This is a genomic window from Vibrio hibernica, from assembly GCF_015223435.1.
In the GTDB taxonomy this organism is placed as follows: Bacteria; Pseudomonadota; Gammaproteobacteria; order Enterobacterales; family Vibrionaceae; genus Vibrio; species Vibrio hibernica.
The window spans coordinates 1-57,671 of sequence record NZ_VHKO01000015.1; the positions used below are offsets into that span (position 1 = coordinate 1).

Here is a 57,671-nt window from a genome sequence, read left to right on the forward strand (position 1 = left end):
TCAGCCTCACTGACGTCTCGAATTAATGATAATTTTCACGTTCTAAAATCTGCAACTTCAAGTTAATTGGGTATAAATTGAGTAATAAAAGAGTGTGATGTTAATGGCTGGAAGAACGATAAATTGTCATCTCGAAGCGACAAAGGGGCTATCCGTGATCTGCTTTTGAATGTTTGAGTGCCACAAAAAAGCCGCAACGAGTGCGGCTTATATTTTGGTTTCTTGAATTAATAAAAATTCAGTTCTAAAAATTAGGAGTTAACCCGTGTTACGCATACCAGCCGCAATACCTGCGATGGTCAACATCAACGCTTCTTCTAGTTCAGGAGATGGGTTGTCTGTTTTACGGGTACGGTATAACAACTCTGCTTGTAGCATGTTGAGTGGCTCTACGTAGGTGTTACGCAAACGAATAGACTCAAGTCCCCATGGGTCGTTTTGCATCAAGTTCTCGTTGTTTTCCACGTTTAGTACCGTGACGATATCTTTTTGCAATTGCGTACGTAAACGTTCACCTAACGGCCATAAAGATTCATCGGTTAGACGGTGATCGTAATAGCGTGAAATGTCGATATTACATTTCGAGTACACCATTTCGAGCATGCCTAAACGAGTTGAGAAGAATGGCCATTCACGACACATTTCTTCTAGCATCGCTTGGTGGCCTTTATCAATAGAGTATTGAATCGCTTCACCTGCACCAAGCCAAGCAGGTAGCACTAGGCGGTTTTGACTCCATGAGAAAATCCACGGGATCGCACGTAAGCTTTCTACACCACCATTTGGATTACGTTTTGCTGGGCGAGAACCTAACGGTAATTTACCTAATTCTTGCTCTGGTGTAGCAGCGCGGAAATAAGGAACGAAATCTGGTTCACCTTGCACAATGCCACGATACGCTTCACACGATACTTCCGATAATACATCCATCAGATCGCGCCATTCTTGTTTTGGTTCTGGAGGCGGAAGTAAATTCGCCTCTAAAATGGCGCTGGCGTATAAATTAAAGCTGTTGACTGCAACATCAGGTAAACCCAATTTGAAGCGGATCATTTCACCTTGCTCGGTTACTCGTAAGCCGCCTTTTAAGCTGCGTGGTGGTTGAGAAAGTAATGCAGCATGCGCTGGTGCTCCGCCGCGTCCTACTGTACCACCACGGCCGTGGAATAAAGTTAAGTCGATGCCTTCAACATCCGACACTTTCACTAATTTATCCATGGCAGCGTATTGCGCCCAACCTGCCGACATTACGCCCGCATCTTTGGCTGAGTCAGAGTAACCAATCATTACCATCTGGTGGTTGTTAATGAAGTTTCGGTACCATTCCAGCGAGTACAGTTGCTTCATTACGGTTTCTGAATTATTTAAATCATCTAAGGTTTCGAATAATGGGCACACATCCATGCGGAATTTGCAGCCACATTCTTGCAAGAGTAAGTGAACCGCTAAAACATCAGAAGCAGTACGCGCCATCGAAATCACATAAGCGCCAAATGCCTCACGCGGATGGTCTGCCATTACTCGGCAGGTATCTAATACTTCTTGTACTTCAGGCGATGGTTGCCAATTACGAGGCAACAGTGGACGTTTTGAGCTCAGTTCTTTAATTAAGAATGCAACTTTTTCATCTTCAGACCATTGGGCGTAATCACCGATTTCAAGGAAGCGTGTCATTTCAGAGATAACATCGGAGTGACGCGTACTTTCTTGACGAATATCCAAGCGAACCAAATGTATACCAAACGCTTTAACACGGCGCAGAGTATCAACAATCGTACCTTCAGCAATAATGCTCATGCCACATTCGCGTAACGATTGGTAACATGCGATTAGAGGTTCCCATAATTGATCAACACTGGTTAACGTCGGCAGATTAGGGACATCTTCACCATTAATTTTTGCTTCTAAAACGGTACAAGTATTAACCAATAAAGTTCGTAAGCCTTTTAATATCGCACGATATGGTTCGTGTTGATCGCCGGCTAAATCACGAACTTGTTGGTTACATTGAACCATTGATAGTTCAGTGATTAACTCTTGAATGTCACCTAAGAATAAATCTGCGGCTTTCCAGCGAGAAAGGAGCAACACTTCTTGCGTGATTGGGTGGGTAACATTTGGGTTACCGTCGCGATCACCGCCCATCCAGTTGGTAAAGTGTACAGGGCGAGCATCAATGGCTAGGCCTTCACCAATGTAGCTTTTCACACGATCATCAAATTCACGTAAGAAAGCTGGGACGGCTTCCCATAATGAATTTTCGACGACTGCAAAGCCCCATTTAGCTTCATCAAGCGGAGTTGGACGTTGTTGGCGAATTACATCTGAATGCCAAGACTGTGCGATTAAACCTTCTAGGCGACGTTCGGTTTTTAGACGCTCACGAGGAGAAAGATCACTGTGTTCTAATTGGGATAAACACTTGTTGATTTTGACCAGTTTATTGATCATGGTGCGACGAGCAATTTCAGTAGGGTGCGCCGTTAATACTAGCTCTATGTTGAGCTCTTTGATTGCTTTTGCGGTTTGCTCTTTGCTGATTTCGTTGTTGGCTAATTTACCAAATAATGTATTAATTGCATCGGGTTCACATACATGCTCTTCACAATGGCGTGAAATAGTATGATATTGCTCTGCAATGTTGGTCAGGTTTAGGAACTGACTAAAAGCGTGGGCGACTGGGGTTAATTGATCATTCGGCAAGTTTTTGATTTCTTCGATCAAATCTTCACGCTCTTGGCTACCAGCCGTAGCGGATTTTGAAAGCTTACGGATCGTCTCAACTTTCTCTAATATAGCATCACCATGCGCCTCTTGAATGGTGTTACCGAGGATCTCACCAAGCATTCGTACGTTGCTTTTTAGTGCATCATATTTTTCGTTCATTTTTAACACTACCTTGTAAAAAAATTACATCCATTGTTCTCGTCTCGACCCCAATCTAGCGAATTTATTTGCACTGAGTCAAATTTTTACGTGCTTTAAATAAATAAAAACGCTTCTGATTGATGTCGATCAGATACTAAGTACTCAATCCTTGAGTGGTGTATTACTCGGACTTAGGGTCATAAATCGGTTTTCTTTAAAAGCAAAACTGGTGAATTGATTTGGACAATACTTTAATCGTTGGATCAATAAACTCAAAGGCCAAAAATTCATCCGGCTGATGCGCTTGATCGATAGAACCGGGCCCTAATACTAAGGTTGGACACACATCTTGTAAGAATGGCGCTTCGGTGCAGTAATTGACGGTTTCAGAAGGCATCTCACAAATTTTTTCCATGTCGGCAATGAAAGGATGATCGTGTGAGCACTCATAACCGGGAATGGCTTCATGCAATGGAGTGATATCGATTCGACCGGGCCATTTGGCTTGCACTTCTTTTAATGCTGAGCGCAACATATTATCGAGCCCATCTAAACTGATTCCGGGTAATGGGCGAACGTCATAGTGCAGTTCACAACAGCCACAAATTCGGTTAGCACTGTCGCCCCCATGAATATGCCCCAAGTTTAAGGTTGGGCTTGGAATTGAAAATCCTGGGTGATGATATTCTTTGACTAGCTTATCGCGCAGTTGCATTAAGGCAAATAACACTTCATTCATAATCTCAATGGCATTCACGCCAAGGGCTGGATCTGAAGAGTGACCTGATTTTCCTGTGACGCGCACCGCATTGGCAACATGACCTTTATGGCCACGAATAGGTTTTAAGCTGGTGGGCTCACCAATAATGCAGTAATCGGGTTTATAGGGAGCGCCATCGACTTGGCATAATTCTGTGAAGTGACGCGCGCCAAGCATGGTGGTTTCTTCATCACAAGTTGCCAGTACATAAAGAGGCTTGGTTTGCTTACTCCAATCAACGCCCTTAACCGCTTCAATTATAAAGGCAAAGAAACCTTTCATATCCGCAGTACCTAAACCATAAAATCGATTATTGGCTTCGGTGAGTTCGTGGGGGTTAAAGCTCCAGCGACCTTCATCAAAAGGCACGGTATCGGAATGACCTGATAACAATAAGCCTCCAGTTCCTTGGCCTTTTTTGGCGATCATGTTGTGCTTGCCTGGTTCGACTTCGATCACATCTACATCAAAATTAAGGTCTTTAAACCATTGCGCTAATTTTTCGATAACCTTGACATTGCCTTGATCCCAAGCTGGATCGGTGGAGCTAATCGATGATGTTGAAATTAAGCCACTATAAACTTCGATAAAATTTGGAATCGACATATTCTGCTTCCTTACAAATACTTTATAGGTCTTTATACCCGTCTTATTTTTTAAGCTGCAGCTTGTTGGCTACGTCACTTACCGCCTAGCTGAAGATTAAATTATTTTGGGTAGATTATGGTCTGGTTTTGTTTGTTGTTGACAAAAAAGCCACAAAACGATAAAACATATTAAATCATTATTTGTGAATAAAAAATCAAATAATGTCGAAATTTGAGTATATATAGTCATCAAAAGGTTGTATCTTAGAAGACAAGATACAAACAAAGCTTACGACAGCTTTTCATATGACTAGATTTCTACTACGGCTAGTTTTTGAATATGGCTAACTTTTTAATATGGACAGTTAAAATATGTTAAAAACCGCAATTGTTGGTGCCAGTGGTTATACCGGTGCCGAACTCGCTTTAATGGTTAACAAGCACCCTGAACTCACGCTATCAGGTTTATATGTTTCTGCCAACAGTGCCGATGCAGGTAAGCCAATTTGCCAATTGCACGGTAAATTACAAGGTATGATTGATATGCCTGTGCAGCCTTTAACTTCAGTCGAAGAGGTTGCCAAGCAGTGTGATGTGGTTTTTTTAGCGACCGCCCATGAAGTGAGTCATGATTTAGCGCCGACTTTTTTAGAAAATGGCTGTGTGGTTTTTGATTTGTCCGGTGCTTATCGTGTACAAGCGGAGGGGTTCTATCCTCAATATTATGGCTTTGAACACACTAACTCAAAGTGGTTAGATAAAGCCGTGTATGGCCTTGCTGAGTGGAATGAAGATGCAATTGTTGGCGCCGATTTAATTGCCGTTCCGGGTTGTTATCCAACCGCCTCTCAATTGGCGATTAAACCGCTGATCGAATCTCAGTTGATCGACTTAAACCAATGGCCTGTGATTAATGCAACCAGCGGCGCTACTGGCGCTGGCCGTAAAGCAACGATGAACAATAGTTTTTGCGAAGTGAGCTTGCAGCCTTATGGCGTCTTTACTCATCGTCATCAACCAGAGATTGCGAGTCATTTGGGCTGTGATGTTATTTTTACTCCACATCTAGGTAATTTCAAACGCGGCATTTTAGCTACTATTACGATGAAGCTAGCTGATGGCGTTAATGAAGAGCAAGTGTCGGCTGCTTTCGAGCAAGCGTATCAAGGTAAACCGGTCGTTCGTTTACAGAAAGATTTACCCAAGCTGCAAAATGTTGAAAATACGCCGTTTTGCGATATTGGTTGGAAAGTGCAAGGCCAGCATGTGATCGTTGTATCGGCGATTGATAATTTGCTGAAAGGCGCGTCTAGCCAAGCGATGCAGTGTTTAAATATTCGTTATGGTTTTCCAATGCTTACCTCATTGGTTTAGGAGTTCATAATGAATATGACTGAATCAGTGAATAGCTCTCCTGTACTTAAGCCTTTGGTGATTAAATTGGGCGGAGCGGTGCTTTCTGAGCTTGATACATTGGCTTTATTATTCAAGGCGATAGCCGAATATCAACATCAAGCAGACCGTGAAATCGTGATTGTGCATGGTGGCGGTTATTTAGTTGATGAGTTGATGGATAGGCTGCAACTAGAAACGGTTAAGAAAAATGGTTTACGTGTTACACCATTTGAGCACATTAATTACGTTTCAGGTGCCTTGGCTGGAACGGCTAATAAATTATTGCAAGGTCAGGCGATGAAGCTTGGTTTGAATACAGTTGGTTTGAGTTTAGCCGATGGTGGCTTATGTCAAGTGAGTCAAATTTCAGATGAGCTTGGTGCGGTTGGTGAAGCAAAAGCCGGCAATACAACGGTATTAAAGGCAATATTGAAAGCGGGTGCATTACCAATCATCAGCTCAATCGGTCTTACTGCTCAAGGTCAACTTATGAATGTAAACGCGGATCAAGCCGCCGTTGCAGTCGCGACAACCTTGGATGCTGAGCTAGCTCTACTTTCAGATGTTAGTGGCGTGCTAGATGAGAATAAACAATTAATCGCTCAACTTGATCAAAACCAAGCGGATAGATTGATCGAGCAAAAAGTGATCACCGATGGCATGATAGTAAAAGTTCAAGCGGCACTTGATGCCGCCAATGAGTTAGGTCGTGCCATTGAAGTCGCTAGCTGGAAAAGTCCTGAAAAATTAACGCAATTATTTGCAGGTAACAGCATAGGAACACGTTTTTACCCTTAACCTGTCATATTTGACGCTGCAGCTTTGTTAGCTACTTTAATTCACCCCAATCACCTAGACGCTAGACTCATGGGGCTGAACTATCTTGCCGCCTCACTGCAACGCCAACTATTTAGGGTTAAATTAGGATTTAAGTAAATTATTATCCATGGAATGTCATACCAAAATTAAAGGGATTCCAAGGAAGGCAAATACAAACTTTTGGAGAAGTACAATGGGCAAGTTAAGTGTAGATAAAGCAAGTGTAAATAAAGTCGTTGTTGCCTATTCTGGTGGCCTAGATACGTCCGTGATCATTCCGTGGCTGAAAGAAAACTATGGCTGTGAAGTGATCGCGTTTGTGGCCGATGTTGGTCAAGGTGCAGAAGAGCTAGTGGGCATCGAAGAAAAAGCCATCGCATCGGGCGCATCAGAATGCTATATCGCCGATCTTAAAGAAGAAATGGTGGCTGACTATATTTACCCAACACTTAAAACGGGTGCGCTTTATGAAGGTAAATATCTTCTAGGTACTTCAATGGCTCGTCCAATCATTGCCAAAGCACAAGTTGAAGTGGCGCGTAAAGTCGGCGCTGATGCTCTGTGTCATGGTTGTACTGGTAAAGGTAATGACCAAGTTCGTTTTGAAGGCGCATTTGCAGCGCTTGCTCCTGATCTACATGTGATTGCTCCATGGCGTGAGTGGGATCTTGTGAGCCGTGAAGAGTGTTTAGATTACCTTGCTGAGCGTAATATCCCGTGTACTGCTTCTCTTACTAAAATTTATTCTCGTGATGCAAACGCATGGCACATCTCAACTGAAGGTGGCGTGCTAGAAAATACTTGGAACGCACCAAATGATGATTGCTGGGCATGGACGGTAGATCCTGAGCTTGCGCCAAATGAAGCGGAATATGTATCACTAAAAGTAGAAAAGGGCGAAGTCGTAGCCGTTGATGGCGAAACTATGACGCCTTATAACGCTTTGGTTTACTTAAATGAAAAAGGTGTAAAACACGGTGTTGGTCGTATTGATATCGTTGAAAACCGTTTAGTCGGCATGAAGTCTCGTGGTTGTTATGAAACTCCAGGAGGCACGATTATGATGGAAGCATTACGTGCGGTTGAGCAATTGGTTCTAGATAAAGCATCATTTGAATTCCGTGAAGAGCTAGGCGTAAAAGCCTCTCACCTTGTTTATGATGGCCGTTGGTTCACTCCACTATGCAAATCACTGCTTGCTGCGACTGAAGAGTTAGCACAAGATGTGAATGGTGACGTTGTGATTAAGTTGTACAAAGGACAAGCGACTGTGACGCAAAAACGTTCGGATAACAGCTTGTACTCTGAAGAGTTTGCAACCTTTGGTGATGATCAAGTATATGACCAAAGCCATGCGGGTGGTTTCATCCGTTTGTATTCTTTAGCGAGCCGTATTCGTACATTGAACGCTGCGAAAAATAAATAACACACATAATAAATACCGTTATTGCAGGATCTCACTTTTCATTTACCAGTGACGAAGAGTAGCGGTGATAATAACTAAGAATATATACTCGAAGTCATTGGAGTTGCAGTGAGGCGGCAAGATCGTTCAGCCCCATGAGCTTAGTTTACTAAGTGAGTGGGGTGGGCGAGCGTAGCCAACAAAGCTGCAGCTTCAAGTACGATGAGGATGAGCAGGAGAGACACCAATGGCATTATGGGGCGGAAGATTTACCCAAGCAGCAGACACTCGGTTTAAGCAATTTAATGATTCATTACGCTTTGACTACCGATTGGCTGAGCAAGATATTGTTGGGTCGATTGCATGGTCCAAATCTTTGCTTTCAGTCAATGTTATTACCGAGCAAGAACAACAAAAATTAGAATTAGCGCTGAACGAATTAAAGTTAGCGGTAATGGAAAATCCAGAACAAATTCTACAATCGGATGCGGAAGATATTCACAGTTGGGTCGAAACTCAGCTAATTAACCGTGTTGGGGATTTAGGTAAAAAACTTCACACTGGTCGTTCTCGTAACGACCAAGTGGCGACGGATTTAAAACTTTGGTGTCGTCAACAAGGTCATCAATTATTAATGGCACTTGACCGTTTGCAGACTCAAATGGTATCGGTCGCGCGCGCACATCAAGAAACCGTTCTTCCTGGTTATACTCATTTGCAACGCGCTCAACCTGTGACATTTGCGCATTGGTGTTTGGCGTATGTTGAAATGCTAGAGCGTGATTACTCTCGTTTATCCGATGCGATTAAACGTCTTGATACTTGTCCGTTAGGATCTGGCGCATTAGCGGGTACTGCCTATCCGATGGATCGTGAGCAACTTGCCCACAACCTTGGTTTTCGTCGTGCCACTCGCAACAGTTTAGATTCGGTTTCTGATCGTGATCATGTGATGGAGTTGATGTCGATTGCCTCTATCTCCATGTTGCACCTTTCTCGCCTTGCTGAAGATATGATTTTCTACAACTCGGGTGAGTCTGGCTTTATTGAATTAGCGGATACTGTGACCTCTGGATCTTCATTAATGCCACAAAAGAAAAACCCAGATGCACTAGAGTTGATCCGAGGAAAAACCGGTCGTGTTTATGGCTCACTAGCTGCCATGATGATGACAGTGAAAGCACTACCATTAGCGTACAACAAAGACATGCAAGAAGATAAAGAGGGCTTATTTGATGCGCTCGATACTTGGAATGATTGCATGGAAATGGCAGCATTGTGTTTCGATGGCATTAAGGTCAATGGTGAGCGTACATTAGAAGCCGCCAAACAAGGCTACGCCAACTCAACAGAACTGGCCGATTACTTAGTTGCCAAAGGCATTCCTTTCCGTGAAGCGCACCATATTGTTGGGGTTGCAGTGGTTGGGGCGATTGCTAAAGGGTGTGCATTAGAAGAGTTATCACTGGAAGAGCTAAAAGAGTTTTCAGCGGTGATTGAAGATGATGTTTATGCCATTTTAACCATTGAGTCTTGTTTAGAGAAGCGCTCAGCCTTAGGTGGCGTATCACCAAAACAAGTCAACTATGCGGTTAATCAAGCGCAAAAACGTTTAGAAAAACGGGATACTTCAGGGGTGAAAGTGCGCCCTGCTCGTTTAACCGATATTGATGCACTAGAAGGCATGGTGACTTACTGGGCTGGTCTTGGTGAAAATCTACCTCGTAGCCGAAATGAATTGATTCGAGATATTGGATCGTTCGCCGTCGCTGAGCATCAAGGGGAAGTAACGGGTTGTGCCTCACTCTATGTTTATGATTCAGGATTAGCAGAAATTCGCTCACTCGGAATTGAGGCGGGCTGGCAAGGCCAAGGTCAAGGCGCCGCAATTATTCAGCACCTAGTGTCTAAAGCAAAACAAATGGCAATCAAGAAAGTTTTTGTATTGACTCGTGTGCCTGAGTTTTTTATGAAGCAAGATTTCATTCCGACTTCAAAAACCCTATTGCCTGAAAAAGTATTAAAAGATTGCGACCAGTGCCCACGCCAACATGCGTGTGATGAAGTGGCATTAGAAGTGAACTTAAATGAGCAAGTTATTGTTCGTGTGAGTGTCGCTTAATAGTGCATTGTTATGGATATATGGGAGTTTTCCTCTTTATCACTAATTAAATCATGATATTAGAAATCTAAACTTTGACCTAAATGTGACGTATAATGACACCCAAGCTAATTCATTGGCTTGGGTGTTTTCATATTCCCATCAATTATTTATTGATTATTCAGTCTGCCGATAAGTTAGCTCATTTTGCTACTTTATTGGTATCTAAAACGCTTAACGCTATTATCATAAAAGATGTACGCTTACATCGTTCGATAAGTGAAGTGTTGGTGTATTCTATTTATTCTGTGTGACTTTTTCAAAGGTGTGCGATTTGAACCTTGATTTTCTTCATGTTGGTTTGCCGATATCCGATTTAATTGTTGGTGCATCCTTGTATTTTCCTCCGATGTTTAAAGCTTTTTTACTTGGCGGTGTTGTGTGGGCAGGGATACATCGAGTACTCAGAAATTGGATGTATTCCGGTGAGGTATGGCATCCAACATTAATGGATTTATCGTTGTTCGTTTTGTCTGTGTTTAGCGCTTTATTATTAATCATAAGATTCTCTTGATCCTAGGTGTCGGAAATGAAATTTAAAACCTTGAAATATTTTTCAACTTTGGTTGTTTTTGCGGTTGCAGTGAGCGCTGGTTGGTGGATGTGGAATTATTATATGCAGTCGCCATGGACCCGTGATGGCAAAATTCGAGCCGATGTGGTTGATATCGCCGCGAGGGTCAATGGTGTCGTACAAACTCTCGATGTTGAAGAGAATCAGTTTGTTAAAAAAGGCGACTTGCTGATGACTATCGATCCAGAACCTTTTCTGATTGAAATCAATGAATCGAAAGCGGCGATGGAAACGGCTCGAGTGACGGCTGAAAATGCACAGCGCGAGTATGTTCGTCGCCGTAATATGAAAGCGAGCGCTATCTCTAAAGAGGAGCTGGAATTGTCTCAAAGTAATGCACAAGCAACGGCTGCACAATACAAGCAAGCTCAAGGCGCCTTAGCAAAAGCTAACTGGGAACTGAGCCAAACGAAAGTCTATGCTCCCGTTGATGGGTATATTAGTCACCTTAAAGTGCGCGAAGGCCGTTATGCATTGCTTGGTATTGCACTTATTGGTTTGATTGATGCTAATTCATTTTATGTGCAAGGTTATTTTGAAGAAACAAAACTAAAAAACATTAAGGAAGGTAGCCAAGCTGATATAACGTTGTTTTCTTCAAATCAAGTGCTCACGGGTAAAGTAAGCAGTATTGGTCGTGGTATTGTGGATCAAAGTGAGATGGATTCATCAGAACTATTAGCTAATATCAAGCCTAATGTTCCTTGGGTTCAATTGGCTCAACGTGTTCCTGTTCGGATTAAACTGACTAATATACCAAAAGATTTACGCCTTATTGCCGGTACAACATGCAGCATTTCTATTCACTATTAATGAGACAATTATGAGTTTTCATTGGTTAGAATGGTCAAATACTCCTTGGGGAAAAGCGACTTCGTTTCAGTGGCGCTATGCCGTACGAAATGGGTTAGCGTTGACCCTTGCTTTATATGTGGCACTTTTATTACAGTTAGATCAGCCTTATTGGGCGCTAACTTCGGCTGCTGTCGTGAGTTTTCCGACTTTTGGTGGAGTGATCAGTAAAAGTTTAGGCCGCGTATTTGGTAGTTTGATCGGGGCATATGCGGCTTATCACATTGTTGGCTATACATTAAGTGATCCTTGGCTATTAGTTTTTTATATGTCGGCCTGGATGGCGTTATGCACTTATGTTGCCAGTCATTATGAAAATAACGTGTCTTATGCCTTTTCACTCGCAGGGTACACCGCAGCAATTATTGGTTATAGCTTAGTTAACACTACGGATACACATTTGTTATTTGAAGTGACTCAAGCTCGCGTATGTGAAGTTATTGTTGGGATTTTATCTGGCGGGATCATGATGATGATTTTACCAAGTACTTCTGACGGGGTGACGTTAATCAGTACGCTACGACAAATGCAAACTCAGTTGCTTGATCATTTTGAGTTATTATCTCATCCAGATGCTTATCATCCTGATGTGATAAACCCAGAAATGAATACCAAGATTCGCTTGTCACATGAAATTGTGATTGGCAAAATTTTATCCATGAACTTGCTTAGAATTCAGGCGTATTGGAGTCACTACCAACTTCGTTATCAAGACAGTTATTTGAACCATCTTCTTCAACAACAGTTGCAAATGACCAGCCATATATCAGGCTTACGACGCATGTTAGTCAACTGGCCTCACCCTCCTGAGCATTTAGCCGCTGTGATACAAGAAATATTACAAGGTTTTAAACAAGGAGAGTTTGATCAATATAGTTTGTCGAAAAAACTTGCTGAAATAAAACCGACCGAAAATTCCGATTATCGTCATCATGCTTTTTGGTCTCGTTTTACGAAGTTTTGTAAATTATATTTGCGCTCTTCAGAAACCTTGCAAAGTATTGAAAGCACCTCTCAAGGCCAGCAGCGAGCTTTAGGTGTTATTCCTAAAACAAGCCGTGTTCGTCGCCATACTGATACAATAGAAGCGCTTTATAATGGTTTCAGAACCTTTATTTGTCTATTTTGTTGCTGTGCTTTTTGGATAACATCGCAATGGGAAATGGGGGCTGGGGCTGCCACATTAGCCGCGGTGAGTTGCATTTTGAATGCTACTAGCCCTGCACCTTTTGTTGCAATTTCAACTATGTTTCGTTCTGTTTTATTACTTTGCGTTGCCATCTTTTTGGTGAAGTTTGGCCTTATGATACAAATCAGTACCTTCACTCCCTTTGCTATTTTGCTTTTTATTACCATTACGACTATGGAACTTTTCAAGGTTCAATCGAAGAAAAATGCTGGCTTATGGGCACTATTAATCGTATTTATGGGAACATTTCTCTCGATAACGAATCCCCCAACCTATGATTATGGAAGCTTTGTTAATACTAATATCAGTATGATTGTTGGGATTTTATTTTCTGCAGTGGCATTTAATATTTTTAGACCAAGCTCTGATCGCCGTAAAGGATTAAGGATTGCTAAGGCCTTACGCCGAGACTTTCTAATGCAGCTAAAACGTAAGCCTATAATGGATAACTTTGAGTTTGAATCTTTGGTGTATAACCGAATTAACCGCTTAAGCCAAAGCAAAGATGAATGTACTCGACTTGGTCTATTACGTTTAGGCGTGGTGACATTAAACTGCCATCTTATTGTATGGCAGTTTCGCGATTTGCACTCTAAAGAGGCGATGGCGGTTAGTCGAGATATTCAGGCTAATCTGTATAAGGTTATTGACTCGATAAAGATTAAGCAAGCTTGGTTTACCGCAAATGACTGGCAATATCATTATTCACATGATGAAAATATATTCAACGAATCATTAGCGAATTTACTGGCTTTGAGTGAGTCGTTATCGGTGAAAAATCAAATGGCTCTAGCTGGAATGTGTTGGCGTTTGTACTGTTGCTTATTGCAATTAAAGCAAGTGGAGCTACCTCAAGACGATAAACAATTTGAATTGCAAGTTGAGTAATATCTTACTGATAAATGTCTTTGAGTATTACCAGTTAGTGGTGGTACGCGTTGAAAGTTTGGTGTGAACACTAACACCAAGCTTTGAATTAATATAAAACTAATAAATCAGCTTCATTGGTTTCTAGATCGTGCCATAACTCCCCACCCATCAGTAATAGTATGGCTTTATTCGTATAAGCCCCCAATCTGATTTTTTTAAAATTCGTCATTATTTTTTTCATCAGCTTTTCCTTTGTTATTGTAGATATTATGGGATAAAAAATTTGATAGCCCTAGTCGTTTGGTGTTATCGTTTTGATAGTTATTATCTATGAAGGAAAGATCGTGAATATTCGAGACTTTGAGTACTTGGTAGCATTGGCTGAACATAAACACTTTCGTAAGGCTGCGGAAGCTTGCTTTGTCAGTCAACCAACCTTGAGCGGACAAATTCGTAAATTAGAAGATGAGCTTGGAACATCTTTACTTGAACGCAGCAGCCGTCGAGTGCTTTTCACTGATTCTGGTTTGCAACTCGTTGCTCAAGCAAAACGTATTTTGAGTGAAGTGAAAACCTTTACTGATATGGCAAACTTGCAAGGTAAAGAGATGAGTGGGCCGCTGCATATAGGTTTTATTCCTACGGTTGGACCTTATCTGTTACCTAAAATTATTCTGCCGCTTAAGCAGGCTTTTCCTGATTTAGAATTGTTTTTACATGAAGCTCAGACCAATCAGTTGATCCGTCAGTTAGAAGAAGGACGGTTAGATTGTTTGATCTTGGCGTCGGTTGCTGAAACCGAGCCCTTTATTGAGCTGGATATTTTTGAAGAACCATTAACCTTAGCAGTGCCTGAGACACATGAATGGGCGAAGCTTGACCAAGTTGACTTACAGCAATTGAGTGGTAGAACGGTGCTGTCTTTAGGGGATGGACACTGTTTGAGGGATCAGGCGCTTGGTTTCTGTTTTGCTGCTGGTGCACGTGATGATGATCGCTTTAAAGCCACCAGCTTAGAGACGCTGCGTAATATGGTTGCAGCAGGAGGTGGGATCACATTATTGCCTCAACTGGCTATCCCTATTGAGAAAGTGAAAGACGGGGTGTGTTATTTACCTGCGGTGAATCCTACACCCTCACGAAAACTGGTGCTGGTTTATCGCCCAGGTTCACCGTTGAAAAAGCGCTTTCAGCAGTTGGCAACATTTATTAGCCAACAGATAAGTTAATACTCGTTAATGAGTGAATTGATATAAATAAAAAATGGCCTCTATCATTAGAGGCCATTTTATTAACATTGTTATAGGATATTAACGAAAGTTGATATCTCCAGAATTAGAATAAGCTGTCGCCATCTTCATCTTCAGTATACAAGTTATTGGTTGCAGCATCGGGTTCATATTCTGTTGGTTGAGTCCCTACCGCAAAATATTCCCACATCGATGAATTATCATTTTTATGTGTTAATAAACCACTTTCACGGTCAATACGCACACGAATAATACCCTCAGGTAATTGCAGATCTTTTTCAGGGACATCTTTCAATGCCACTTTCATAAAGTTCACCCATGCTGGTTGAGCAGTTGTACCACCTGACTCGCCACCATTGTATTGCTCTTTTCGTGTGAAGTTAGGATTTGCACCTGTATAGCCAAGTGGTCGATTCGCTTGGTCAAATCCAACCCAGGTCGTGGCGACAATACCGGGGCCGTAACCGTTATACCATGTATCAATCGAGTCATTGGTTGTACCGGTTTTGCCACCGATATCACGGCGTTTGAGTGCTTGACCACGCCAGCCTGTACCATTCCAACCTGTCTTATTACTCCATAAGCCACCACCCCAAATATTGCTGTACATCATTTGACGTACTAGGAATGCTGTCTGTGGTGAAATGATTTTTTCGGCGTAATTTGGCTCTTCTTGGGTACCTTCGTTATCAATGGTAATTGGGTCATGTGAGCAATCAGAGGTGCAAACACGAGTCGGATTGGCTCTGAACAGTAATTCGCCATAAGGATCATTAACATGATCAATATAGAAAGGTTTTACATAGTAACCACCGTTGGCAAAAGCGGCGATACCTTGCGCCATTTTGATTGGGGTCAAGCTACCAGCGCCAAGTGCTACGGTTTCTGAATGCGGCAGTTTTTCTGGGTCAAAACCAAAGCGAGGTAAGTAGTCCAGCACATCATCTAAACCAACACGGCGCAGTGTACGAACCGCCATGACGTTTTTTGATTGCGCTAATCCACGACGAAGCATGGTTGGTCCTAAGTAAACTGGTGGAGAGTTCTTCGGTCTCCATGCTGTGCCTTGTCCTTTATCCCATTGATTAATCGGTGCGTCATTAACTAAGGTCGCAAGGGTTAATCCTTTATCAATGGCCGATGAGTAAATGAACGGTTTAATACTTGAACCGACCTGACGCTCTGCCATGGTGGCTCGGTCAAACTTACTGTGGGTGAAGTTAAAGCCACCGACTAAAGATAGAACCGCGCCATCATCTGGGTTTAGTGCGACAAAAGCGGTATTAACAATAGGCACTTGGCTAAGTTGCCACGTCATTACTGGCTGTGCATCCTTGGCTTTTTCAGCTGCTTTCGCATTATCCGTCTCATCGTCAGTTGTTGCTGTATCGTCTGACGCTTCGGTTGGTACGGCTACTGGTTCTTCATGTAATACGCCAAAGGGACGAACCCAAATAGCTTGACCAACTGCGAGAATATTTGATGCTCTCGACGGTGGTGGACCTTGGTATTTATCATTGTAATATTTACGCGCCCATTTTAGTCCATCCCATTGAATAGTCTGTGATCCGCGATGCTTGATGTAGACCGTTGCAGATTGGTTATTAACACTGGTGACGATGGCAGGGTGCACCAAACCAAAGGTTGGTTGTTTATTTAAATATGCATCCATTTCATCTTGAGATAGAGCAGACTGATCTTTCTTCCACAATTCAGCGGTTGCACCACGATAACCATGTCTCTCGTCATAATTAAATAAGTTACCTATAGCCGCTTCGTTGGCCGCTTCTTGTAAATCAGACTTAACCGTTGTGTAGATCTTCATACCAGAAGAATAAGCATCATCACCATATTTTTTTACTGCCCAAGAGCGAGCAAGTTCAGCAACATACGGGGCATTAACTTCAATTTTTTCGCCGTGATACTTTCCATCAATTGGTTCGGCATCTGCTTCATCAAATTCGGCTTGTGTGATGTATTTTTCATCAAGCATACGAAGTAATACAACGTGTCGGCGTGTAGTGGCACGATCGATAGAGTAAATCGGATTCATGGTTGAAGGGGCTTTTGGTAGGCCGGCAATAATGGCCATTTGTCCTAACGTGAGATCTTTAGGTGCTTTGCCAAAATAGGTTAATGATGCGGCACCGACTCCATAAGAGCGATAGCCTAAATAAATTTTATTTAAGTACAGCTCTAAAATTTCGTCTTTATTTAAAACTTGCTCAATATGAATAGCGATAAAGATTTCTTTAATTTTACGTATGATCTTTTTGTCATTGGTGAGGAAGAAATTTCGAGCAAGCTGCTGGGTGATAGTACTTGCGCCTTGTTTGGCATGACCAGAAATAGCGACAACCAAAGCAGCACGAGTGATCCCGATTGGATCAATACCATAGTGAGAATAGAAACGACTATCTTCTGTTGCGATGAAAGCTTCCCTCATTTGTATAGGAATATCATCGAGTTTCAGCGGTATGCGTCGTTTTTCACCGAACTGAGCAATTAGCTTATCGTCTTGACTGAAAACTTGCATTGGGGTTTGTAACTGCACGTCTTTTAACGTTGCGACATCTGGGAGCTGAGGTTTCAGGTAAAAATAAAACCCAAAAATTGTTGTCACTCCAAGAATAATGCAAATTAATGAAAATATAAGCAATGGCTTTATGAACTTCACCGGATATTCCCTGATTGTATGAGGATGTGTTGATATAAACACCTGTACAGTAGGCGTCATATTAGCATAACGCTAAATAAATTCGTTCTTAACTTTATTCCAATTTTTTTAAGAGTACGAATATTCTAGTTGGAGCCTAGGTAAATGGGTAAATCTGTTGTTACAGGCATAGATATTGGTCATCACAGTATTAAAGCGGTCGTGATGAAATCAGCCGGAGATCAGTTTGAACTGGTGAGTTATAAAGAACTACCAGTTACGGAAGGTATTTTTTCAGAAAACCATACCTTTAGTCATCAGAGTATTGTTAAAAAATTAAAAGAATTAAAAGAATTAAAAAAACACTTACCTTTGCTGTCTCGCCAAGTTTGTTTATCACTTCCTGATAATGCTGTTATTAGTAAGGTTTTACATATTGATAGTGAGTTAGAAGGTAGAGAGAAAGAATTTGCTATTTATCAAGTATTCGGCCAGCAATCGCCATTTCCGATTGAAGATCTAAGTTTAGATTATGTTCAAGTGGATCAAGACACCTTAAAGCGTAGCGCTACAGCAACCTATCAAGTTTATGCCACGCGTAAAGAAGTTGTCGAAAATCGAATTGATATGCTTAAAAAATCGGGATTAAAACCGATAGCTTTTGATTTGCAGTCTCATGGGTTATTACGCGTTTGGCAATTGGCTTCGCAACAAAACGAAGAAAAACAATCTTGGTTATTGGTGGATATTGGATTGACTCAAACCTCTCTTTGTATTCTTCCACAAGGGCGTCCAGCTTATTACAAAGATTTGCCTTATGGTTTGAATAATAAACCAGTTTCTCTTGCTATGGCATCGTTACAGGACCAGGAAATTACTGCTACCGATATTAATGACCATACGGATGAATTTATTTCCGAGTTAGTCGAGCGTTTGACCCGTCAAATTAGTTTGTATGGTTCGGTCAACCAGCAGAAAAAAATTGAAGGTATCTGGTTGACTGGTGGTGGGGCCTGTATTGCTGGAATAGAGGACGCACTGACGCAACAATTGCAGTTGCCGGTAGATGTATTAAATCCATTTCAGTTAGTTCAGTAGCATCAGAATAAAAATAAAGACATAGATGCAGAAGCTTGCATTTTTAGTGTTGCAACAGGTTTAGCCATTCGTGGTTTGCAGTGGCAAAGGAGGGGAAATGTTGCATGACATTAATCTCTTGCCGTGGCGAGAAGAGAAAAGGCAAGAATACAAGCAGCGTTTTTACGGCATGGTTGTTCTTGGTGTGCTGGTAGCGATTGGATTGCAGTGGTTTGGCAGTTTGTATATTGATCATCTTAAGACTCAACAAAAGGCTCGGAATCAACAATTACAAGCTTATGTTCAAGAGTTAGATAAACAGTTGATTAATTTAAAAGCCATTGAAGCTAAACATAAGTCGATTTTGACTCGTTTGCGCTTGGTTGAGTCATTGCAAAATGAGCGAAATAAAACCACCGATTTTATGAATCTCATGCCGGAGCTTGTTCCTGAAGGCGTTTATGTCGATAAGATGAAAATGAATGGGCGAGATGTTGAAATTGGTGGGATAAGCGACAGTACCGCACGTTTGGCGACCATGTTGGATAACTTTGAAAATTCCGCTTGGCTGATGAATATAGAGATGCATTCGATAGTGTCTGGAAAGGTGGTTTTTGGCAAAAAATTTCAAACAGTTAAGGTGTCATTTCGATTTGAATCAAAGCCACTTGAAGTCGGTTTAGATAAACCCTCCTTGAAGGGAGCTAAATAATGATCGATTTTCGTGATTTAGATTTTGAAGAAATGCCTGAATGGCCAGTACTCCCGCAAATGCTCATCATTGGAGCGTTAGTTGTTTTGTTGCAACTGTTTGGCGCGTGGTTCTATTTGATGCCTCAGCACGATGAGCTGGAGCAAATTCGACAACAAGAAGTGACATTAAAAAGCTCTATTCGAATAAAAGCGATTAAGGTTGCTGCATTGCCACAGCTGCAAGCCCAATTGAATGAATTAAACACTCGTTATGAATTTTTACTTAAGTAACTACCAGTACAAAAAGAACTCGCGAGCATGTTGTCATCGGTGAACGATTTAGGTCTTAAAAATAGTTTGTCATTTACTCGTGTCGATTGGGGGGAGAAGCAAGTGCAAGAGTTTTTGTATCGATTACCTCTCAATATTGAATTGACCGGAAATTACGACAATATCGGCCAGCTCTCAGAGGCTATTGCGACGTTGCCTCGAATTATTAGCTTACATGATGTGGAATGGAATCGCGTGAGCCAAGAAAGTTCAACATTGCACTTTAGGGTGAGGGCGTATACCTATCAGTTTAAACCTGAGGAAACTAAGAAATGAGGACATATTGGGTTCTAGTCGCTTCAATATTATTAATTGGGTGTGAACAAGAAGGCGGCTCTATTCCTGCATTTATTTCTCAAGTTGAAAGTCAATCACGTAAAGAAATAGCGCAGCTCACCCCTGAAGCCGTTTTTAGTGCCACGACTTATCAAGCCCAAATTGAGCGCTCTCCCTTTGTCTTACCTGAAGTGGCTGTAATTGCCAATCAACCTAGAGCGAAACAAGATTGTTGGCAACCAGGTTCTAGAAATAAAACCGGGATATTGGAGACTTTTTCATTAGATAAACTGCATCTACGCGGTGTGATGGGAAACAAAAACAATATTTCAGGTTTAATTCAGACGCCAGTGGGAAGTGTGGTGAAAGTCCAGCAGGGGGAATATGTGGGGTTAAACAACGGCCGTGTGGCAGAAGTTACCTCAAAATATATTTTAATTAAAGAAACCTTGCCTGATGGTCTGGGCTGTTGGCTGCAGCGTAGCGTCAAGCTTGCGCTGAAATGATGATTTCAACCTATTAACAATTTATTGAGTACTTAAGATATGTGTAAAGGATTGAGTTGTACTGGTTTGGATAAGCCATTTTTATTATTAAGTTGGGCTATTGCATGTTTATTATTGGTTAGCCAAACCGTTTCTGCAGCACCCAAGTATACGCCAGCATCGAATGTTGCTGATAATCTCTCTGTAGATAAAGGGTTCAAAACTGAATTCGAAGGGTTGGATTTTCGTCTCAATAAGCAAAAAGAAGCCGTCATTATTGTGAAGCTTTCTTCCTCAGCTTCTGCAGTGGATATTAAAAAAAATACGGAAGGTTTGGATATTGAATTACTTTATACCGCAGTTAAAGATGATGATCTTTATGTTATTGACGTAAAAGATTTTTCAACTGCAGTGAGCACTGTTGAGGTCTTTCATAATGGAGACAATACTCGTTTACAAGCTTATGTCAGTGGTGAGTTCACCTATGACTATCGCTTAAAAGGTAAACTCTTAGAAATCACGGTCAGTGAAATACAACCGCCAGTGGCTGGCAGTATTACAAAAAGCAAAAATGCTTTAGATGCTGATAACAAATTAATGTCGATTAATTTTCAAGACATCCCGGTTCGAAATGTATTACAGCTTATTGCAGATTATAACGGTTTTAATTTAGTAGTTTCGGATTCAGTTGCTGGTAACTTAACCTTGCGTCTAGATGGCGTACCTTGGCAGCAAGTATTAGATATTATTTTACAAGTTAAAGGGCTCGATAAACGTGTAGAAGGAAATGTGGTGTTAATTGCACCAAAATCTGAATTAGATGAACAACAAAAGAAACGTTTAGAGCAAGCTCGTTTAGAAGATGAGCTGGGTGATCTGTCATCTGAGTTATTAAAAATCAGCTTTGCTAAAGCCTCGGATATTGCGGGTATGATTGGTGGAGAAGGTGAAGTCAGCATGTTATCGAGCCGTGGTAATATTACGGTTGATGAAAGAACTAACTCACTACTTATCAGAGACTTGCCATCTAATATTGATATTATCAAAGGTATTGTTGAAGCGCTTGATATTCCAGTCAAACAAGTACAAATAGAAGCCCGGATTGTGACGGTTAATGAAGGTAATTTACGTGATTTAGGGGTACGTTGGGGGGTGGCAAGTACAAATGGTAATTTTTCAACCAGTGGCAGCCTTGAAAGCACGTCAGCACAGGCGGGAATTGCCAGTGGTCGAGATGATATTGATTTTGCTGGTGGTGGTGATACAACGACTGGGTTGGATGACTTTTTAAATGTGAACTTAGCCGCGACCAGTGGTAATGCATCGAGTATTGCATTCCAGGTGGCTAAGCTGGGTTCTGATACGTTGCTAGATTTAGAGCTATCGGCACTACAAAGTGAAAATAAAGCGGAGATCATTTCAAGTCCTCGTTTGATCACCACTAATAAGCAACCAGCGTATATTGAACAAGGTACTGAAATTCCCTATTTAGAAGCATCATCGAGTGGCGCAACGTCGGTGAGTTTTAAAAAAGCAGTGCTTAGCTTGAAAGTAACGCCACAAATCACACCCGATAATCGTTTAGTTTTAGATCTAAGTGTGACTCAAGATAGACCTGGCGCGGTAGTGAAAACTGGCGATGGAGAGGCGGTTGCAATTGATACACAACGCATTGGTACTCAAGTGTTAGTTAACAATGGTGAAACAGTCGTATTGGGTGGGATTTATCAACACTCAGTACAAACGAGTGTCGATAAAGTGCCACTCTTAGGGGATATTCCATATTTAGGCGCTCTATTTCGTCGTAGTTATGAAAACTATGGTAAGAGTGAGTTATTGATATTTGTGACTCCCAAGGTTGTTATACAATAGTTATACTCGTCGCACTTGAGTTGCATTTTTGTTGGCGAAATATAACGTAATATGAAAATCAATTATGAGTGTGATTTTATCGATGTCTATCGACAAGATATGAAATAAATAAAATTAAAGTTGCATTAGTGGCACCATACTTAGATAATTTCAGGTCTGATCACGAATTATCTGTGAGGAATTTGGTGCCACAGTGATATCCAGTAGGGTCTCCCGACAATATTAGGGGGATGTAGTCTTGCGATATCGGATGGCAATGTCATTAAATTAACGTTGAATTACTGCTAAACATGGCCGAAAAACGCAATATTTTTCTTGTTGGCCCAATGGGTGCCGGCAAAAGTACAATTGGTAGATATCTAGCTCAGCAACTTCATATGGAGTTCCTAGATTCTGACACTGTTATTGAACAACGAACTGGTGCAGATATCAGTTGGGTATTTGATGTTGAGGGTGAAGCGGGTTTTCGTATCCGTGAAGAAGCCGTTCTCGACGATTTGACCCAAGAACAAGGTATCGTACTGGCAACTGGTGGTGGATCAGTAATCAGTAAAGATAACCGAAATCGTTTATCTGCACGTGGTGTTGTCATTTATCTTGAAACCACAATTGAAAAGCAATTAGCACGAACAAATCGTGATAAAAAGCGTCCATTACTTCAAACTGAACAACCACGTGAAGTATTAGAAGCATTAGCTCAAGACCGTAACCCTCTTTATGAAGAGATTGCTGATTATACGATTCGTACTGATGACCAAAGTGCAAAAGTGGTCGCAAACCAAATCGTAAAAATGCTAGAAGAGAGTTAATCTTTTATCTAAGGAGACCCTACCATGGAACGGCTCAATGTAGAGCTCGGTGAGCGCAGCTATCCTATCTCGATTGGCGCTGGATTATTAAGCGATCCAGCGCTTTTCTCTTACTTAAAACCGAATCAAAAAGTGGTCGTGATCAGTAATGTCACGGTCGCTCCTTTATATGCCGATCTTTTAATTTCAACTCTGCAAACTTTAGATTGTCATGTTGATTTATTGTCTTTACCGGATGGCGAGCAATATAAAACACTCGATACCTTTAATACAATTATGAGCTATCTACTGGACGGTAATTATAGCCGTGATGTTGTGCTGGTAGCTTTGGGTGGTGGTGTTATTGGGGATTTAGTCGGATTTGCTGCTGCGTGTTATCAGCGTGGTGTCGATTTTATTCAAGTGCCGACGACCTTACTTTCTCAAGTCGATTCATCTGTTGGTGGGAAAACGGCGGTTAATCATCCGCTTGGTAAAAATATGATCGGGGCTTTTTATCAGCCCAAATCCGTCATTATTGATACCAATTGCTTAGCATCTCTACCAGCAAGAGAATTTGCTGCCGGTATGGCGGAAGTGATCAAATACGGCATTATTATCGATTCGGACTTTTTTGATTGGCTTGAATCACATACCGATGCGTTGAATCAATTAGATGAAGATGCGTTGATTTATGCGATTGCTCGTTGTTGTCAAATAAAAGCCGATGTTGTTTCACAAGATGAAAAAGAATCCGGTATAAGAGCATTACTTAATCTTGGCCATACTTATGGTCATGCGATTGAAGCTGAAATGGGGTATGGCAATTGGTTGCATGGCGAGGCGGTTTCCGCTGGAACCATGATGGCGGCTAAAACATCCTTATTACGTAATTTGCTGAATGAACAGCAAGTCCAACGCATTGAAGCTTTATTACTTAAAGCGAAGCTACCAACCCAAACACCAAGTTCTATGGTTTATGCTGATTTTATTAAGCATATGATGCGAGATAAAAAGGTGCTGGCGGGTCAATTAAGATTAATCCTTCCAACTGGAATTGGTAAAGCTGAAGTGATGGGTGATACCTCAACAGAGGTTATTGCTGAAGCTATTGAGTTATGTCGTTAAAATGCGGTGACTAAAAGCTCTGACAAGATATTTACGAGATTATTAATGACGGCTTTAGTATGTTGGTTTTAAGCTTTACTGACATATTTAAAATATGATTATGTTTTACTTTGACTTAATAATAACTACTGAGCTGTATTACCGTGAGTGAGAAAACAATGGGTCCTGATTTAGAATTAGAGTCACAAACGCAGTTATTAGGCGGTTTACAGCTGTTCACTCAGTTTAGTTCTAATCTTATTTATGTAGAAGGTCATCCAGGTTCTGGTAAATCATGGTTAGCTCAGCGCTTTTTAAATACAGATAAAGAAATACAAACATTATCATTTTTAATGTGTTTATTATCTCAAACGGCCGATCAGCAGCGCAGTGTGCTTATGGGACAGTTATTAGCGGATAGCTTTTGTATTGGTGAGGAATCTTTAGCACAAAATTTAAAAACTTATCGACAAGATCAGGAGTGCAGTGCGACCTTAATTGTTGATGATGCCGAGTTGTTAGCCAATGATTTATTACATGAGCTATGTGAGTTAGTGCTTGTTGCTCAGGGTAATCCGTTATGGCAAATCAATGTAATTATGTTTGCTAAGCCAAATTTCGTCGAAGCAGTTTTGGGTGTTATATCACCTATCCCAGAAATTAAATCACTCATTATTTCTCCATTGACGGATGATGAGGCCCAGGTTTTTTTGGAAAAACGGGTATTACGAAATGCTAAGAAGGAAAAAGAGCGAACGGCTGTTTATTTGGCTGCCGAGAAAATAGAAAACTGGCCTGCAGACTTACTTGCATTAGCTGATGAGCATCACCACTCTTCACATTGGGTTCGCCGTATTTTAATGACGTTGATCGTCTTGTTGATTGCAATGGGGAGTTGGTCATGGTGGACAAGTTATCAGTCTAGGGTTTCAGATGATAAAAATGATGTCATACTGGAATCTTCAGAGCAATCGAGTTCTTTAGACCAAACCAAGCAAATAAAATCCATATCGGATAATGTTCCCTCTGCTGATTCGGTTATTTCTTCGACTGGCTCTGCATCTGAAAATGATGAGAAAGTTCTTCCTCAATCGGTTACAACAGAGACCGTTACTGTCGGTGATGAAGATATTAACCAACAAAAAAGGGTAGTTATCCCCTCTAATGTGGTTGATGCTTTAGTCGATGGCGATAATTCTGTCGGTAGTAATCAAGCAGTCGCCACGAGTGATGTTACATTTGAATCTACACCTAACTCTTCAGCGAAGAACATAACTAAAATTACTCTAGATTCTAAGGCATTACTTTCGGTTTCAGAAGCCCGCTATACTCTGCAACTTGCAGCCTTTACCACACAAAAAGAAGTGGTGGGATTTATTAATCAATTTGAACTGCAAGACCAAGTGCGAGTTTATCGTACTGTCCGCAATCAAAAAGAATGGTTTATTATCACGTATCAAGACTTTGACACTATTCAACAAACTCGCGACGCCGCTCAGGAACTTCCACTTAATTTACAAAAAGAATTACCGTGGCCAAAATCGATGGCACAAGTGCATCAAGAGATTAAACGTGCGAAATAACCCTGAGTTAACGGTGTAAATATGATACATTCCTCAACCCGTCAATATAGTCGGCGGATTGGTGGTCTTAATTGTAGTCGGTGAGTAGTTAAATTAATGAAAAAGCAACGAGCTTTCCTTAAGTGGGCAGGCGGTAAATATGGTTTAATCGATGATATTCAACGTCAACTGCCGGAAGGTAGAAAGTTGATTGAACCTTTTGTCGGCGCTGGTTCTGTCTTTTTAAATTCCGATTATGATCAGTATCTTTTAGCGGATATTAATCCCGATCTGATCAACCTCTATAATTTCTTAAAAGAAAAGCCTGATCTCTTTATTGAAGAAGCTCTGCGTTTTTTCACCCCAGAATATAACCAAAAAGAAGTGTATTTAGGCGTTCGTGCTGATTTTAATGCGACGACTGATGATGTTCTTTTTCGCTCGGTAGCTTTCTTATATATGAACCGTTTTGGTTTTAATGGCTTATGCCGTTATAACAAAAAAGGTGGGTTTAATGTGCCGTTTGGTTCATATAAAAAACCGTACTTTCCCGAGAAAGAACTGCTGCATTTTGCTGAAAAAGCCAAGAAAGCCACGTTTATTTGTGAGAGCTATCCACAGACTTTTGCTCGAGCGCGCAAAGGTTGTGTTATTTACTGCGATCCACCTTATGCACCATTGGCTCAAGCAAGTAACTTTACCTCTTATGCAGGCAATGGTTTTTCGCTTGATGATCAAGCCGAACTTGCCAGTATTGCTGAGCACACCGCACTGCAACGTCATATTCCAGTTTTAATTTCAAATCATGATACTGCTTTGACTCGTCGACTATATAAAGGCGCTAGCTTAAATGTGGTTCGAGTGAAGAGAACCATTAGCCGTAATGGTGCAGGTCGAAATAAAGTAGATGAATTGTTAGCGCTGTTTGAGCGGACTAATGGCTTAGACTGAATCTGATCCAATTCTCTTCTTTGCGATCAAAATATCAAACATATTTGTATATAAACGTTTGCTTGGGTAGAATTGCGCCGAATTTATCATCTTGAATTTAGCCCAAAACCTGACCTTTAAACGGAATTGACCATGAAAGACTTTTTGATCGCACCTTCGATTTTATCTGCTGACTTTGCTCGTTTGGGTGAAGATGTTGAAAAAGTACTCGCCGCGGGTGCGGATGTGGTGCATTTCGATGTAATGGATAACCATTATGTTCCAAACCTCACGTTTGGCGCGCCAATTTGTAAAGCATTGCGTGATTATGGTATTACCGCGCCAATTGATGTTCACTTGATGGTAAAACCGGTGGATGCCATCGTACCTGAGTTTGCTAAAGCTGGTGCAACCATGATCACTTTCCACGTGGAAGCGACAGAGCACCTTGACCGTACACTGCAATTGATCAAGGAAAATGGTTGCCAGGCGGGTGTTGTTTTTAACCCTGCGACGCCACTTCATCACCTTGATTACATCATGGATAAAATTGATATGATTTTATTGATGTCGGTAAATCCAGGTTTTGGCGGCCAATCTTTCATTCCGGCCACGCTTGATAAATTACGCGAAGTACGTAAACGCATTGATGAGAGTGGTTACGATATTCGTCTGGAAATTGATGGTGGCGTAAAAGTGGATAATATCCGTGAAATCGCAGAAGCGGGCGCAGATATGTTTGTTGCGGGATCTGCAATTTTTAGTCAACCTGATTATAAAGAAGTGGTTGATCAAATGCGCGCCGAGTTAGCGAAAGTTAAATAACGGGTAATAGAATAATCCCACTCTTTAAGTGGTCGATATACACAGAGGCTTGAGCTAAACTCAAGCCTCTTTTTTCGTTTATGCAGTCGATGGGCAGGAATATGGCATTACAAGACATTCAATTAATCGCATTTGATTTAGATGGTACTTTACTAGACAGCGTTCCAGACTTGGCACTTGCTGCAGATCAAGCAACGCAAAGCCTGAATTACCCTGCAGTGAGCGAAGAACAAGTTCGGGATTGGGTCGGAAATGGAGCGGATATTTTAATTGGTCGTGCACTCAGTCAATCTATGACGGTTGATGCTTCATTGTCTTCTGAATTATTACAGCAAGCGCGTATTTGTTTCGATGAGTTTTACCATCAAAGTGGTCACAAACTCAGTCATTTATATAGTAATGTAGTCACCACCTTAGAAGCATTGCATAATGCTGGATTTAAAATGGCGATTGTCACTAATAAGCCTTCTGCGTTTGTGCCAGATATTTTAAAGCAGCATAATATCGAACACTATTTTATCGATGTGATTGGTGGTGATACTTTGCCATTAAAGAAACCGGATCCAATGGCATTAAATTGGCTGCTTGAGAAACATAATATCCACGCGGATCAAATGTTGATGGTCGGAGATTCGAAAAACGATATTTTAGCCGCTAAAAATGCAGACTGCCATTCCTTTGGTCTCACTTATGGGTATAACCACGGTGAGCCGATTTCAGACTCAAAACCTGATTTTATTGCCGATAATATCAGTGAGTTACTCACAGTTGTTGGGATCTCTGCATAAATTTGATTTCAATGTGAGATCGGTAGATAAAGCGCTAGCCAAATCGGCGTGGATGAGTAAACTAAAATGCTCAAACATGGAATAATGTTTGAGCATTGTTTCATTATATCCTCATTTTAATCCTATAAACCATTTTTAGCATTATTGCTAAAGTGGGATATAACACGTAAGGAAAAGCAGCATGAGCAAACCCATCGTATTAAGCGGTGTTCAACCATCAGGTGAACTGAGTATTGGTAACTACTTGGGTGCTCTACGTCAATGGCAACAAATGCAAGATGATTATGACTGCCAATATTGTGTAGTCGACCTGCATGCGATCACGGTTCGTCAAGATCCGAAAGCGCTGCATGAAGCAACGTTAGATGCGTTAGCAATTTGTCTTGCGGTTGGTGTTGATCCTAAGAAGAGCACGTTATTTGTCCAGTCACATGTACCGGAACATGCTCAACTAGGTTGGCTTTTAAACTGTTATACCCAGATGGGCGAACTGAATCGTATGACTCAGTTTAAGGATAAATCACAACGGTACGCCAATGATGTTAATGCTGGGCTATTTGCTTATCCAGTGTTAATGGCTGCGGATATTCTTATTTATGGTGCGCACCAAGTGCCAGTGGGTAACGACCAAAAACAGCATCTTGAATTGGCTCGTGATATTGCTAATCGTTTTAACAATGTGTATAGCCCTGAAGCGCCAATCTTTCAAATCCCAGAACCTTATATTCCACAAGTGAATGCACGTGTGATGAGCTTGCAGGACGCCACTAAGAAGATGTCTAAATCGGACGATAACCGTAAAAATGTTATTACTTTGCTTGAAGACCCCAAATCGATTTTGAAGAAAATCAACAAGGCGCAAACGGATGCAGAGATGCCACCACGTATTACTCACGATATTGAAAATAAAGCCGGTATTTCCAATTTAATGGGTTTGTATTCCGCGGCAACAGGTAAAACCTACGCTGAGATTGAAGCGCAGTATGCCGGTATAGAAATGTATGGCCCATTCAAGAAAGATGTCGGTGAAGCGCTAGTGACAATGCTTGAGCCTATTCAAGCAGAATATCATCGTATTCGTGCCGATCGCGCTTATATGGATGAAGTGATGAAAGTCGGCGCTGAGAAAGCCTCTGAACGAGCTTCAATCATGCTTAAAAAAGCGTATAAAGCCGTTGGTTTTGTCCCTCGTGCTTCTTGGTTATAAGTCGTCATACTTTAAATTACGGCTTTAAGTTCGTTTTTAATTGACTATCTATTTAAACCGCCAGACGTTAAAATCTGGCGGTTTTTCTTTTCTGTCTTAATCAATAACTGCTAGAGAGCGTTATGCTGCTGATCATCGACAATTACGATTCATTTACCTATAACCTTTATCAATACTTCTGCGAGCTAGGTTGCGAGGTAAAAGTGGTGCGTAATGACGAAATTGATATTGCAGGTATCGAAGCGTTAAATCCCACTCATCTGGTCATTTCTCCTGGTCCATGTACACCTAATGAGGCTGGGATCTCTTTAGAGGCCATTTCTCACTTCGCAGGGCGGCTACCAATTTTAGGCGTCTGTCTTGGTCATCAAGCGATTGCACAAGCTTTTGGCGGCCAAGTTGTGCGAGCAAGGAAAATCATGCATGGGAAAATATCACCGATTATTCATACTGGAAAAAGTGTATTCAAAGAGTTAAATAATCCATTAACTGTGACGCGTTACCATTCTTTAGTGGTGAAAACCGATAGCTTGCCAGAGTGTTTTGAGCTTACGGCTTGGACGACGCTTGCCAATGGTGAGCTAGATGAGATTATGGGCTACCAACATAAAACGCTAGCGATTGATGCTGTACAGTTTCATCCCGAATCGATTAAAACAGAACAAGGTCATCAGATTCTCGCCAATTTTCTCACCCGATAGATCTGCTTATTTTTATTGAATTAATAACAATATTCCTATCGGTACAAATATCATAAATCCAAATGCTATAAAGAATAATTAATCATAATTTAAGCATAAGTAATCATTGATTATGGGTGGTGATTTGGTTAACTTATAGCTTAAGTAATATTATTCGAGCTTGTAGCAATAATCTGGAACAAAGAACTGAGTAAAATAAGTGGCCATGATTAAGGGGATGGATATGTCGAGCAGTGAACAAGTACAACGGAATTGGTTTGAAGAGGTCATGGTGCCTTGTTATAGCCCGATGGATATGATCCCTGTGAGAGGTGAGGGTTCAAAACTTTGGGATCAAAATGATCAAGAGTATATCGATTTTGCCGGTGGTATTGCGGTGAGCTGTCTTGGGCATTGTCACCCTATTATGGTAGAAGCATTAACCGAACAAGCCAATAAACTTTGGCATTTAAGTAATGTGATGACCAATGAACCAGCACTACGCCTAGCGAAAAAATTGACCGAAGTAAGCTTTGCTGAAAAAGTCTTCTTTGCTAACTCTGGCGCTGAAGCCAATGAAGCGGCATTAAAATTGGCACGTCGTTGGGCTGTTGATGTTCATGGCGAAGATAAAAGTGAGATTATTGCCTTTAATCAAGGCTTTCATGGTCGTACTTTCTTTACGGTAACCGTTGGCGGGCAAGCGTCGTATTCTGATGGTTTTGGACCTAAGCCAGGAAATATTAAACATATTCCATATAACGATATTGAAGCATTAAAAGCGACGATCTCCGATAAAACGTGCGCGATCATGATCGAACCGCTTCAAGGTGAAGGTGGAGTGATCTCTCCGGATCCTGATTTCCTTCAAGCGGTGCGCGATCTTTGCGATCAGCACCAAGCATTATTGATTTTTGATGAGGTGCAAACAGGTAATGGCCGTACCGGGGATTTTTATGCGTATCAAGGGCTGGGTGTTACACCGGATATTTTAACCACCGCAAAATCACTAGGTGGCGGTTTTCCGATTGGCGCAATGCTCACAACAACAACCTTGGCTCAACATATGAAAGTCGGGGTTCATGGTTCAACTTACGGCGGCAATCCATTAGCGTGTGCGGTGGCAGAAGCGGTGGTGAATTTTATACAACAAGATGAAGTTCTAGCTGGCGTTAAACAAAGAGAGCAATGGCTGAAACAAGGCTTATCGACACTCAATGATAAGCATCATATTTTTAGCGATATTCGTGGAAAAGGTTTGCTGATTGGCGCTGAGTTGAATGAAAAATGGCAAGGTCGATCGCGTGATATTCTGGTTGCTGCAGGTGCGCATGGTTTATTGTTATTAGTGGCTGGTGCAAATGTGGTGCGTTTTACACCATCACTTGTGATTACTCAGCAAGAGATAGAACAAGGGTTAGAAAAACTTGATCAAGCGATTTCCTCACTGATTAAATAGATGGCAGGCCTCAACTGACTGATCGGTTGAGGCATCCTTTGTAAGGATACTATTTTACCACTAGCAATAAATCCTCTTTATTAACATTAGGATAATGATTTTTTATCCTAATGTTTTTTCAATTTCTAGACTCAATACTTAAAGCATTTTTCCACTCTGAACTACACTTAAGATTATTAACGAATACCTCTGATATTTGAGATGATAAGTTTCAGATATTCATAGTATAAATTTAATGTTCTGACAGGAATAGTAGGAGTTTACATGTCTGCGGTAGAATCTTTATTTGAGCACTTTTGGCAAGATTACACTGAACGTTTGTGTCCTTCCGCTTTAAAGGTGAAAAGTTTATTGAGTGCAAAGAAAGTATTGAGTAAAGAGGCACCATTAATCAATGATCATATTGCATTGCGTACTTTTTCTGGAGACAAATTAGGTTTAGATAAACTGGCTCAACACTTTATTGCTTTAGGCTATGAGCAGAAAGGAGAGTATCACTTCACCGATAAGAAGCTCTATGCGCATCATTATCAGCACCCCGACCCTAAACTGCCGAAAGTATTTATTAGTGAGTTATTGCTCGACCGATGCTCTGATACGCTTAATCAGATAGTGTCTAATCTTATCCATGATTTACCAATACAATATACTGACAAGGCTGAATTTTTATATCAGGGTAGACCTTGGCGGATCACGACTGAGCAATATCAACAGCTTGCTAAAGAAAGTGAATATGCAGCTTGGGTGGCCGCTCATGGTTTTGGAGCCAATCATTTTACCGTGAGTGTTAATGATCTAGCGGGATTCTCTGGTTTGGAGCCGATGAGTGATTTTTTAGTGTGGCATAGCTTTGTGATGAATGCTGCTGGGGGAGTGATTAAAGGTTCTCCAGAAGTCGGCTTAGAGCAATCTTCAACCATGGCAGATTTAGTTGAGGTTGAATTCAGTGATGGTCGATTGACTATTCCGGCGGGTTTTTATGAATTCTCTCAACGCTATTCAACCGATGGGATGGAGAAGGGCGAATTATATCAAGGGTTTGTCACCGCTTCTGCAGATAAGATCTTTGAGAGCACAAATACTGTAGAGTATGAATCGTGACAGTATATTTTAAATAGAAAGGCTTAAAATCATAAAATATCTAGGTACTCACTTTCTGGCAAAGAATAGTGAGTACCTAGATATTAATATGAGAATGTCTCTTAAATAGAGTTCGAATTAGTTACGAGAACGACGTACTTTCAGGGTATGCGGCATCACTCTAATACGTTTCATAATACTTGCAAGGTGTACACGGTCTTTGGTAGTGAGCAACAAATTCACGGTATAGAGGCGGCCATCTTTTTCTTCGGTTGTGATGCCATGGATATTTGATCCTGTCGATGACACTACGTTGGTAAGATTAGCTAAAGCCCCTTGGCTATTTTGCATATCGACACTGATTTCAGAGATAAATTCTTGATCAAAATCTTTTGACCATTCCACGCTCATATAACGATCTGGTTCTTTTTGATAACCACGAACGTTTGGACAGGTTTCACGGTGAACGACTAAACCACGACCTGGTGAAACATGAGCAATAATATCGTCGCCGGGAATTGGATGACAGCATTTCGCGTAAGTGAGCAAAATACCTTCTGCGCCACGAATCGCCAATTTATTGTTGATGGTCGGATTACCGTTTTTGTCGAACGTTTTTACTTCGGTTAATTGATCGGCATTACCTAATAAACGACGGGCAATTACGACACTCATTAACTCACCTAAACCAATATCTGCCAATAAGTCAGTCACCGATTCTAAGCGAAGATCCGATAACACATGAGTAATATTCTCTGGTGTTATATCGGCAATCGAGAATTCACCTAAAGCGTGATTCAATAAACGTCGCCCTAGCGCAATTGACTCTTCACGACGCATGGTTTTTAGCACTTGGCGGATTTTAGTACGAGCACGTGAGGTAACGACATAATTGAGCCATGCAGCATTCGGACGAGCGCCCGGAGCACTAATGATTTCAATCGTTTGACCATTCTTGAGATCTTTACTTAATGGATAAGGATTACGGTCAACACGAGCGCCAACGCAAGTATTTCCAATATCAGTATGAACGGCGTAGGCAAAATCGACCGCAGTTGCACCAGCAGGTAACTCGACAATACGACCTTTTGGCGTAAAGACGAAAATTTCATCTGGGAACAGATCAGATTTTACATTTTCAATAAATTCGAATGAATTACCCGCACTTTGTTGTAATTCAAGTAGGCTTTGCATCCAACGTTGCGCTTTGATTTGCGCGGTTGTGCCAGAACTCTCACCATTGGCTTTATAAGACCAGTGTGCTGCTACACCTTTGTCTGCCATTTGGTCCATATCTTCGGTACGAATTTGTACTTCAACCGGTACGCCATGCGGCCCAACCATTGAGGTATGTAAGGATTGATATCCATTCGCTTTCGGTACCGCGATATAATCTTTCATCTTACTCGGGCGAGGTTTGTACAGGTTATGTACTTGGCCTAAAACTCGGTAGCAAGTATCTGGTGTATCCACAATCACACGAAAAGCGTAAATGTCCATAATGGTATGGAATCGTTGCTCTTTAGTGCGCATTTTATTGTAGATAGAATAGAGGTTTTTTTCTCGACCCAAGACTCGAAACTTTAAGCCAAAATCTTCAAGTCGGCCTTCAATTTCACTGTGGATTCGTTGGATCATTTCTTTACGATTACCACGAGCCGCTTTCACAACTTCGCGCAGTACACGATAACGATTAGGGTACAAAGCTTCAAAACCGAGTTCTTCCAGTTCGATTTTAATGTTATGAATACCTAAACGATGGGCAAGTGGAGAGAATATTTCTAACGTTTCACGAGCAATACGGCGACGCTTATCAGGACGAAGAGCCCCTAATGTGCGCATATTGTGAGTGCGGTCGGCAAGCTTAATTAAGATAACGCGAATATCTTGCACCATGGCTAAGATCATTTTGCGGAAGTTTTCAGCTTGTGCTTCTTTTCGGTCGCGAAATTTTAGTTTATCGAGTTTGGAAACCCCATCAACTAATTCCGCTACCGTTTCACCAAACTGGGCGGCGAGATCTTTTTTTGAGATCTCAGTATCTTCAATGACATCATGCAGCAAGGCTGCCATTAGTGTTTCGTCATCAAGGCGCATTTCTGCCAAGATGCGAGCCACCGCAACAGGGTGAATTATATAAGGTTCACCACTGGAACGGAATTGACCTTCGTGAGCATTTTTTGCCACGATATAAGCATCATACAAAGTCTTTAATTGAGACTCTGTTAAGTACTCTTGGGCTACGGCTTTTAAACTTTCAAATAGATGCAATGTGATACGCCCAGACTGTCGAAATATTAACGGTGGTGAACGATGCTGCTTACTGCTGCAAGTTCAGCGGCGTCTTGTTCTTGCTGTTCTTGACGTTCACGAGCATCTAATACTTCTTTAGTGATCAAACCTTCTTCGATTTCGCGTAATGCGATCACGGTTGTTTTATCATTTTCTTCAGGAACCAATGCATCTTTGTTACCAGTCTGCATTTGGCGAGCGCGGCGAGCCGCAATAAGGACTAGGTCGAAACGGTTACCGACTTTTTCAACAGCATCTTGGACAGTTACGCGTGCCATGATGACTCCAATTAGTGAATTTTATTTAGAATGACGTGAAATTATACAGTCTTACCGCGAGAGATTCTAGCAATAAGACTCATCGTGATTAATTTGAATAAAACGAAGAGCTAAACCTTTATTATTCAGATAGTAAAGCGTTTAACATGCCATTAAATTTTGTGGCTTGTTTATCTTGCTTTAGACGTTCCGCACGAATAATGGCTTTAAAGTCCATTAATGCGGCATCAAAGTCATCGTTAATAATCAGATAGTCGTATTCGTTGTAGTGTGAAATCTCTGACTTTGCTTTGCTCATGCGTCCTGCAATCACTTCGTCACTATCTTGGCCACGTGTATTTAAACGTCGTTCTAATTCGCCATTAGATGGTGGCAAAATGAAGATGCCTTTTGCGTGTGGCATTTGTTTACGAATTTGACGGGCGCCTTGCCAATCAATATCGAGAAACACATCAATGCCTTTTTTTAGATTATCTTCAATCCACACGCGAGACGTTCCATAGTAATTACCAAAAACTTCTGCGTGTTCAAGAAAAACCCCATTGTCCATTAATTCAACAAAGTGCTCTTTTTCAACAAAGTGATAATGCACTCCATCCACTTCACCAGGGCGCTGTTCGCGTGTGGTATGTGAAATAGACACTTTCATAGCATAGTTAGGGTTTTTTTCTAACATGGTTGAAATTAAGCTCGATTTACCAGCACCACTTGGGGCGGAAACGATATAAAGCGTACCTTTGCCGATCATGAACGATTCACTTTTGTTGAGTTAAGCCTTATCAGTTTAGTCAAATAAGCTAAATGCGCATTGATTAAAAAGTATAAGGGGAAAAAGGGGGGCGAAGAATACCACATCTGATTTTTGATTTGAATTGCGTATTAATGAAAAAAAGATGGCAGGAGCGTCTCCTTACCATCTTTAAATTCATCGTTTTACTTATTTATGAGCAATGCTTATTTTTCGAGTTTATAAGCCATCACAAAATCACCTGTTTTTGTGCCAATCGAGCCATGTCCACCCGCGACTAACACGACCATTTGCTGACCTTTACTATTTAGGTAAGTCATTGGTGTCGCTTGACCACCCGCAGGTAGGCGTGATTTCCATAGCACATCACCGCTGGTGACATCATACGCACGGATGTAGTTATCGACAGATGCCGCTAGGAAAGCAACACCGCCACCCGTCATAATTGGACCACCGATCCCCGGTACACCCATTTTGAAAGGAAGTGGGAATGGTGTCATATCTTCCACCGTACCATTTTTATGCTGCCATGCGATTTTACCCGTCGCTAAATCAGCACCCGCAACATAACCCCAAGGTGGCTGCTGACACGGAACACCGATTGGCGATAGGAACGGTTTAAGCTCTACCGCGTAAGGGGCGCCATTGTTAGCATTAACGCCATGTTCGCCTTTATTGTATTCAGCATTTGGTTTGTCGGTTGGTGATTTTGGCATCACAGTCGACACAAAAGCTAAGTTCAATGGCATGCCAAACATAATCTGACGTTTAGGATCAACGGCAATGCCGCCCCAGTTAAATACGCCAAAATTACCTGGGTAAACAATCGTTCCTTGTTCTGATGGTGGAGTGTAACGACCGTCATAACGCAGTTTTTTGAATTGGATACGACAGATCATTTGGTCGATAAGTGTTCCACCCCACATGTCACTTTCTTTCAGTTTTGGTGGGTTAAAGCTAAGCGCAGAAACAGGTTGAGTCTCCGCTGAGAAATCCCCTTTCATTGCACCTTTTGGCGCCGGTTTTTCCGTAATAGGTAAAATAGGTTCGCCAGTCGCACGATTTAATACGTACACATCACCTTGTTTAGTTGGCACGACAAGCCCAGGCTGAATACCGTCTTTAGTATTAATATCGACTAAGCTTGGTTGCGCTGGTGTATCCATATCCCATAAATCATGATGAACGAACTGTTGTACCCATTTCGCTTGACCGGTTTTTACATCGAGCGCGACAACAGAGCTTGAGTACTTCTCTTCATTCTTATTGCGGTACATACCAAGTTGATCGGGAGTACGATTACCCATTGGAAGATAAATTAGACCTAGCTTGGCGTCAGCACTAGAAACCGACCAGCTGTTTGGTGAGCTTACGGTATAAGTTTTACCATCGGCTATTGGAGCAGTGTCATCTGGATTCGCTGAATCCCAGTTCCATTTTAGTTCACCAGTTTTGGCGTCATAAGCACGTACTACACCAGACGGTGAGTTAATATCGTAGTTATCATTTACAGCACCTGCGACAACAATAACACCGTTAGTGACAATCGGCGGTGAGGTTGAGTAGTAGTAACCCGCTTGTTTATACGGCATGTTTGTCATCAAATCTAACACACCATCTTTAGCGAAGTTGCTGCATCGTGCACCTGTTGTAGGGTCGATGGCAATTAAGCGAGCATCAGACGTTGGCAAAAACAATTGTGCATCACAAGTGGTGCTAGGTAGCGCTTCAGTATGTGGGTTGGCTTTTGCTGTAATCGCTTGAGTTACCTGAGCATCGGCCGATGAATTTTCCGGAGCAAGATATGATACGCCACGACAAGTTTGATGTTGGCGTTGGCTTTCTGGCGGTACTTTTGCATCAAATACCCAACGTTTTTCACCAGTATCAGCATTTAATGCCACTAACCAGTTGTGTGGTGTACATAAATACAAAGTATTACCGAGTTTTAATGGTGTGGCTTGATAGGTGGTTTCACCAATATCATTTGGGCCTTTTTGATCGCCAGTTTCAATTTGCCAAGCTAGCTTTAATTGGCCGACATTTTTAGGGGTGATTTGATCGAGTGGAGAGTATCGTTGGCCGTAATTACTGCGGCCATAGCTTGTCCATGCATCATCTTTAATGTCACCCATATCTGGCGTTGCATTAACAATTTTTGTTGGTAAATTGCCCGCAATATCGTGAGTTAAATTGAAAATTGAGCCTAAAGTGGCGACGGCGCTAAGCCCCCAAATCATAAGAAGAGAAAGGGTTGATGCGCGGCTTGCTTGTCTATAAGTCACTAACAGTGGAATAGCAAGGAGTAGAGGTAAGCCCATGCGAGCGGATAGTGGCCACCAGTCAAAGCCAGTTTCAGAAAAAGCCCATGCGGTAGTGACTAATAAAAAGAGTGCATAAATATAATGGGAGACAGTTCGTTTGGTTTGCCAAATACATAGGCCAGTAACGAAAAATCCAATACCAGCAAATAGATAGTACCAATTGCCACCGAGCGTCATTAGCCATGCACCACCAGCGGCAAGCACTAGCCCGAGTAGCATGAATATAACGGAGAAAAATTTCATATGAACTCCCTGTCGAATAGATTTAATTCAATTAAAACAATAATAACCACTATGTACGTTGGGTTACTTTGTGATTTATGTCAATAAAATGATTCTAGTTTGTATATAAAAGTTAGCAAATGTTTCGCTGGTGTATTTATTTGTTATCTAAAGGTGTAGGGCTATTTACTTAGCCTGCTAATTATTTATAATGGTCCAGCTCAATGCTTAGCCTGCTAACTATCAGGTTGAGTGTTAGCTGGATAGTGATTTGATCAGGTCAATATTGGACAGTATAGATACTCACCAATGGAACAATGTTGATAGTTATCAATGATTCTTTTTTTGATGTTTATGAACGTGAATGACAATGATAAATAAACCAATGGAATGCCATACTACTAAATTACAAAATTTACCGTTGGCAGAGCGATTAGGACGTTTGACTCGTTTATGGCGAATGGTCGCAGATGCTGAATTGGCACCTTTGGGATTAACGCATCCTCGTTGGACTGCATTATGGAAGTTAAGAAATCTTGGCGATAATGTCAGTCAAAAAGTCTTGGCGGGTGGATTAGAAATTGAATTGCCCTCGTTAATGCGAACATTGAGTCAATTAGAGCAACAGCAATTAGTAGTTCGTGTTTCATGCCCACATGATAAACGAGCACGAATTGTTAGTTTGACCGATGAGGGGAAGAGTGTTTTATCTCAGATGGAAACTCGTATTTTTAATGTTAGAGACAAAGTGCTATCCGGCATTAGCGATCAACAGTTACAAGAATTTGAGCGCATGATCGATCTCATTTCTCACAATGCGTATGAACAGTTACATCCTTAAATTTTCAACTTTCCTTTTGCGTACCGTACCAACTCACGATTGGCGATACGCTTATTTTATTTAGAGAATATTATGACCCCAGATGAACAATTTTCTCGCCTAATCCGAATTGCGATGGCGGGATTTGCTTTAATGTTTTTATACTTTTTATTTGCTGATTTAAATTTACCGTTAACCACTGAATCCATGGCAACTCGTGCGATCACTAAGGTTGCGCCACGTATTAGTGGCAATGTTGAAAAAGTGAATGTTGGTAACAATCAGGTTATCGCTAAAGGCGATATTTTGTTTGAGATTGATCCCGCGCCTTTTCAATTGGCAGTGGATGAGGCTCAATTGGCCTTAGAGCAAGCACGTCAAAACAATGATGAGCTTGATGCTTCAATTAAAGCGGCTCAAGCCGAAGTGAGAGCAAGCCAAAGCATTTCTACACAGAAGAATCGTGAAGCAAAACGAATGGATAACCTGTTTGCTAACCACGGCGTATCTCGTCAAGAAAAAGACCAAGCCGATAGTAGTGCTATTTCATCGCGTGCGAGTCTGCTTTCTGTACAAGCTCAGTTAGAGAAATTGAAAGTGACCAGAGGACTGGGTGGAGAGGCAAATTTACAAGTTCGACAGGCTCAAAACCATCTTCAACAAGCGCAATTGAATCTTGCATACACCAAGGTGAGAGCCGAAAAAGATGGCTTAATTACAAATTTACACTTGGAAAAAGGCATCTTCAGATCCGCAGGCAGTCCTGCATTAGCATTAGTATCACAAGATGTAGATATTATTGCCGATTTTCGTGAGAAAAATATCATGGATACAGTGTCTGGAGATAAAGCTTACATCACTTTTGATGGCAAACCGGGAGAAGTATTTAAAGCTACGGTACAAAGTTTGGATGGAGGGGTGAGCGCGGGACAGTTTGATGCCAATGGTGAATTGGCTACGCCGCAGTCTTCAACTCGTTGGGTGCGAGATGCGCAAAGAATGCGTGTTCATTTCACTTTAGATAAAATGGTTAATTTTTCCCTTCCAGCAGGCGCGAGAGCCAGTGCTCAATTGATACCTGATAACAGTATTTTAGCCGGATTGGCGTATCTGCAAATCAAATTTATCAGTGCCTTGCATTACATTTACTAAGTGGGAGATGAACGATGATGTTATTACGTCACCACCCATTGAACCGGAATGATGTACGCCAATGCTTGCGTATTGCTACGGGGGCTGCGCTAGGATTTACTATCTGTAAATTATTTGGTTGGCAAAATGGGGTGTTTTATACCGTAATGCCAATTTTGTTATTAGGGATGGTCCCAAAGATCAATAAAGGCGTCGCGATGCAGGTTATGGCTTCGGCTGTGATGTGCGGACTTGAAGTTGGGTTATTGTCTGGGACCATCGGTGATAAGCCATTCTTGATGTTGCCAGTAGTGTACTTATTATTTGTATACCGCTTTGTGGCGATGACCAAGGGACATTTGTTCTTATTTGGTGCATCAGGCGTATTAAATTTAAACATCATGCTGCATTTTTCCAGCTTTCCGAGTACTGACTTAAGCATGTTGATTGGCGATAATTTTTATTCGTCGGCATTGGCAATTTTGATCGCGTACTTGATGCACCTTATTTGTCCGGATGTAGAGCCGCGTCAGCCGCCTCCGAAAGTTGATAAAAATATCAATCGAATGCGGCATGAAGCGATATTGGGTTCTACCATGGCGAGCATCTCCTATCTGGCATTCCAAATGTTAGATTTGCAAGATTCGATGTCGGCCCAAGCCACCAGTTTATTATTACTGTTTCCGATGCACTGGAATGGCATGTTGACCTATGCGCGTAAACGGGCAATCGGAACGATATTGGGCGTTAGCTTCGGTATTATCGTGCAGTTCATTTTATATAATTGGTCGAATATGTTGATTCTGATCGTGCCTTTGCTGTGGATTGGTTTGTTGTTGTTTAGCCAAGTTCATGTAAAAGAAGCGAGTGGATCTGGTGCTGGGTTTGGCGCAATGACGACATTAGCGATTTTATTCGGTCAGTATTTAAGCCCCAATAATGATTTACTCTTTAGTGCATTATATCGAATGAGTAGTATTGCCGTTGCCATTGTTGTGACTTTATTTATTTGCTTGTTTATTCATAAATTACTTAATCGGTTTGAAGCGACTCGCTTTGGACATTAATATTTTGCCGTTGTAGTGAGAACAATTACACGGTACACCAGATGAACGTTCACCGGAGTGAGTTATTCCAGCATCAATAGGTGTTTTCGTTATACTCATGACATGTATTACTAGGTTAGATTTCCGAATGTCCCAACAATTTAATAAACCCGCTCTGCCATCATCGTCAAACGAGATCATTGTAACCGCGCCTGTTATGCGTTTTCGACATAATGTGGATGTAAAGCTGCAAGATGAAAACTTTGCTACCGAAACCGCAGTCGCCCTCGTGTATAACGGTATCTCTCATGCAGTATTAATGTGCACGGCTAGCGATTTGGAAGACTTAGCGGTGGGCTTTTCCTTATCGGAGGGCATCATTGACCATAGTCGAGATATTCACGATATTGTGCAAGTGGGCTCTGATAAAGGTATTGAACTTCATATCGAGATTGCAAATCGTTGTATGGAGCGATTAAAAAAAGTACGCAGAAGCATGGCTGGTCGAACTGGTTGTGGCATTTGTGGGTCAGAAAGTTTAGAGCATGTGGTACGTCCTTTGGCTTCTTTGCCTAAAACCACATTTTTATCTTGGCAAAAAATTGATGGCATTTTACAGCAACTTGATACCCGACAAAATTTGAATCAGGTGACAGGAGCAACTCATGCTGCAGCCTATATTTCAGCCGAAGGTAATGTGATTACAATACGTGAAGACATTGGTCGCCATATCGCTTTGGATAAGTTGGTTGGGCATATTCTTCGTAACAAATTGAGCGGCGGCGCCATTTTAGTCACCAGCCGAGCGAGTTTTGAAATGGTACAAAAAGCAGTGAGTGCAGGTATTGAGATATTGTTGGCCATTTCAGCGGCCACGAGTATGGCGGTGGAATTGGCACAGAAATCGAATTTAACCTTAGTCGGCTTTTGTCGCCCTGGTCGCGCGGATGCTTATACTTATTCTGAACGAATTGCAGAGATTAGATAACTAGGCTTGATAACAAACTGGTTAAACCGCGAAAAAAAAAGGCAGAACATGATTGTTGACTGCCTTTTTGTCTATTGAGCGTAACATATTGTTATTGGGCAATTAATTAAGTTTATTCCTTAATAATACTCAACGTTAATAAGAGATGAGATTAATATTTTCACTGGTTTTTTCACTGAGTTTCAACGTGACCACTATTGCTTTAGAAACCGGTGTATCGCTAAGATCACCACTGTCATGTAACGCCACTAACGGGTTAGCTTCTGGGAAATAAGCGGCAATGTTACCCTCTGGGATCTCATATTCCACTAATTTGAAACCATATATCTCACGCTGATACTCATCGGCGTATAACGACTGTATATCGACCCGGTCGCCTGCTTTCATACCCATGTTTTGAATATCTTTCTTATTCATAAACAGCACTTTACGCTCACCGAAAACGCCACGGTAGCGATCATCAAATCCATAAACGGTAGTGTTATATTGATCGTGAGAGCGCATGGTTTGCAGTACAAAGACGGCTTTATCACTCATTTTTCGTAATGCAGCGGGTTGTAAGTGGGTCGGCAGTGAATGGGCATTAAACTCGGCTTTCCCGCTTTTGGTCTGCCAGTTATTGTCTCGTGCTGAGTTGCCTAAGTAGAAACCACCCGGTTGTTTGATCTTATCGTTGACGCCTTCAAACCCAGGGATCACTTTTTCAATTAATGATCGAATGCGATCGTAATCTTCAATCAGTGATAACCAATCGATCGGTGAGGATCCCAATGTTGCTTGAGCCATGCCTGCAATGATAGCGGGCTCAGATCGCATTGCACCTTGATCATTACTTTGTTCATCATGCTCAACCGCCCCATAAGACGCGTGTACCATGCTAAAAGAGTCTTCCACCGTGACACATTGCTGTCCGTTTTTTTGCCAATCAACATCGGTACGACCAAGGCAAGGTAAAACTAATGAATCTTTACCTGGTGACAAGTGGGTTCGATTTAATTTGGTCGCAATGTTAACGGTTAAATTACAACTTTCTAATGCTTGCTGTGTAAGGCGAGTGTCTGGTGTCGCAGAGACGAAATTACCACCGAGCCCAATGAATACTTTACTCTCACCTGCCAACATCGATTTTATCGACTCCACGACATTATGACCGGGCTTGGTTGGTGCTTTAAATCCGGCAGCGGCTTCTAATTTTGCAAGAAAAGAAGCGGATGGTCTTTCGTTTATGCCAACAGTGCGATCGCCTTGTACATTACTGTGCCCGCGAATAGGGCAGACACCAGCGCCTTCTTTACCAATCTGACCAAACAACAATTGCAAGTTAACCATTTCTTGAATGGTGTTGACCGAGTGTTTGTGCTGAGTGATCCCCATCGCCCAAGTAATGATCACGCGCTCGGCTTTACGGTAAGTTTCCGCCGCGGTTTCTAATTGTTGTTGAGTGAGGCCAGATTGTTCAATGATTTCAGCCCAACTGGTGGCATCAACTTGATCCAAATAGGCTTGCATACCATTGGTGTGTTTTTCGATGTAAGCGTGATCAAAGATAGAGTCTCTACCTTGAGAACGTTCATTTTTATCAAATGCATACAAAGCTTTGACCATGCCTCGTACTGCCGCCATATCTCCACCTAATTTTGGCGTGAAGTAATGACCACTAATTGGCGTTGAGCCATTGGTTATCATCTCAACTTTATTTTGAGGGTTGGTAAAACGTTCTAATCCACGTTCTTTTAAATTGTTAAAAGACACAATAGAAGCCCCACGACGGGACGCTTTATACAAGGTATCCATCATTCTAGGGTGGTTGGTGGCAGGGTTTTGCCCAAATAAGAAAATAGCATCGGATTTGGCAAAATCATCCATACGAGTAGTGCCTTTACCTATCCCTATTGCTTGCACTAAAGCTACGCTGGTTGCTTCGTGGCACATGTTGGAACAATCGGGGAAATTATTGGTGCCCACGGATCGTGCAAATAATTGATATAAGAAAGCCGCTTCATTACTGGCTCGGCCTGACGTATAAAATTCCGCCTGGTTTGGTGATTCTAATTGTTTTAAATGCTTTGCAATCAGTGCAAATGCATCATCCCAACTAATGGCTTCATAATGATCGGTGTCGGCATTATAGCGAACAGGTTGATTTAAGCGGCCTTGATACTCAAGGTAGTAATCACTTTGTTTACGCAACCATTTAACGCTGTGAGCGGCGAAGAAAGTCCCATCGACTCGGCGACTTGTTCCTTCCCAATTAACGGCTTTTGCTCCGTTCTCACAAAAATGGAAAAGGCCTTTTTCACCATCTTCACCCCAAGCACAGCCTGGGCAGTCAAAACCTTTATCTTGATTGGTGCGCATCAGGTTACGGATGTTTTGGGCGACATTTTCACTTTTGAGTAGGTGTTTTCCTGTGCTCACTAAGGCACCCCAACCGCCTGCTGCATGCGTGTATTTTTTTATCGCCATAACTATTCCTCTTAAATTCCTGATACTGATTTATTTGTTACCGATATTAATCATATCTTATCTGATCGTGATGCATATCAAAAAAATCAGTAATAATTAAACCAATACTGCAAACACATTTTTCAAATATAGATTAAATATAGAAGATTGGACGAATAAAAGGTAAGTGTCGATGATTTGGTATCGAAACCTATCCGTTCAACCTCGTAATGAAGTTGATTGGTAGAAGAGCGTTCAGTTCCGAAACTGGCTAGTTAAAATAGGTTTGGCTTATTACCAAAGTGTTATGATCAACTTCGAGGTTTATCTCAACCGGATCGTTTATTGGATAAAGATTTGGTGGTAAAAAAGGCATTAATAAATTCTCCGCAGTTAACCTCGGAAACAGTATCGCCTTGGGGAAGTTACGCCACTTTTCATCTTTGGAATCTATAGAATAGGAACATCGTGATGGTAAAAAATCAGAAAAATACCGTAATAGAATCATGTTATACCATCATGCCAAGCCCGTATGGTGAAGTGACGATTCAAGCCTGTGACGAAGGTTTGTTAGGTGTGTGGTTTGCTACCTACACCACTAAGCCAGAAGATTTAGGCGAATATATTGAAAGTGCGAGTTTGACTGAACCAGCTTGCAATAATAGTAAGTTAGTGCTTGCTCGCGCGTTATCTCAGTTAGAAGAATACTTTAAAGGTGAGTTAACGAGTTTTGATTTGCCATTAGCGGCGACGGGAACAGAATTTCAACAAAAAGTGTGGCACGCATTAACCACGATTCCTTATGGTGAAACGTGGAGTTATCAAGATCTTGCTAATGCGATTGATAACCCGAAAGCGGTGCGAGCGGTGGGGCTTGCGAATGGCAAAAATCCGATTTCGATTATCGTGCCATGTCATCGAGTAATTGGTAAAAATGGTCAATTAACCGGTTATGCTGGTGGTATTGAATGTAAAAAAGGCTTACTTGACGCGGAAGCAAAATACCAAAAGAAATGAGATTTATTCGGGCTTGAGTGCTTGTTCATCCGATGTACAAGCACTCATTAATGCGGTTTAGTGAAGGCAACGTTTGTAGTGAAATTAGTGTTTTTAATCAATTATAGCGCCGCTTGACTACGTTCTTGATGTTTACGTCCTTGATGCTTAATAAAAATAGACACTAACGCGGTGAGGGCTAATAACATGCAATAGTAAGAGTTGGCGATAATTTGCAACGGCGATAAACCAAACACTGAACCGAGTAATAACACTTGTGCACCATAAGGCAATAAGCCCTGCATGACACAAGAAAAGATATCCAACAAACTTGCCGAACGCTTGGCGGAGACATTATTTTCTTCTGCAAGTTGGCGTGCAACGCTGCCCGATACAATGATTGCTACGGTGTTATTGGCAGTACAAATATTGGTTAATGACACTAAACCTGCAATGCCGACTTCACTGGCGCGTGAATTGGCTTGTGAGGAATGTTGGCTGCCAAATCTGCTTATTACCTTACTGACTAACTGAGTTAAAAACGTTAACCCCCCTTGTTGGCGCATGAGTTCGCTTAACCCACCAATCAACATCGATAATAAAAAGATTTCCTGCATATTGCCAAAGCCTGCGTAAATATCTTTACTCAGGTGGGTGAGTGAATAGTCATCGAGTGAATATAAACTCACACTACCCGCCATAACAATGCCCAGCCCAAGTACTACAAACACATTCACGCCTGAGACTGCCAATACTAAAATGGCCAAATAAGGCGCAATTTTCAGCCACTCAATGGAATCAGTCGGTGGGGTTTGTGTCGCGGTGCTGCTAAAGGCAAAAATGATCAAAGTGATGATGGCTGCTGGAAGAGCAATGCGAATATTTTCGCGGAATTTGTCTTTCATCTCACAACCTTGCGAGCGAGTTGCCGCGATGGTGGTGTCTGAAATAATGGATAAATTATCACCAAACATAGCGCCACTTAATACTACGCCAGCGGTTAATGGCACGCTCATTCCTGCCGATTGAGCGATCCCTAGCGCAACAGGCGCAACTGCGGCAATAGTTCCCATGGAGGTGCCCATCGCCGTGGCTATGAAGGCTGAGATTAAGAAAATACCCGGCAAAATCATACTAGTTGGTAGCAGTGATAAACCTAAATTTACCGTTGCATCGACACCACCTGATGCTTTGGCGACAGCTGCAAATGCACCTGCAAGTAAATAAATCATACACATGGCAATAATGTCAGGATGTCCTACGCCATGTAAAAATTGTTCAATGGCTTTATTCAGCTTTTCTTTGCTTAATATTATTGCCACGACAATGGCTGGCAGAGTCGCGATCGGTGCTGGCAATTGATAAAAAGCGAAATCGACACCTTGGTAAGTAAGATAAGCGCCAACACCAATAAAGAGCGCGAGAAATACCACCAGAGGCAATAAAGCTAATCCATTGGATGGCTGAGATTGAAGAGGTGGCGCCGTTGGACGAGTAGACATAAAGGTGGCCGAGTCATAAAAGGTCGGCAAGAGTAATGGTCAGACGTTAAAATGTCAAATTTAGCCATCTAAATGGCTAGGCTGTCATTGTTAAGATTAGCATCGTGAAAGGTCGCCACTGCGAAAAAATTGCCACGGTGGAGAGATTGCTACTGTGAGAAACGGCTACTGTGGAAAAATTGCTACGGTGGGATATTGCATGCAGGCGAGTGATTGATGCTGAAGATGTAAAGGTTAGTTTGCCGCTCTGTGACTTATTAGCATCACAGAGCAGCAATGTATCTTGCTTACAATTAAGACAACTTTGCAATTAAGACAATTTTTTCAGAACCAAATTATCCAAGGCGACTTTACCGCCGCCAGAAAACATCAGTGACGCCGCAATAGCGAATAATGCCAAACCATATTCATAGCCGCCATTGGATAAGAATAAACCGTGGCTAATATGCACCGAGAAAATAGCGACTAACATAGTAAAGGCGACAACTGTTGCTGCTGGGCGAGTCAATAAACCAATCAGTAAGAATAAACCGCCAAAAAATTCGCCGCTACCGGCTAAAAAGGCCATTAATTCGCCTGGATTCAATCCAAGAGAGGTCATAAATTGTCCTGTGCCTGCAAGGCCGCCACCGCCAAAGAAACCAAACAGTTTTTGGCTGCCGTGCGCCATTAGGATTAACCCGGTTGGAACACGTAAAATAAGAGGGGCGTAGCTTGAGTGCGAGGTTAATACGCGTTGTAAAGTTGACATAAATATATCCTTATCAAGTAATTAGTTGTGAATTGGAGCTGCGACAGAAAGGTTTAGTTCCATCGGTATTATTAAAATAGTAAACGTTAATTTTGAGTGGTTTGCCATAAATACGATTCCATTGATAAGGCGCCGTAATACATTCCACCGTCTAAGACTTCAAGTTGATCATTGTCTTGGCTAGCACCGAGTGCAAATAGTAGCGGCAGAAAATGGTCTGAACTTGGGTGTGCTTGTTTAAAATGTGGTGCCAGTGATTCCGCTTGTATCAAAGCATCAACATTGCGCTCTTGAATACCTTTCCTGATCCATTGCTGAAACGTTAATGCATATTGAGCCACACGAGAATGATCGGCGTGCAAGTGACGTAAATTATGCGTTAGCGAACCGGAACCAATCAATGCAATACCTTGCTGCCTCAAAAAAGACAATTGCTGACCTAATTGCCATAAGGCTTGTGGACTTGCCGCAAAATCGATCGATATCTGCACCACGGGAATATTAGCCTTTGGTACAAGATGCAACAACGGAACCCACACGCTATGATCAACCCCACGTTCGGCATTTAATTGTGCCGTGATCCCTGCTTGGCTTAATTGATCCACAATCATTGCCGCCAAGTTAGCATCACCTAATGCCGGATAGCGTAATTGGTACAGTTCATCAGGAAAACCACCAAAATCATGAATAGTTTCAGGTTGCTTAGATGACGTCACTTCCGTTACGCCTCGCGTTAGCCAATGGGCCGATACCACCACAATTGCTTTGACGTCATCAAAATGATGTCGATGTTGCTGCAAGATGTGGCTGGCGGAAACTTGTCCGTTATCTAATGTGGTTTCGGTTTCTAGCGCAAACATAGGTGAACCATGACCGACAAATAAAGCAGGGGCTATTTTCATGATGTCTCCTTTATGCATTTTTATAAGTAATGCTGAATTGATGGATAAATATCCGCGACGAATAAATATCGTTACCATGAAAGTGAGTGTGCATGAGTTGTATTTATTAAACAATAAGGCTATTAATAAACACATTGTTCAATATTATTTTACAGTGATGAGCGTTGTTAAGTAGATTACTAATGGGTCTAAGGGCTTTACGATTGGTGTTTTTTAGATGAAAGCTGACGAAAGAAATAAGGTACGAATGTGGATAAACTAAATTTAATGAACAGCTTCGTGCATGTCACTGAAAAGGGTTCTTATACCGCTGCGGCGCATCAATTGAGAAAAACTAAAGCTTTAATGAGCACGCATATCAATCAATTAGAAGCATTATTGCAAGTCAGATTGATCCATCGTTCTACTCGAGGATTACAACTGACCTATGCTGGCAAAGCCTATTACGAACATGCTAAGCGTATTTTAGATGATATTTCGACCGTAGAAGTCGGGCTTAAAAACGATCAACAGTTACTTGCGGGTCGATTGCGTATTAGTGCGCCGACCACGTTTGGCGAATGTGTATTGATGCCATTTATTGCCGAGTTTATTCAGCATTATCCTGACCTGAAAATTGATGTGGTGCTCAACGATCAATTTGTGGATTTAGTGTCGGAAGGTTTTGATCTTGCGATTCGAATTGGAACATTACCCGATTCAGATTTGATTGCCATGCCGGTGGGTAAGATGATCTTAAAAGCCTGCGCTGCGCCTGACTTTATTAAGTTATATGGCGAGCCTGACCATCCCCACGCTTTGGCTCAATTACCGGCGATTTATGACAGTAATACTAAACGTACAGGATTAAGACGTTGCAGTAAGGAGGGGAAGGAGTTTTCATTTACCACTAAGCCTATTTTGTCGGTCAACAATGCATTAGCGTCTGCACGCTTGGCTTCTCATGGTGTGGCTTTTACTATCAGCCCAGATTTTGCTGTTGATCCTTTTATTCAACGAGGCGAGCTGCAAACGATATTAACCGATTATGATTTTGGTGAGTATCCGATCCACGTGGTGTATAGCCATCGAAAATATTTGCAGCAGAAAATTAAAGTATTCAATCAAGCCTTAAAAGATAGCTTGGGCAAGGACAGTATTCTTGCACAGTCTTGATACGATCAAACCATTGAATGGATAAAGACAGTGACTTTCTGCCTTTATCCATATATCGGAATTACTTTTCTAATTTGGCCTTAATGATAGGTTCTAACTTTTCAATCGGTAAATAACCTGGAATAATTTCACCATCGATTAATAAAGCCGGTGTGCCTTGTAAACCTAATTGAGCAAATAACTGATAGTTTTTATTCACTTGTTTTTGAATGTCGTCTTGTTCGTCTAATAGCGCCACAGTATCGGTTTTTTTCGCCACTTGGAGCAGCGAACGAGCATCATGACTGCCTGGTTTTTTGATCAACAATTGACTTGTTTGAGAAAAAGCATCGGGTTTATTTTGCCAAATATTGAGTGCAAAGGTGGCTGAGTTTGCACTGCTATTCATTTCTTTTAATGGGATTAAAATATCGACCACTTTGAGTTGAGGATATTTTACCACAAGCTCATGTAATACAGGATCTAGCTTTTTACACCAAGGGCAGCTGTAGTCGGTGAAAAACACGATAGTGAGATCTGGATTTTTGGCCCCATAAGATGGGTGATTTGGATTGTGGTAAAGATAGTTCTCATTTTGTTGTATTACCGTTTCAAGTTGACTTGTCTGTTGAATGTAGCGCTGCAAGCTCTCATGTAAATTATCAACGACTTGCGGGTTGTCATGTAGCATTTGAGTGATGTCATTGATTTTCTTCTCGGTTGCTTGCGGTAAAGTGGCGGCTTGCACTGCATTGATCGATAAGCTCATCATGAATAAGCTCATCCAAGTGAAAGTGCGTTGTTTTAATATCGTTTTCATCATATTTCCTAAATAATTTGTTATGAAGAGTTATTGGCGTTAGCTCATCCATAGACGAACGAGTAGACCAATTGGCGAAGTAAAGCCGGTGGTGATGTGATTGATTTCGCCCTTTCGGACGATAAAAATTGTCGGCGTGACATTCACTCCCCATTGCTGCCCAAGTTGACTACGTGGATCGTTGATGTTGGCAAAGCCCAGTTGTTTATATTCAAAATAACGTTGTAGTTTATGAGACTCACCTGAAGAGAGTGAAACGCCCACCGTTGGGTAATAATCGCTCACCCAATTAACACTCGGCGTCACAAACTGGCATATCGAGCACCAACTAGCCCAGAAATAAACCACAACAGGTTGCTCTTGGCTAAGCGCCTCAATATCTACCCATTGCTGATTGATATCTTCCGCTTTTAGGTTGAAGCTGGTTTGAGTTGGAACCGATTGGCTGCGCCACATGTCTATTGCCACTGAGATAACCACTAACAGCACAAGATATTTGAGTAGTCCAAATAGTTTTGACTTGAATGATTGGAATGTCATAAGGATCTCCCCGAGGCCTGTTCAATCGCTTGGATTATGTCATTACTTGAGTAAATCACCGGTAGAGGAATGCCTTGTGGAGCTTGAGGGCCGTAAACAATATTAAATGGCACGCCAAATCGGTTATAAGATTGCAAGAACTGGCTCACTTTTGGGTTCGGTACCGTCCAATCTCCTTGCATGCGTACGATATTATCAGCTTGAAGTGCGCCATAAACCGGTTGTTGTAACAGCACGCCGATTTTGTTTGCCTTGCAGGTAATGCACCAATCGGCAGTGACATCGACAAATACGGTTTTACCTGCCGAAATTTGTTGGCTGATAACTTTCGTATCGAGTGGTTGCCACGTTAATTCGGGAGGAAGAGGAGAGCGCCAATAATCAGCGGTGAGACTCGCTACCAAAAACAGAACTGAGGCTACGATAAAACCTAAGCTAACCGTAATTCCGACCGCACGAGCGCCAAATACGTTGATACTGCGCCAAATTAGAGCAACAAATCCTAATAGGCTAATTCCCCATAACACGCTTATCGGCAAGTGAGATGACAGTAAGGTGATAATCCATAGGCTGGTGGCTAACATCATTAGGCCGAATAGGATTTTTAAGCGGTTCATCCAGATACCGGGTCGTGGCAGTTTCAATGCGAGTGAAGGACGCAGAGCAACCAGTAACCAAGGTAGCGCCATACCAATGCCTAAGCCCGTAAAAATCAGAAATAACGTTATCCAAGATGCCCCCAAAGCAAAGGCCACCGCCGTGCCTAAAAATGGCGCAGAACATGGCGTAGCTAATAAGGTGGCAAACATGCCTTGAACAAAGTGGCCTGAATGATTATTTCTGCCTTTACTGGCAAGCCATGTATTAAGCGATGAAGGTAAACGAACCTCAAATAACCCCAGCATATTGGCACCAAAAATCGCGGTGACGAGTACCATTACGCCAAGAAAGCCGGCATTTTGGAATTGGATACCCCAGCCTATGGATTGTCCTGACCATTTTAATAAAGCCAAGCTGGCAGCAATTAACCAAAAGGAGCAGATAATACCGGCGGCTGACGCTAAAAATTGCTTACGTATTAGTGATGCGTGTTGGCGTTCTGCGGTCAATACTGAGGTTAGTTTCATACCGAGTACGGGCAATACACACGGCATCACATTGAGAATTAACCCACCTAATAAGGCAAATAGAAACATGGTGAATAATGATGAGCCTGCGCTTACTTCGATGACGCTGCCATCGGTTAATGCGACGGTTTGCTCTGCAATAAAGTGTTTATCAACGACGGTTACCTGAATCGATTCGCCGGTTAAATTCGGTTTGCCTAACCAATTGGAGACATCAAACCAAGCTGTGAGTTGGTTACCATCAATGGATAGTATCGGGTGTGAAAAGCTGCTGTCAGCGACATTTTCTGCCTCACCATCAATAAATAAATCAGGTTGTTGCCAGCCTTGTTTACTGGTTAAAGAAACTTGCAGCTTATTCTTCGATGAATCCCACGTTGCCTGTATATCGTCAAGCATAGAGGATTTTTTCGGTACTAAGCTGATCGCTTGAGCATGGCGACGCATCGTATCCGGATCGATTTGCAATGCCGATGGTATAAAGTTGAATTCTAATGGGTAATCGGTGATCACACATACGGTTGAGCAGGAGGATAAGCTTAAATTTGCCTTAAATGTGGCAGGTTGGTGCCTATCTTGGACCTTAATTGATAATGGAAAAACCACATCATGTTTATAGCCTAATGTTTCAATACCGAGGACTTCGAAACGTTGTGGGTAAGGCCATTGCCAATCAACACCCTTAATATTACGGGATGCTTGCCAATCGATTTCTGGTGAGATACCACCTTCGCCAGGAGATCGCCAATAGGTTTTCCAGCCATCGTCTAATTTGACTTCAATAAAACCGGCGACATTATTGTCAGCATCTATTTGCCCAGTTAAAAAAAATTGCACTTCAACCGGAGGATGCTGTGGATTTTTTATCCAGCCAGTACCAAGCGGAGCTGCCGATAGGTGGGCACTGAATAATGCCAATAGCCCTAATATACCAAACCTGAAAAGTATGAGTTTAGGTTGGGATCGTATGAATAAAGTAAAAAATTGCATTGGTATTCCTGAAAATAAACATAACAAAACACTATCTGTTAATGGATAAAAGATAGAACCGAGAGTTTGTCGTTATTGCTCATTCTTGGAATGTACACAGCTCAAGGTGACGCCGCCGTTTGGGCGTGAGAGGTTTATAAAATATTCGGTGGGAAGTAAGGCTAAACCAGAAAAAAACGGCAATCATTAAGCTGGGGAATAGGCTTGTGATCACGACGCTATCAATTTGAGGTAGGTGAAATTGCAGTAGTTTTTCTGATAAATGGCATTCACTTTGCTTATCAATACTGACTGTATTATTGGAGATTGACTCAATGTGTTGAACATCATTATTCGGCGCAGAGGCGGATACGGAGCAAGCCGCCGATAGTAAACTCATATTTTTCATCAAGCACACCAATATCACCCACAGCACAAGAGTCAGTGCCCAGCGAGTTGCAGTGGACGTTCGTAGATGATGAAGAGTTTTCAAATCTTACCTTTGTGAGTGATGTTGTTAAGCTAAGTGGATAAGTAGTGAAGACCGATAATGATGGTATAGGTTCCAATAGGCATCTTTTTGATTGTAACTAGGTGTGAATAGAAGAAGTGGTCGATATCTACCGTCAAAAATAACAGTGGTTAATCCGGCATTTAAGGAGTGTGGGTAGCGGCTGAAGCCCTCAAGGTAAGGGCTTAGGCTTTAGATTTACTGGTCGGCTAATGCGATTGATTTAGGAAATAAAATGGTATCTTCAACATGAATATGATTGATTAAATCTTGGCAAAATTCAGACAGTAATTGGTAGCAAGTTTGCCAGGTTTTGCATGCCTCTTTTGGCGCGGTGAAATTATGCGTTACTTTTTGAATGGCTAAGACAATTTCATCGGCTTCATTGTGTTCGTGCAACATCATGCGGATGGGATTACCAATATGTCCAAAACAGCTTTGAGTCTGCTCTCCAGTGGCTAAACCGCGAATGGCAGGAAAAAGAATCTTTTCTTCCTTAAATAGGTGAGGTGTTAAGTCATCAATAAGTGCATTAATTAAAGGTACTAAGGTTTGGATTGTTTCTGAATCGTCCCCGTGTGCTGCCAATAATTTTTCCCCTAAACGCACTAATTCTGGGCCAGTTTCACGAATGTATTCATGATGCTCAGCAATAATTTTATCGGCTAACACTTCCAATTTGAGGGCATCTAATTGTTCTAATGTTTCAGGACTTAAATTGGTTACACCACAACGTAAAGACATAACAAACACCATATATAAAGAAAGGTAGGTTTCATCATAGACTCTCAATATATCTTCAACATGCCTACAAAGGAGTAAACAAGTCGTTAGTTCTCTTTTTAATGATATGAATCAATTTATGCGACAGATTGAATCCATTAAAACGGATTAATATGCTTAGTGGTGGTGATTGGTTGGTTGTGTATTCTTACGACTGATTATGGTTTGTCGTTCTTTTGATTGGATTTATAGGCATAAAAAGCCCTGTATTATCAATGTTATTAACTATTAACTATGAATTCAGGGCTTTATTGATTTTTAAGAGGTGAGGATTATCTATTCTATATTCTGGATCTGAATGTAGATTGAAATGTTTAACTTATTTTAAATCAAGTATTTGAGGTTGTCGTTTTCTTTAATCTTCACTTTTAACCACCATTGATTATCCAGCTATCCATTTTGGTTACTCCTTGATGTTCACATATTGTGAACTAAGCTTGGTTTAGGTATAGTGTTCACATATAGTGAACAAGCTGGATAGTACATGCACGTTATAAGTAAGCAACCTTTTGAAAATGCGAAAAAACTCTATCCAAACGATTCCGATGCACTAGATGCAACGTACAAGGTGTTAAAAGAGAGTAAAGCAAAAAGCCCAGATGAGCTACGAAAAGTCTTTCCGTCACTAGACAACTTTAAATACGTTGATAAGTGGTGGGTGATTGATATTGGCGGTAACAACTTAAGGCTTGTTGCATTTATCGAATTTGTAGGAGGTCGATGCTTCATTAAGAATATTGTCAGCCATGCCGAGTACGACCGTATTACAAAGCAATACCGTGAAAAGAAACTGAAGAGGTAACATTATGTTAGATATCGCTGTGTTAGACAAAGCCGCTAATCAACTGAACCAAGTTATGCCTTGGGTGAGTGGTATCTCTTCGCCTGAGCAATATCAAGAGCTGATTACCACGATGGAAGTACTTATCGAAGATTATGACGCTCATCAGCCAGTGATTGACTTGATGTTTCCGGTGATTGAGAGGTATGAAGAAGAAGCTGAGCAGTTTAGTGAGTTTAATCAAGCTATTGATAAGCTTGAGCCAGGAATCGCCATGCTAAGAGTTATCATCGATCAGCACCAACTGACGTTAAGTGATTTCAAAGAAGAGATAGGTGCCAAATCGACGGTATCGATGATCTTAAGCGGGAAGCGCGCTCTAACGCTCAACCACATTAAGGCACTATCAGCGCGTTTTGGAGTGCCAGCTTCGTTGTTTATCGGCTAGTGGTAGTTTTGGCTATCGTTAATAAAAACCGAGATACTCATTCTAATAGCGTAGCTCTGATTAGTGGTTTCTCGGTTTTTGTCAAAGCACGAAGTGACAACAATATGCCAAAATTTAAGGTACGGTTACTTGTTAAATCCCCGACTTTTTAAGAACTTCATTGAGATGACCGATTTATACCTATGCATTAAATGGATATATCAGTGGCTATTTTTCACTTGTTATAACTATAATGGATATTATTGTATCCATTAAGGCTGCGTATGAACTTTTCACTTTTAGATGATACCGATGTAAGCCAAGCTTTTGCTACTCATCTGAGGGGTTTACGCAAACAAGCGAAGCTATCGCGAGAGGCACTGGCCCAGCGTAGTTGTGTACCTGCTTCGACCATAAAAAAGTTTGAACTCACCGGACAAATATCATTTCGTCAGCTGCTGCTTTTGTGGCAGTCCTTGGACTCACTAGACAGGCTTTATCAACTGACACAAACAACGGCTGACCGCAGTGCTTTACCGACCAGTATAGAAGAGGTGCTTAAAGATGAGCTTTAAATCCATTCAAAAGTTGAATGTGGAACGCACTCTCACAACGGGCGAAACTGTATCTGTGGGTGTATTAGCGCAAAACCGCCAAGGTGTTTTCTTCCAGTATGATGAAATTTATCTAAGCAGGTTTGGCAATTTATCCCCTTTTACTCTTCAGGGAGATGTGCGATTACAGCAAGCACCGAAAGGACCACACCAAGGTATTCACGGCGTATTTGGCGATAGTCTTCCCGATGGTTGGGGTTTGCTGTTGCAAGATCGAGTATTCCGCCAACAAGGTATTTTACCTGCGCAAGTAACAGCAATGGACAGGCTGGCTTTTGTTGGTCAGCAAGGAATGGGGGCATTGTCTTTTACCCCTGTATCTGAGCTCTCATTAGAAAATCGTTCAGATATTGATTTGGAAACACTAGGACTTGAAGCCCAAACATTGTTTGACCAAGCTCTATCTGATGACTTAGACGGTAGCACTCAAAAAGTGTTAGCAACCTTGGTAGCCGTCGGCAGCTCCGGCGGTGCTCGCCCTAAAGCGCAAATTTTTATGCCCTCTGGCGACGCGACGCAATGCCGCACCTATGCACAGCCTGGCGATGAAGCCTGGCTAGTTAAGTTTACTTCAAAGAACTTAGCTTTGGGCCACGAAGAAGGTTTGTGTGAAGCGGTCTATTTAGAAATGGCTGAGCAGGCAAAATGTCAGCCCCCCATATGGCAGCTAATTGAAGCACCTGCGAGTGGCGGTGCTAAAGCATGGCTTGCGTTAAAGCGTTTCGATTATTTACCCGCGCAGGATAAGGCTGGGCGTTTACATATGCACAGTGCTTGCGGCTTATTGGATGCGGACTTTCGAAGCCCTAGCTTAGATTACAGCGATCTAATTAAGGCCAGTCGTCAACTTTGTAAATCACCAGCGGCTGGGCAGCTTCAATTTCGACGCGCAATGTTTAACTTATTTGCCGCGAACCAAGATGATCACAGTAAAAACTGGGGCTTTTTACAAGCCGATGATGGCAGTTGGCAACT

The 57,671-nt window shown here is 41.7% G+C and carries 48 protein-coding genes and 3 pseudogenes (1 of these 51 running past the window's edge); 35 read left to right on the forward strand and 16 right to left on the reverse strand.

Features of this window, described 5'->3' with window-relative positions; all coding sequences use genetic code 11:
• Positions 1-258 precede the first annotated feature (258 nt).
• A complete protein-coding gene (gene ppc / locus FH976_RS07970) occupies positions 259-2,886 on the reverse strand; it encodes a phosphoenolpyruvate carboxylase (protein WP_194090343.1) in 2,628 nt (875 codons plus the stop codon).
• Positions 2,887-3,082: 196 nt separating this feature from the next.
• On the reverse strand, positions 3,083-4,234 hold the full coding sequence (gene argE, locus FH976_RS07975) for an acetylornithine deacetylase (RefSeq protein ID WP_194090344.1): 1,152 nt from the start codon (positions 4,232-4,234) through the stop codon (positions 3,083-3,085).
• A 353-nt stretch (positions 4,235-4,587) separates the two neighbouring features.
• Between argE and argC the strand changes: the two genes are divergently transcribed.
• The 9 genes from argC to oxyR all read left to right on the forward strand — a co-directional run bounded on the left by argC (position 4,588) and on the right by oxyR (position 14,709).
• Positions 4,588-5,589, forward strand: coding sequence for an N-acetyl-gamma-glutamyl-phosphate reductase (gene argC, locus FH976_RS07980; RefSeq protein WP_194090345.1), 1,002 nt, complete (start codon positions 4,588-4,590; stop codon positions 5,587-5,589).
• Positions 5,590-5,604: 15 nt separating this feature from the next.
• Positions 5,605-6,408, forward strand: a complete 804-nt coding sequence (gene argB, locus FH976_RS07985; protein ID WP_194090386.1) for an acetylglutamate kinase — start codon at positions 5,605-5,607, stop codon at positions 6,406-6,408.
• 214 nt (positions 6,409-6,622) lie between these two features.
• Positions 6,623-7,855 carry an argininosuccinate synthase gene (locus tag FH976_RS07990; RefSeq protein WP_194090346.1) on the forward strand — a complete coding sequence of 411 codons (1,233 nt, stop codon included), beginning with the start codon at positions 6,623-6,625 and terminating at the stop codon, positions 7,853-7,855.
• Between the two features lie 226 nt (positions 7,856-8,081).
• Entirely contained in the window at positions 8,082-9,956 is a 1,875-nt protein-coding gene (argH, locus tag FH976_RS07995) for an argininosuccinate lyase (RefSeq protein WP_194090347.1), read from the forward strand.
• A 95-nt stretch (positions 9,957-10,051) separates the two neighbouring features.
• Positions 10,052-10,249 (forward strand): hypothetical protein, encoded by a 198-nt coding sequence (locus FH976_RS08000; RefSeq protein ID WP_194090348.1) that lies wholly within the window; start codon positions 10,052-10,054, stop codon positions 10,247-10,249.
• Between the two features lie 20 nt (positions 10,250-10,269).
• On the forward strand, positions 10,270-10,509 hold the full coding sequence (locus FH976_RS08005; RefSeq protein WP_194090349.1) for a DUF1656 domain-containing protein: 240 nt from the start codon (positions 10,270-10,272) through the stop codon (positions 10,507-10,509).
• Positions 10,510-10,524: 15 nt separating this feature from the next.
• The gene (locus FH976_RS08010) at positions 10,525-11,382 is read left to right on the forward strand and encodes an efflux RND transporter periplasmic adaptor subunit (RefSeq protein WP_194090350.1); all 858 of its coding nucleotides are present in this window, start codon (positions 10,525-10,527) and stop codon (positions 11,380-11,382) included.
• 10 nt (positions 11,383-11,392) lie between these two features.
• Positions 11,393-13,498: an FUSC family protein gene (locus tag FH976_RS08015; RefSeq protein ID WP_194090351.1), complete on the forward strand. Its 2,106-nt coding sequence runs from the start codon at positions 11,393-11,395 to the stop codon at positions 13,496-13,498.
• Positions 13,499-13,824: 326 nt separating this feature from the next.
• A complete protein-coding gene (gene oxyR / locus FH976_RS08020) occupies positions 13,825-14,709 on the forward strand; it encodes a DNA-binding transcriptional regulator OxyR (protein WP_194090352.1) in 885 nt (294 codons plus the stop codon).
• A 106-nt stretch (positions 14,710-14,815) separates the two neighbouring features.
• Here oxyR and FH976_RS08025 read toward each other — a convergent pair whose 3' ends face one another.
• On the reverse strand, positions 14,816-17,407 hold the full coding sequence (locus tag FH976_RS08025; RefSeq protein ID WP_194090353.1) for a penicillin-binding protein 1A: 2,592 nt from the start codon (positions 17,405-17,407) through the stop codon (positions 14,816-14,818).
• A gap of 144 nt (positions 17,408-17,551) precedes the next feature.
• Between FH976_RS08025 and pilM the strand changes: the two are divergent.
• The 15 genes and pseudogenes from pilM to FH976_RS08100 all read left to right on the forward strand — a co-directional run bounded on the left by pilM (position 17,552) and on the right by FH976_RS08100 (position 32,566).
• A pseudogene (gene pilM, locus FH976_RS08030) lies at positions 17,552-18,592 on the forward strand (type IV pilus assembly protein PilM).
• On the forward strand, positions 18,582-19,175 hold the full coding sequence (locus FH976_RS08035; RefSeq protein ID WP_194090354.1) for a PilN domain-containing protein: 594 nt from the start codon (positions 18,582-18,584) through the stop codon (positions 19,173-19,175). The pseudogene pilM and the gene FH976_RS08035 overlap by 11 nt, the downstream one beginning before the upstream one ends.
• Positions 19,175-19,762, forward strand: a pseudogene (locus tag FH976_RS08040) (type 4a pilus biogenesis protein PilO). The gene FH976_RS08035 and the pseudogene FH976_RS08040 overlap by 1 nt, the downstream one beginning before the upstream one ends.
• Positions 19,759-20,268, forward strand: a complete 510-nt coding sequence (locus FH976_RS08045; protein WP_194090355.1) for a pilus assembly protein PilP — start codon at positions 19,759-19,761, stop codon at positions 20,266-20,268. The pseudogene FH976_RS08040 and the gene FH976_RS08045 overlap by 4 nt, the downstream one beginning before the upstream one ends.
• A gap of 39 nt (positions 20,269-20,307) precedes the next feature.
• Entirely contained in the window at positions 20,308-22,119 is a 1,812-nt protein-coding gene (locus tag FH976_RS08050) for a type IV pilus secretin PilQ (RefSeq protein WP_194090356.1), read from the forward strand.
• A 290-nt stretch (positions 22,120-22,409) separates the two neighbouring features.
• Positions 22,410-22,928: a shikimate kinase AroK gene (gene aroK, locus FH976_RS08055; RefSeq protein WP_194090357.1), complete on the forward strand. Its 519-nt coding sequence runs from the start codon at positions 22,410-22,412 to the stop codon at positions 22,926-22,928.
• A gap of 24 nt (positions 22,929-22,952) precedes the next feature.
• On the forward strand, positions 22,953-24,035 hold the full coding sequence (aroB, locus tag FH976_RS08060) for a 3-dehydroquinate synthase (protein WP_194090358.1): 1,083 nt from the start codon (positions 22,953-22,955) through the stop codon (positions 24,033-24,035).
• 158 nt (positions 24,036-24,193) lie between these two features.
• A complete protein-coding gene (locus FH976_RS08065; protein WP_194090359.1) occupies positions 24,194-25,597 on the forward strand; it encodes an SPOR domain-containing protein in 1,404 nt (467 codons plus the stop codon).
• Positions 25,598-25,693: 96 nt separating this feature from the next.
• Positions 25,694-26,527, forward strand: a complete 834-nt coding sequence (locus FH976_RS08070; RefSeq protein ID WP_194090360.1) for a Dam family site-specific DNA-(adenine-N6)-methyltransferase — start codon at positions 25,694-25,696, stop codon at positions 26,525-26,527.
• 132 nt (positions 26,528-26,659) lie between these two features.
• Complete coding sequence (gene rpe / locus FH976_RS08075) at positions 26,660-27,331, forward strand: ribulose-phosphate 3-epimerase (protein ID WP_194090361.1); 672 nt, start codon at positions 26,660-26,662, stop codon at positions 27,329-27,331.
• A gap of 101 nt (positions 27,332-27,432) precedes the next feature.
• A complete protein-coding gene (locus tag FH976_RS08080; protein ID WP_194090362.1) occupies positions 27,433-28,119 on the forward strand; it encodes a phosphoglycolate phosphatase in 687 nt (228 codons plus the stop codon).
• 181 nt (positions 28,120-28,300) lie between these two features.
• Entirely contained in the window at positions 28,301-29,326 is a 1,026-nt protein-coding gene (gene trpS / locus FH976_RS08085; RefSeq protein ID WP_194090363.1) for a tryptophan--tRNA ligase, read from the forward strand.
• Positions 29,327-29,448: 122 nt separating this feature from the next.
• Positions 29,449-30,027, forward strand: coding sequence for an aminodeoxychorismate/anthranilate synthase component II (locus FH976_RS08090; RefSeq protein ID WP_194090364.1), 579 nt, complete (start codon positions 29,449-29,451; stop codon positions 30,025-30,027).
• Positions 30,028-30,250: 223 nt separating this feature from the next.
• On the forward strand, positions 30,251-31,465 hold the full coding sequence (locus FH976_RS08095; protein WP_194090365.1) for an aspartate aminotransferase family protein: 1,215 nt from the start codon (positions 30,251-30,253) through the stop codon (positions 31,463-31,465).
• A 264-nt stretch (positions 31,466-31,729) separates the two neighbouring features.
• A complete protein-coding gene (locus FH976_RS08100; protein ID WP_194090366.1) occupies positions 31,730-32,566 on the forward strand; it encodes a DUF1338 domain-containing protein in 837 nt (278 codons plus the stop codon).
• 117 nt (positions 32,567-32,683) lie between these two features.
• On the opposite strand, the gene spoT is transcribed toward FH976_RS08100, so the two are convergent.
• The 4 genes from spoT to FH976_RS08120 all read right to left on the reverse strand — a co-directional run bounded on the left by spoT (position 32,684) and on the right by FH976_RS08120 (position 38,430).
• Positions 32,684-34,816, reverse strand: coding sequence for a bifunctional GTP diphosphokinase/guanosine-3',5'-bis pyrophosphate 3'-pyrophosphohydrolase (gene spoT / locus FH976_RS08105; RefSeq protein WP_194090367.1), 2,133 nt, complete (start codon positions 34,814-34,816; stop codon positions 32,684-32,686).
• 26 nt (positions 34,817-34,842) lie between these two features.
• Entirely contained in the window at positions 34,843-35,115 is a 273-nt protein-coding gene (rpoZ, locus tag FH976_RS08110; protein ID WP_027696467.1) for a DNA-directed RNA polymerase subunit omega, read from the reverse strand.
• 121 nt (positions 35,116-35,236) lie between these two features.
• Positions 35,237-35,860: a guanylate kinase gene (gene gmk / locus FH976_RS08115; protein ID WP_194090387.1), complete on the reverse strand. Its 624-nt coding sequence runs from the start codon at positions 35,858-35,860 to the stop codon at positions 35,237-35,239.
• 209 nt (positions 35,861-36,069) lie between these two features.
• Positions 36,070-38,430: a membrane-bound PQQ-dependent dehydrogenase, glucose/quinate/shikimate family gene (locus FH976_RS08120; protein WP_194090368.1), complete on the reverse strand. Its 2,361-nt coding sequence runs from the start codon at positions 38,428-38,430 to the stop codon at positions 36,070-36,072.
• Between the two features lie 343 nt (positions 38,431-38,773).
• On the opposite strand from FH976_RS08120, the gene slyA reads away from it, so the two are divergent.
• The 4 genes from slyA (at position 38,774) to fdhD (ending at position 42,394) form a co-directional block, all read left to right on the forward strand.
• Positions 38,774-39,250, forward strand: a complete 477-nt coding sequence (slyA, locus tag FH976_RS08125; RefSeq protein WP_407701637.1) for a transcriptional regulator SlyA — start codon at positions 38,774-38,776, stop codon at positions 39,248-39,250.
• A 72-nt stretch (positions 39,251-39,322) separates the two neighbouring features.
• A complete protein-coding gene (locus tag FH976_RS08130) occupies positions 39,323-40,381 on the forward strand; it encodes an HlyD family secretion protein (RefSeq protein ID WP_194090369.1) in 1,059 nt (352 codons plus the stop codon).
• Between the two features lie 17 nt (positions 40,382-40,398).
• Positions 40,399-41,427, forward strand: a complete 1,029-nt coding sequence (locus FH976_RS08135) for a DUF2955 domain-containing protein (RefSeq protein ID WP_194090389.1) — start codon at positions 40,399-40,401, stop codon at positions 41,425-41,427.
• A 127-nt stretch (positions 41,428-41,554) separates the two neighbouring features.
• Positions 41,555-42,394 (forward strand): formate dehydrogenase accessory sulfurtransferase FdhD, encoded by an 840-nt coding sequence (gene fdhD / locus FH976_RS08140; protein ID WP_228767372.1) that lies wholly within the window; start codon positions 41,555-41,557, stop codon positions 42,392-42,394.
• Positions 42,395-42,529: 135 nt separating this feature from the next.
• On the opposite strand, the gene FH976_RS08145 is transcribed toward fdhD, so the two are convergent.
• On the reverse strand, positions 42,530-44,860 hold the full coding sequence (locus FH976_RS08145; RefSeq protein WP_194090371.1) for an FdhF/YdeP family oxidoreductase: 2,331 nt from the start codon (positions 44,858-44,860) through the stop codon (positions 42,530-42,532).
• Between the two features lie 285 nt (positions 44,861-45,145).
• Here FH976_RS08145 and FH976_RS15875 point away from each other — a divergent pair.
• Both FH976_RS15875 and FH976_RS08150 read left to right on the forward strand, forming a co-directional pair.
• Positions 45,146-45,295, forward strand: a pseudogene (locus FH976_RS15875) (DNA-3-methyladenine glycosylase 2 family protein); the annotation flags it as partial.
• A gap of 42 nt (positions 45,296-45,337) precedes the next feature.
• Positions 45,338-45,856 carry a methylated-DNA--[protein]-cysteine S-methyltransferase gene (locus tag FH976_RS08150; RefSeq protein WP_324187417.1) on the forward strand — a complete coding sequence of 173 codons (519 nt, stop codon included), beginning with the start codon at positions 45,338-45,340 and terminating at the stop codon, positions 45,854-45,856.
• Between the two features lie 101 nt (positions 45,857-45,957).
• On the opposite strand, the gene FH976_RS08155 is transcribed toward FH976_RS08150, so the two are convergent.
• The 3 genes from FH976_RS08155 to FH976_RS08165 form a co-directional block, all read right to left on the reverse strand.
• Positions 45,958-47,337, reverse strand: a complete 1,380-nt coding sequence (locus tag FH976_RS08155; RefSeq protein ID WP_194090372.1) for a Na+/H+ antiporter NhaC family protein — start codon at positions 47,335-47,337, stop codon at positions 45,958-45,960.
• 310 nt (positions 47,338-47,647) lie between these two features.
• Positions 47,648-48,088, reverse strand: coding sequence for a DoxX family protein (locus tag FH976_RS08160; protein WP_194090373.1), 441 nt, complete (start codon positions 48,086-48,088; stop codon positions 47,648-47,650).
• A gap of 86 nt (positions 48,089-48,174) precedes the next feature.
• Positions 48,175-48,990, reverse strand: coding sequence for a DODA-type extradiol aromatic ring-opening family dioxygenase (locus FH976_RS08165; RefSeq protein ID WP_194090374.1), 816 nt, complete (start codon positions 48,988-48,990; stop codon positions 48,175-48,177).
• Between the two features lie 249 nt (positions 48,991-49,239).
• On the opposite strand from FH976_RS08165, the gene FH976_RS08170 reads away from it, so the two are divergent.
• Entirely contained in the window at positions 49,240-50,145 is a 906-nt protein-coding gene (locus FH976_RS08170; protein ID WP_194090375.1) for a LysR family transcriptional regulator, read from the forward strand.
• A gap of 61 nt (positions 50,146-50,206) precedes the next feature.
• On the opposite strand, the gene FH976_RS08175 is transcribed toward FH976_RS08170, so the two are convergent.
• From FH976_RS08175 to FH976_RS08195, 5 genes are all read right to left on the reverse strand, one after another.
• Positions 50,207-50,944, reverse strand: a complete 738-nt coding sequence (locus FH976_RS08175) for a DsbA family protein (protein ID WP_228767373.1) — start codon at positions 50,942-50,944, stop codon at positions 50,207-50,209.
• A gap of 39 nt (positions 50,945-50,983) precedes the next feature.
• Positions 50,984-51,484, reverse strand: coding sequence for a protein disulfide oxidoreductase (locus FH976_RS08180; protein ID WP_194090376.1), 501 nt, complete (start codon positions 51,482-51,484; stop codon positions 50,984-50,986).
• Positions 51,481-53,601, reverse strand: a complete 2,121-nt coding sequence (locus tag FH976_RS08185) for a protein-disulfide reductase DsbD family protein (protein ID WP_194090377.1) — start codon at positions 53,599-53,601, stop codon at positions 51,481-51,483. Before FH976_RS08185 ends, FH976_RS08180 begins: the two co-directional genes overlap by 4 nt.
• Positions 53,602-53,680: 79 nt before the next feature.
• Positions 53,681-54,073, reverse strand: coding sequence for a hypothetical protein (locus FH976_RS08190; protein ID WP_194090378.1), 393 nt, complete (start codon positions 54,071-54,073; stop codon positions 53,681-53,683).
• A gap of 216 nt (positions 54,074-54,289) precedes the next feature.
• On the reverse strand, positions 54,290-54,835 hold the full coding sequence (locus FH976_RS08195; RefSeq protein WP_194090379.1) for a hemerythrin domain-containing protein: 546 nt from the start codon (positions 54,833-54,835) through the stop codon (positions 54,290-54,292).
• A 523-nt stretch (positions 54,836-55,358) separates the two neighbouring features.
• On the opposite strand from FH976_RS08195, the gene FH976_RS08200 reads away from it, so the two are divergent.
• The 4 genes from FH976_RS08200 to FH976_RS08215 all read left to right on the forward strand — a co-directional run.
• On the forward strand, positions 55,359-55,676 hold the full coding sequence (locus tag FH976_RS08200; RefSeq protein WP_194090380.1) for a type II toxin-antitoxin system HigB family toxin: 318 nt from the start codon (positions 55,359-55,361) through the stop codon (positions 55,674-55,676).
• Between the two features lie 4 nt (positions 55,677-55,680).
• The gene (locus FH976_RS08205) at positions 55,681-56,103 is read left to right on the forward strand and encodes a helix-turn-helix domain-containing protein (protein ID WP_194090381.1); all 423 of its coding nucleotides are present in this window, start codon (positions 55,681-55,683) and stop codon (positions 56,101-56,103) included.
• Between the two features lie 263 nt (positions 56,104-56,366).
• Positions 56,367-56,657: a helix-turn-helix domain-containing protein gene (locus FH976_RS08210; RefSeq protein WP_132765317.1), complete on the forward strand. Its 291-nt coding sequence runs from the start codon at positions 56,367-56,369 to the stop codon at positions 56,655-56,657.
• Positions 56,647-57,671: the 5' portion of a type II toxin-antitoxin system HipA family toxin gene (locus FH976_RS08215; RefSeq protein ID WP_194090382.1), read on the forward strand. 286 nt of this gene lie beyond the right edge of the window; 1,025 of the gene's 1,311 nt are visible here — the first part of the coding sequence; the start codon lies at positions 56,647-56,649; the stop codon falls past the right edge of the window. Before FH976_RS08210 ends, FH976_RS08215 begins: the two co-directional genes overlap by 11 nt.

Bases quoted from the DNA above. Each gene is read 5' to 3' on its own strand.
- FH976_RS08165 (WP_194090374.1), bottom strand. From the start codon at position 48,990: ATGAAAATAGCCCCTGCTTTATTTGTCGGTCATGGTTCACCTATGTTT.
- FH976_RS08035 (WP_194090354.1), top strand. From the start codon at position 18,582: ATGTTGCATGACATTAATCTCTTGCCGTGGCGAGAAGAGAAAAGGCAA.
- FH976_RS08100 (WP_194090366.1), top strand. From the start codon at position 31,730: ATGTCTGCGGTAGAATCTTTATTTGAGCACTTTTGGCAAGATTACACT.
- FH976_RS08205 (WP_194090381.1), top strand. From the start codon at position 55,681: ATGTTAGATATCGCTGTGTTAGACAAAGCCGCTAATCAACTGAACCAA.
- FH976_RS08145 (WP_194090371.1), bottom strand. From the start codon at position 44,860: ATGGCGATAAAAAAATACACGCATGCAGCAGGCGGTTGGGGTGCCTTA.
- FH976_RS08120 (WP_194090368.1), bottom strand. From the start codon at position 38,430: ATGAAATTTTTCTCCGTTATATTCATGCTACTCGGGCTAGTGCTTGCC.
- FH976_RS08000 (WP_194090348.1), top strand. From the start codon at position 10,052: ATGACACCCAAGCTAATTCATTGGCTTGGGTGTTTTCATATTCCCATC.
- FH976_RS08045 (WP_194090355.1), top strand. From the start codon at position 19,759: ATGAGGACATATTGGGTTCTAGTCGCTTCAATATTATTAATTGGGTGT.
- FH976_RS08175 (WP_228767373.1), bottom strand. From the start codon at position 50,944: ATGAAAACGATATTAAAACAACGCACTTTCACTTGGATGAGCTTATTC.
- FH976_RS08015 (WP_194090351.1), top strand. From the start codon at position 11,393: ATGAGTTTTCATTGGTTAGAATGGTCAAATACTCCTTGGGGAAAAGCG.
- FH976_RS08180 (WP_194090376.1), bottom strand. From the start codon at position 51,484: ATGACATTCCAATCATTCAAGTCAAAACTATTTGGACTACTCAAATAT.
- FH976_RS08210 (WP_132765317.1), top strand. From the start codon at position 56,367: ATGAACTTTTCACTTTTAGATGATACCGATGTAAGCCAAGCTTTTGCT.
- aroK (WP_194090357.1), top strand. From the start codon at position 22,410: ATGGCCGAAAAACGCAATATTTTTCTTGTTGGCCCAATGGGTGCCGGC.
- trpS (WP_194090363.1), top strand. From the start codon at position 28,301: ATGAGCAAACCCATCGTATTAAGCGGTGTTCAACCATCAGGTGAACTG.
- FH976_RS08185 (WP_194090377.1), bottom strand. From the start codon at position 53,601: ATGCAATTTTTTACTTTATTCATACGATCCCAACCTAAACTCATACTT.
- FH976_RS08155 (WP_194090372.1), bottom strand. From the start codon at position 47,337: ATGTCTACTCGTCCAACGGCGCCACCTCTTCAATCTCAGCCATCCAAT.
- fdhD (WP_228767372.1), top strand. From the start codon at position 41,555: ATGTCCCAACAATTTAATAAACCCGCTCTGCCATCATCGTCAAACGAG.
- FH976_RS08065 (WP_194090359.1), top strand. From the start codon at position 24,194: ATGGGTCCTGATTTAGAATTAGAGTCACAAACGCAGTTATTAGGCGGT.
- FH976_RS08135 (WP_194090389.1), top strand. From the start codon at position 40,399: ATGTTATTACGTCACCACCCATTGAACCGGAATGATGTACGCCAATGC.
- FH976_RS08090 (WP_194090364.1), top strand. From the start codon at position 29,449: ATGCTGCTGATCATCGACAATTACGATTCATTTACCTATAACCTTTAT.
- argE (WP_194090344.1), bottom strand. From the start codon at position 4,234: ATGTCGATTCCAAATTTTATCGAAGTTTATAGTGGCTTAATTTCAACA.
- rpe (WP_194090361.1), top strand. From the start codon at position 26,660: ATGAAAGACTTTTTGATCGCACCTTCGATTTTATCTGCTGACTTTGCT.
- ppc (WP_194090343.1), bottom strand. From the start codon at position 2,886: ATGAACGAAAAATATGATGCACTAAAAAGCAACGTACGAATGCTTGGT.
- FH976_RS08095 (WP_194090365.1), top strand. From the start codon at position 30,251: ATGTCGAGCAGTGAACAAGTACAACGGAATTGGTTTGAAGAGGTCATG.
- FH976_RS08200 (WP_194090380.1), top strand. From the start codon at position 55,359: ATGCACGTTATAAGTAAGCAACCTTTTGAAAATGCGAAAAAACTCTAT.
- FH976_RS08160 (WP_194090373.1), bottom strand. From the start codon at position 48,088: ATGTCAACTTTACAACGCGTATTAACCTCGCACTCAAGCTACGCCCCT.
- rpoZ (WP_027696467.1), bottom strand. From the start codon at position 35,115: ATGGCACGCGTAACTGTCCAAGATGCTGTTGAAAAAGTCGGTAACCGT.
- aroB (WP_194090358.1), top strand. From the start codon at position 22,953: ATGGAACGGCTCAATGTAGAGCTCGGTGAGCGCAGCTATCCTATCTCG.
- FH976_RS08195 (WP_194090379.1), bottom strand. From the start codon at position 54,835: ATGTCTTTACGTTGTGGTGTAACCAATTTAAGTCCTGAAACATTAGAA.
- argC (WP_194090345.1), top strand. From the start codon at position 4,588: ATGTTAAAAACCGCAATTGTTGGTGCCAGTGGTTATACCGGTGCCGAA.
- FH976_RS08050 (WP_194090356.1), top strand. From the start codon at position 20,308: ATGTGTAAAGGATTGAGTTGTACTGGTTTGGATAAGCCATTTTTATTA.
- FH976_RS08010 (WP_194090350.1), top strand. From the start codon at position 10,525: ATGAAATTTAAAACCTTGAAATATTTTTCAACTTTGGTTGTTTTTGCG.
- FH976_RS08070 (WP_194090360.1), top strand. From the start codon at position 25,694: ATGAAAAAGCAACGAGCTTTCCTTAAGTGGGCAGGCGGTAAATATGGT.
- FH976_RS08080 (WP_194090362.1), top strand. From the start codon at position 27,433: ATGGCATTACAAGACATTCAATTAATCGCATTTGATTTAGATGGTACT.
- FH976_RS07990 (WP_194090346.1), top strand. From the start codon at position 6,623: ATGGGCAAGTTAAGTGTAGATAAAGCAAGTGTAAATAAAGTCGTTGTT.
- argH (WP_194090347.1), top strand. From the start codon at position 8,082: ATGGCATTATGGGGCGGAAGATTTACCCAAGCAGCAGACACTCGGTTT.
- argB (WP_194090386.1), top strand. From the start codon at position 5,605: ATGACTGAATCAGTGAATAGCTCTCCTGTACTTAAGCCTTTGGTGATT.
- FH976_RS08130 (WP_194090369.1), top strand. From the start codon at position 39,323: ATGACCCCAGATGAACAATTTTCTCGCCTAATCCGAATTGCGATGGCG.
- slyA (WP_407701637.1), top strand. From the start codon at position 38,774: ATGACAATGATAAATAAACCAATGGAATGCCATACTACTAAATTACAA.